The sequence below is a fragment of the Stenotrophomonas sp. IS26 genome, assembly GCF_054188265.1.
Window position 1 is genome coordinate 340,424 of sequence record NZ_JBSZJV010000001.1, and the last position, 57,671, is coordinate 398,094.

The 57,671-nt window shown below is 67.5% G+C and carries 39 protein-coding genes and 1 pseudogene (2 of these 40 running past the window's edge); 15 read left to right on the top strand and 25 right to left on the bottom strand.

The genetic code is table 11. The features are described from left to right. The 3 genes from ACW6W5_RS01435 to rpoH form a co-directional block, all read left to right on the top strand. Positions 1-6,564: the 3' portion of an Ig-like domain-containing protein gene (locus tag ACW6W5_RS01435; protein ID WP_152150968.1), read on the top strand. Its footprint begins 5,796 nt before the window's first position; 6,564 of the gene's 12,360 nt are visible here — the last part of the coding sequence; its start codon lies beyond the left edge, outside the window; it ends in the stop codon at positions 6,562-6,564. Between the two features lies 1 nt (position 6,565). Further along, positions 6,566-10,246, top strand: coding sequence for a TonB-dependent receptor (locus tag ACW6W5_RS01440; protein ID WP_226956566.1), 3,681 nt, complete (start codon positions 6,566-6,568; stop codon positions 10,244-10,246). 362 nt (positions 10,247-10,608) lie between these two features. Continuing rightward, complete coding sequence (gene rpoH, locus ACW6W5_RS01445; protein ID WP_019183519.1) at positions 10,609-11,484, top strand: RNA polymerase sigma factor RpoH; 876 nt, start codon at positions 10,609-10,611, stop codon at positions 11,482-11,484. 109 nt (positions 11,485-11,593) lie between these two features. Here the strand turns inward: rpoH and purD are convergent, their stop codons facing one another. The 7 genes from purD to prmA form a co-directional block, all read right to left on the bottom strand. Beyond that, positions 11,594-12,880: a phosphoribosylamine--glycine ligase gene (gene purD, locus ACW6W5_RS01450; protein ID WP_152150970.1), complete on the bottom strand. Its 1,287-nt coding sequence runs from the start codon at positions 12,878-12,880 to the stop codon at positions 11,594-11,596. A gap of 93 nt (positions 12,881-12,973) precedes the next feature. Then, positions 12,974-13,885 carry a hypothetical protein gene (locus ACW6W5_RS01455; protein ID WP_121040391.1) on the bottom strand — a complete coding sequence of 304 codons (912 nt, stop codon included), beginning with the start codon at positions 13,883-13,885 and terminating at the stop codon, positions 12,974-12,976. Then, positions 13,882-14,742 carry a hypothetical protein gene (locus ACW6W5_RS01460; protein WP_152150973.1) on the bottom strand — a complete coding sequence of 287 codons (861 nt, stop codon included), beginning with the start codon at positions 14,740-14,742 and terminating at the stop codon, positions 13,882-13,884. Before ACW6W5_RS01460 ends, ACW6W5_RS01455 begins: the two co-directional genes overlap by 4 nt. A gap of 17 nt (positions 14,743-14,759) precedes the next feature. Further along, complete coding sequence (gene purH / locus ACW6W5_RS01465; protein ID WP_121040388.1) at positions 14,760-16,343, bottom strand: bifunctional phosphoribosylaminoimidazolecarboxamide formyltransferase/IMP cyclohydrolase; 1,584 nt, start codon at positions 16,341-16,343, stop codon at positions 14,760-14,762. A 141-nt stretch (positions 16,344-16,484) separates the two neighbouring features. Then, positions 16,485-16,760, bottom strand: coding sequence for a DNA-binding transcriptional regulator Fis (fis, locus tag ACW6W5_RS01470; RefSeq protein WP_038685853.1), 276 nt, complete (start codon positions 16,758-16,760; stop codon positions 16,485-16,487). A 114-nt stretch (positions 16,761-16,874) separates the two neighbouring features. Beyond that, positions 16,875-17,774, bottom strand: a complete 900-nt coding sequence (locus ACW6W5_RS01475; RefSeq protein ID WP_152150975.1) for a DUF3426 domain-containing protein — start codon at positions 17,772-17,774, stop codon at positions 16,875-16,877. 30 nt (positions 17,775-17,804) lie between these two features. After that, a complete protein-coding gene (gene prmA / locus ACW6W5_RS01480) occupies positions 17,805-18,725 on the bottom strand; it encodes a 50S ribosomal protein L11 methyltransferase (protein WP_152150977.1) in 921 nt (306 codons plus the stop codon). 187 nt (positions 18,726-18,912) lie between these two features. Between prmA and ACW6W5_RS01485 the strand changes: the two genes are divergently transcribed. Together ACW6W5_RS01485 and ACW6W5_RS01490 are read left to right on the top strand one after the other, a co-directional pair. Then, positions 18,913-19,875, top strand: a complete 963-nt coding sequence (locus ACW6W5_RS01485) for a hypothetical protein (RefSeq protein ID WP_121040383.1) — start codon at positions 18,913-18,915, stop codon at positions 19,873-19,875. Then, positions 19,872-20,246 (top strand): hypothetical protein, encoded by a 375-nt coding sequence (locus tag ACW6W5_RS01490; RefSeq protein WP_152150979.1) that lies wholly within the window; start codon positions 19,872-19,874, stop codon positions 20,244-20,246. The genes ACW6W5_RS01485 and ACW6W5_RS01490 overlap by 4 nt, the downstream gene beginning before the upstream one ends. Before the next feature lie 178 nt (positions 20,247-20,424). Here ACW6W5_RS01490 and accC read toward each other — a convergent pair whose 3' ends face one another. From accC to aroQ, 4 genes are read right to left on the bottom strand one after another with little or no spacing between them, the layout of a single operon-like run. Then, entirely contained in the window at positions 20,425-21,792 is a 1,368-nt protein-coding gene (gene accC / locus ACW6W5_RS01495; RefSeq protein WP_121040379.1) for an acetyl-CoA carboxylase biotin carboxylase subunit, read from the bottom strand. 10 nt (positions 21,793-21,802) lie between these two features. Beyond that, a complete protein-coding gene (accB, locus tag ACW6W5_RS01500; RefSeq protein ID WP_121040377.1) occupies positions 21,803-22,291 on the bottom strand; it encodes an acetyl-CoA carboxylase biotin carboxyl carrier protein in 489 nt (162 codons plus the stop codon). A gap of 54 nt (positions 22,292-22,345) precedes the next feature. Beyond that, a complete protein-coding gene (locus ACW6W5_RS01505) occupies positions 22,346-22,768 on the bottom strand; it encodes a lysozyme inhibitor LprI family protein (RefSeq protein WP_152150981.1) in 423 nt (140 codons plus the stop codon). Continuing rightward, complete coding sequence (aroQ, locus tag ACW6W5_RS01510) at positions 22,768-23,217, bottom strand: type II 3-dehydroquinate dehydratase (protein ID WP_152150983.1); 450 nt, start codon at positions 23,215-23,217, stop codon at positions 22,768-22,770. Before aroQ ends, ACW6W5_RS01505 begins: the two co-directional genes overlap by 1 nt. 492 nt (positions 23,218-23,709) lie before the next feature. Between aroQ and ACW6W5_RS01515 the strand changes: the two genes are divergently transcribed. Together ACW6W5_RS01515 and ACW6W5_RS01520 are read left to right on the top strand one after the other, a co-directional pair. Next, a complete protein-coding gene (locus ACW6W5_RS01515) occupies positions 23,710-26,577 on the top strand; it encodes a beta strand repeat-containing protein (RefSeq protein ID WP_226956567.1) in 2,868 nt (955 codons plus the stop codon). Next, positions 26,574-29,540: an autotransporter domain-containing protein gene (locus ACW6W5_RS01520; protein ID WP_152150985.1), complete on the top strand. Its 2,967-nt coding sequence runs from the start codon at positions 26,574-26,576 to the stop codon at positions 29,538-29,540. Before ACW6W5_RS01515 ends, ACW6W5_RS01520 begins: the two co-directional genes overlap by 4 nt. Before the next feature lie 69 nt (positions 29,541-29,609). Here ACW6W5_RS01520 and ACW6W5_RS01525 read toward each other — a convergent pair whose 3' ends face one another. The 3 genes from ACW6W5_RS01525 to ACW6W5_RS01535 all read right to left on the bottom strand — a co-directional run bounded on the left by ACW6W5_RS01525 (position 29,610) and on the right by ACW6W5_RS01535 (position 32,034). Further along, complete coding sequence (locus tag ACW6W5_RS01525; protein ID WP_121040371.1) at positions 29,610-30,056, bottom strand: nuclear transport factor 2 family protein; 447 nt, start codon at positions 30,054-30,056, stop codon at positions 29,610-29,612. A gap of 25 nt (positions 30,057-30,081) precedes the next feature. After that, positions 30,082-30,927, bottom strand: a complete 846-nt coding sequence (locus ACW6W5_RS01530; RefSeq protein WP_152150987.1) for a type 1 glutamine amidotransferase domain-containing protein — start codon at positions 30,925-30,927, stop codon at positions 30,082-30,084. A gap of 90 nt (positions 30,928-31,017) precedes the next feature. Further along, on the bottom strand, positions 31,018-32,034 hold the full coding sequence (locus ACW6W5_RS01535; protein WP_152150989.1) for an AraC family transcriptional regulator: 1,017 nt from the start codon (positions 32,032-32,034) through the stop codon (positions 31,018-31,020). Positions 32,035-32,102: 68 nt separating this feature from the next. Here ACW6W5_RS01535 and ACW6W5_RS01540 point away from each other — a divergent pair, with 68 nt between their 5' ends. Next, positions 32,103-32,846: a hypothetical protein gene (locus ACW6W5_RS01540; protein ID WP_152150991.1), complete on the top strand. Its 744-nt coding sequence runs from the start codon at positions 32,103-32,105 to the stop codon at positions 32,844-32,846. Between the two features lie 163 nt (positions 32,847-33,009). Here ACW6W5_RS01540 and ACW6W5_RS01545 read toward each other — a convergent pair whose 3' ends face one another. Next, positions 33,010-35,805 (bottom strand): PAS domain-containing hybrid sensor histidine kinase/response regulator, encoded by a 2,796-nt coding sequence (locus ACW6W5_RS01545; RefSeq protein ID WP_226956568.1) that lies wholly within the window; start codon positions 35,803-35,805, stop codon positions 33,010-33,012. 91 nt (positions 35,806-35,896) lie between these two features. Next, positions 35,897-36,964 (bottom strand): SDR family oxidoreductase, encoded by a 1,068-nt coding sequence (locus ACW6W5_RS01550; protein WP_226956570.1) that lies wholly within the window; start codon positions 36,962-36,964, stop codon positions 35,897-35,899. Between the two features lie 83 nt (positions 36,965-37,047). Here ACW6W5_RS01550 and ACW6W5_RS01555 point away from each other — a divergent pair, with 83 nt between their 5' ends. Next, entirely contained in the window at positions 37,048-37,428 is a 381-nt protein-coding gene (locus ACW6W5_RS01555) for a winged helix-turn-helix transcriptional regulator (protein ID WP_121040361.1), read from the top strand. A gap of 255 nt (positions 37,429-37,683) precedes the next feature. Here ACW6W5_RS01555 and ACW6W5_RS01560 read toward each other — a convergent pair whose 3' ends face one another. Continuing rightward, a complete protein-coding gene (locus ACW6W5_RS01560; protein ID WP_121040359.1) occupies positions 37,684-38,271 on the bottom strand; it encodes a TetR/AcrR family transcriptional regulator in 588 nt (195 codons plus the stop codon). A gap of 110 nt (positions 38,272-38,381) precedes the next feature. Between ACW6W5_RS01560 and ACW6W5_RS01565 the strand changes: the two genes are divergently transcribed. After that, a complete protein-coding gene (locus ACW6W5_RS01565; RefSeq protein ID WP_121040357.1) occupies positions 38,382-39,590 on the top strand; it encodes an MFS transporter in 1,209 nt (402 codons plus the stop codon). Next, a pseudogene (locus ACW6W5_RS01570) lies at positions 39,590-40,792 on the top strand (MFS transporter). The gene ACW6W5_RS01565 and the pseudogene ACW6W5_RS01570 overlap by 1 nt, the downstream one beginning before the upstream one ends. Positions 40,793-40,882: 90 nt before the next feature. Here the strand turns inward: ACW6W5_RS01570 and ACW6W5_RS01575 are convergent. Continuing rightward, positions 40,883-41,086 carry a hypothetical protein gene (locus tag ACW6W5_RS01575; protein WP_121040354.1) on the bottom strand — a complete coding sequence of 68 codons (204 nt, stop codon included), beginning with the start codon at positions 41,084-41,086 and terminating at the stop codon, positions 40,883-40,885. After that, entirely contained in the window at positions 41,083-41,226 is a 144-nt protein-coding gene (locus ACW6W5_RS01580; protein WP_179459899.1) for a hypothetical protein, read from the bottom strand. The genes ACW6W5_RS01575 and ACW6W5_RS01580 overlap by 4 nt, the downstream gene beginning before the upstream one ends. Before the next feature lie 318 nt (positions 41,227-41,544). Here ACW6W5_RS01580 and ACW6W5_RS01585 point away from each other — a divergent pair, with 318 nt between their 5' ends. Beyond that, entirely contained in the window at positions 41,545-44,109 is a 2,565-nt protein-coding gene (locus ACW6W5_RS01585; RefSeq protein WP_152150995.1) for a methyl-accepting chemotaxis protein, read from the top strand. A gap of 73 nt (positions 44,110-44,182) precedes the next feature. Further along, a complete protein-coding gene (locus ACW6W5_RS01590) occupies positions 44,183-46,816 on the top strand; it encodes an excinuclease ABC subunit UvrA (protein ID WP_121040352.1) in 2,634 nt (877 codons plus the stop codon). Between the two features lie 15 nt (positions 46,817-46,831). Here ACW6W5_RS01590 and ACW6W5_RS01595 read toward each other — a convergent pair whose 3' ends face one another. The 5 genes from ACW6W5_RS01595 to ACW6W5_RS01615 all read right to left on the bottom strand — a co-directional run bounded on the left by ACW6W5_RS01595 (position 46,832) and on the right by ACW6W5_RS01615 (position 54,614). Next, on the bottom strand, positions 46,832-49,348 hold the full coding sequence (locus tag ACW6W5_RS01595) for a PepSY-associated TM helix domain-containing protein (RefSeq protein WP_152150997.1): 2,517 nt from the start codon (positions 49,346-49,348) through the stop codon (positions 46,832-46,834). 147 nt (positions 49,349-49,495) lie between these two features. After that, positions 49,496-50,056 (bottom strand): TlpA family protein disulfide reductase, encoded by a 561-nt coding sequence (locus ACW6W5_RS01600; protein WP_152150999.1) that lies wholly within the window; start codon positions 50,054-50,056, stop codon positions 49,496-49,498. Next, positions 50,053-52,419, bottom strand: a complete 2,367-nt coding sequence (locus ACW6W5_RS01605; protein WP_183073712.1) for a protein-disulfide reductase DsbD domain-containing protein — start codon at positions 52,417-52,419, stop codon at positions 50,053-50,055. The genes ACW6W5_RS01600 and ACW6W5_RS01605 overlap by 4 nt, the downstream gene beginning before the upstream one ends. Further along, positions 52,419-52,757, bottom strand: coding sequence for a divalent-cation tolerance protein CutA (cutA, locus tag ACW6W5_RS01610; protein WP_121040344.1), 339 nt, complete (start codon positions 52,755-52,757; stop codon positions 52,419-52,421). The genes ACW6W5_RS01605 and cutA overlap by 1 nt, the downstream gene beginning before the upstream one ends. Positions 52,758-52,829: 72 nt before the next feature. Further along, the gene (locus tag ACW6W5_RS01615; RefSeq protein WP_152151000.1) at positions 52,830-54,614 is read right to left on the bottom strand and encodes an endonuclease; all 1,785 of its coding nucleotides are present in this window, start codon (positions 54,612-54,614) and stop codon (positions 52,830-52,832) included. A 293-nt stretch (positions 54,615-54,907) separates the two neighbouring features. Between ACW6W5_RS01615 and ACW6W5_RS01620 the strand changes: the two genes are divergently transcribed. Both ACW6W5_RS01620 and groL read left to right on the top strand, forming a co-directional pair. Next, a complete protein-coding gene (locus ACW6W5_RS01620) occupies positions 54,908-55,195 on the top strand; it encodes a co-chaperone GroES (RefSeq protein WP_019183551.1) in 288 nt (95 codons plus the stop codon). A 91-nt stretch (positions 55,196-55,286) separates the two neighbouring features. After that, positions 55,287-56,936, top strand: a complete 1,650-nt coding sequence (gene groL / locus ACW6W5_RS01625; protein ID WP_019183552.1) for a chaperonin GroEL — start codon at positions 55,287-55,289, stop codon at positions 56,934-56,936. A gap of 132 nt (positions 56,937-57,068) precedes the next feature. On the opposite strand, the gene ACW6W5_RS01630 is transcribed toward groL, so the two are convergent. After that, a protein-coding gene (locus ACW6W5_RS01630; RefSeq protein ID WP_121040340.1) for a LysR substrate-binding domain-containing protein crosses the window boundary here: on the bottom strand, positions 57,069-57,671 show its 3' portion. Its footprint extends 297 nt past the window's final position; 603 of the gene's 900 nt are visible here — the last part of the coding sequence; its start codon lies off the right edge, out of view — the gene reads right to left on this strand; the stop codon is at positions 57,069-57,071.

Consider the following 57,671-nt stretch of genomic DNA (forward strand, 5'->3'; position numbering starts at 1 on the left):
GTCGGCGCGCCGGCCGGATTCACGATCAACCCCAACGGCACGGTCTCGGTCGCGGGCAACGCGCCTACCGGCGCGATCACGCTGAGCTACCAGGTCTGCGAAATCGCCGCGGCGAACAACTGCGCCACCGCGAGCATCGCCCTGGTGGTGCGTCCGGCACCCGTCGATGATGCGATCGCCGTGCAGGCCGGTCAGCCCAACAGCGGCAACGTGTCGGGCAACGACAACATGCCGGCCGGCTCGACGTGGAGCGTGGCCGCGCCGCCCCAGGGCCTGGTGTTCAACAGCAACGGCAGCTTCACCTATACGCCGCCGGCCGGTACCGTCGGCCCGGTCACGTTCGCCTACCAGGCCTGCCTGCCTGCACCGGATGCCACCATCTGCAGCACCGCCACGGCCACCTTGACCATCGCCGTCAACGCCGTTGTCGCCAACGACGATATCTTCGCCGCGCCGGTCACCGGGGGGGCGGCCACGCCGAGCGTGTTGAACAACGATTCGCTCAATGGCGTGAGTCCGCCGGCTGCGGCGACGGTGCAGCTGCTGCTGCTCGGTGCACCGGCCGGCTTCGTCATCAACAACGACGGCACCGTGCAGATTCCCGCCGGCGTTACCGCCGGGGCCACGGCACTGACCTATCAGCTATGCGAGACGGCTTCGCCGACCAACTGCGCCACCGCCGCGATCCGCATCGTGATCACGCCGGCTCCGCAGAACGATGCCTTCTCCGTGCCTGCCGGCGGCACGCTCGTCAACGGCAGCGTTGCCGGCAACGACAGCATGCCGGCCGGCTCCAGCTGGGCCGTGCAGGGCACGCCGCCGAACGGGCTGGTGTTCAATGGCGACGGCACCTTCAGCTACACGCCGCCGGTGGGCACCACCGGTGCGGTGACCGTTACGTATCAAACCTGCCTGCCGGCCCCCAATGCCGGTGTCTGCGGCACGGCGACGGTCACGCTCAACATCAACCTGGGCACGCTGGCGGCGGCCGACGACAGCTTTGTCGACATCGCGCCCGGCAGTGCCACACCCAGTGTGCTCGGCAACGATGCGCTCAACGGCGTCAGCCCGCCAGCCCCGGCCAGCGTGCAGCTGAGCCTGGTCGGCGCGCCGGCCGGCTACAGCATTGCCGCTGATGGCACGATCAACGTGCCGATCGGCGTCGTCGCCGGCGCGACCACGCTGACCTATCAGATCTGCGAAACCGCCGCGCCGTCCAATTGCGATACCGCCACCGTTGCGCTGGTGATCCGTCCGGCACCGCAGAACGATGCCTACGCGGTGCAGGCCGGTGGCACGATCAGCAACGGCAACGTGGCGGCGAACGATGGCATGCCGACTGGCGCGAGCTGGGCCGTGCAGGGCACGCCTCCGGCGGGCCTCGCGTTCAATGCCGATGGTACGTTCAGCTATACCCCGCCGCTCGGCACCACCGGTCCGGTCACGTTCACCTACCAGACCTGCCTGCCGGCACCGAATGCGGCATTGTGCGCGACCGCCACGGTCACGCTAAACATCAACACCGGCACCCTGGTCGCCGCCGATGACACGCTTGCCGGTGTGCTGCCGGGCGCGACCACGGCCGGCAGCGTGCTGGCCAACGACAGCCTCAACGGTGTCTCGCCGCCGGCGCCCGCCGATGTGCTGCTGAGCCTGGTCGGTGCACCGGCCGGCTTCACGATCAACCCGGACGGCACGATCAGCGTCGGTGGCGGGGTGACCGCCGGCCCGACCACGCTCACCTATCAGATCTGCGAAGCCGCTGCATCGAGCAACTGCGATACCGCCAGCGTCACCGTGGTGGTGACGCCGCTGCCGCAGAACGACGCCTTCAGCGTGCAGCTGGGGCAGACGCTGGGCAACAGCGTGGCCAGCAATGACAACCTGCCATCCGGCGCGACCTGGGCGCTGCAGGGCACGCCGCCGGCCGGCCTGACCTTCAATGCCGATGGCTCGTTCACCTATACCCCACCGGGTGGCACCACCGGGCCGGTGACCTTCACCTACCAGGCCTGCCTGCCGGCGCCGAACACGACCCTGTGCGGCACAGCCACGGTCACCCTCAACATCACCACCGGTTCGCTGCTGGCCGGCAATGACACCTTCAGTGGCATCGCCCCCGGCACCACCTCGGCGGCCAGCGTGTTGGCCAATGACAGCCTCAACGGCGTCTCGCCGCCGGCTGCGGCCAGCGTAGTGCTGAGCCTGGTGGGCGCGCCCGCCGGCTTCGCGATCACGCCCAGCGGCACCATCAGCGTGGCCACCGGCACGATGGCAGGCGCGACCACGCTCACCTACCAGATCTGTGAGGCCGCCGCGCCAGGCAACTGCGCCACGGCCACGGTGACGGTGATCATCACTCCCACGCCGCAGAACGATGCCTTCTCGGTGCAGGCTGGGCAGAGTCTGGGCAACAGTGTGGCGACCAATGACAGCTTGCCGCCGGGGTCTACCTTGGCGATCCAGGGCACGCCGCCCGCCGGGCTTGCGTTCAACACCGATGGCAGCTTCACCTATACGCCGCCGATCGGCACGTCCAGCCCGGTGACCTTCGTTTACCGCGCGTGCCTGCCAGCACCGAACAGCAGCCTGTGCGGCACGGCCACGGTCACACTCAACGTCAACAACGGCACGCTCACCGCCGGCGATGACACGCTCACCGGCGTGCTGCCCGGTGCGACCACGGGCGGCAGCGTGCTCGCCAACGACAGCCTCAACGGCGTCTCGCCGCCGGCGGCCGCCGACGTGGTGCTGAGCCTGGTCGGCGCGCCGGGTGGCTTCACCCTCTCGCCGGACGGCACGATCAGCGTGGGCACCGGGGTGGTGTCCGGTTCGACCACGATCACCTACCAGATCTGCGAAGCGGCGGCGCCGGCCAACTGCGATACCGCCAGCGTCACCGTGGTCGTCACTCCGGCACCGCAGAACGATGCCTTCGCGGTGCAGGCCGGACAGACGCTGAGCAACACGGTCGCCGCCAACGACACCACGCCGCCGGGTGCGGTGTTCACCCTGCAGGGCACTGCGCCGGCCGGCCTGGTCTTCAACACCGACGGCACGTTTACCTATACCCCGGCCGCGGGTGTCACAGGCCCGGTCAGCGTCGCCTACCAGGTGTGCCTGCCGGCGCCGAACGGCAGCCTGTGCGGCGGCGCGATCCTTGCCATCAACATCAACAACGGCCTGCTGGTGGCTGGCGATGACACGCTCACCGGCGTGGCACCCGGCACCACCTCCAGTGGCAGCGTGCTGGCCAACGACAGCCTCAATGGCGTCTCGCCGCCGGCCGCGGCGGATGTACTGCTGAGCTTGGTCGGCGCACCGGCCGGTTTCAGCATCACATCCGCCGGCACGATCACGGTGGCCAGTGGCACGACCTCCGGTGCCACGACGATCACCTACCAGATCTGCGAAGCCGCCGCGCCGGGCAACTGCGATACCGCCAGCGTCACTGTGGTCGTCAGTCCCGCCCCGCAGAGCGACGTGTTCTCGGTGCAGGTCGGGCAGACCCTCAGCAACAGCGTGGCCAGCAACGACGCCATGCCCCCCGGTGCGCTCTACACCGTGCAGGGCACGCCGCTGCCGGGCCTGACCCTGGCCAGCAATGGTGGCTTCACCTATACGCCGCCGGCAGGCACGCCCAGTCCGGTCAGCTTCATCTACCAGACCTGCCTGCCCGCGCCGGATGCCACGCTCTGCGGCATCGCCTCGGTCACCATCAACATCAACAACGGCACCCTGGTGGCCGGTGATGACGTGCTCACCAATGTTGTCCCGGGTAGCTCGTCATCGCTCAGCGTGCTCGACAACGATCAGCTCAACGGTGTCAGCCCACCGCCGGGCAGCGCGGTGCAGCTAAGCCTGATCGGTGCACCGGCCGGCTTCAGCATCAATCCGGATGGCACGATCGCGGTGGCCGTTGGCGCCCTCTCCGGTGCCAGCACGATCACCTACCAGATCTGCGAGGCCGCCTCGCCGACGAACTGCACGACCGCTACCGTCATCGTGGCCGTTACACCGGTCCCGCAGAACGACAGCTTCACCGTGCCTGCCGGTGTGCCGCTCTCGGGCAATGTCAGCCTCAATGACAACGTCGCGCCTGGTGCGGTCTATACCCTGACCAGCGGTGCCCTGCCGGGCCTGGTGTTCAACGCCGATGGCACGTTCACCTACACCGCGCCGGCAGGCGTCACCGGTCCACAGAGCTTCACCTACCGCGTCTGCCTGCCCGCGCCGTACGGCGCGCAGTGTGGCGATGCCACCGTGACGCTCACCCTGTCCGGTTCGGTCAACGTGGTGCTGGCGGTCAATGATGACTTCACCGGCACCCCGGTGGACCCGGCCGTGGGCGGCACCATCGCCCGCTCGGTGCTGGAGAACGACAGCATCAACAACGTCTCCCCGCCGCCGGTCGGCAGCGTGGTGGCCAGCCTGACCGGCAGCACGCCCGGTTACACGATGAACAACCAGGGCCAGATCATGGTCGCGGCGGGCGTGCAGCCCGGCCAGGTGCAGCTGGCCTATCAGTTGTGCGAGAACGGCGTGCCGACCAACTGCACCACCGCGATCGCCACCGTGCGGATACAAGGCCCCATCGGTGCTCTGCTGGCGGTGGACGACAGCGGCGGCCCGGTCGGTCCGACCGGCAGCGTGCGCCTGCTCAACGTGTTCACCAATGACACGTTCAACACCGCATCGCTGGATCCCACCCAGGTGAGTTTCGCGCCGGTGGCCACCAACGCACTGCGCTTCAGCGCCGATGGCTGGGTGGATGTTGCCGCCGGGCAGGCCCCCGGCAGCTACAGCACGACCTACACGATCTGCCTGCTCAACCAGCCCACCGTCTGCGACACCGGCAACGTGACCGTGACCGTCATCGCGGGCGAACCCGGCGTGGATGCCACGGATGATCGCGTGGAGATTCCGCAGGACGGGGTGATCGAGATCGACGTGCTTGGCAATGACCGGGTCAACGGCACGCCGATCGATCCGGACACGGTCAGCGTGACCATCACCGCAGCGCCGCCCTACGGCACCGCAACGGTGATGCCGCGTGCCCGCATCCGCTTCGCTGCACTGGCCAACTTCTCCGGTGAGCAGAGCTTCGACTATCAGGTCTGCGACGTGGCCGATCCGGCGATGTGCGCGGGTGCGACGGTCACGGTCATGGTGGACCCGAACATACTCACCTTGGCCGACGATGCCATGACCGCCGAAACCGCCGGGCCGCAGGTGATCGATGTACTGGCCAATGACAGCGCCCGCACCGCGCCGCTGGATCCGGCCTCCCTGCAGGTCGCGGTGGCACCGGCGCACGGTACCGCGCAATGCGGCAACGGCCTGTGCACCTACACGCCGGCGGCGAACTTTGCGGGCACCGACAGCTTCCGCTACCGGGTGTGCGACGTGTCCATCCCGGCCCCGTTGTGTGCCGAGGCCAATGTCGCGGTGACGGTGGCCGGCCAGCAGGCCGTGCTGCGCCTGACCAAGGTGGCCGGCAAACGCAGTGCGCAGATCGGTGACCTGGTGCGCTACACCGTCACCATCGACAACGTCGGCGAGGTGGATGCCAACGGCGCCACGCTGCTGGATACGCTGCCGCCGGGCTTCACCTTCGTGCGCGGTGGCTTCGCGGTGATCGATGCCGACAACGATGCACGCACGAGTGGCGTGCAGCCGCTGCGCATCGATGGCATCGATGTGGCGGCGGGTGAGCGGGCGACGGTGGTGTACTACCTGCGTGTCGGTGCGGGCACCGGCACCGGCGTGCATACCAACCGCATCACCGCCATCGACGGCGAGAACCGCACGATCGGCAATGTCGCCTCGGCCGAGGTGGAGATCACCACCGATCCGCTGCTCGATGAAAGCCTGATCGTGGGCAGCGTGTTCGACGACCGCAACGGCAACGGCATCCAAGATGACGCTGAGCGCGGCATTCCCGGCGTGCGCATCGCAGCGGTGGAAGGCCTGTTGATGGAAACCGACGCCTTCGGCCGCTACCACCTGGTCGGGATCCCCGGTGGCGAGGCGCGCGGGCGCAACTTCATCCTCAAGGTGGATCCCTCCACGCTGCCCGCCGGTGCGCGTTTCACGACGCCCAATCCGTTGGTCCGCCGCATCACGCCCGGGCTGCCGGTGCGCTTCGACTTCGGCGTGCGCATGCCCGAAGGTGCACTGAGCACAACCGCATCGAACCCGACCGCGCCGCCGGCCGCCCCGGCATCGCGCCCCGCGCGGATCGAACTCGGCGAGGCGTTGTTCGCCCCAGGCACGGCACGGCTGGACGCCGACCGCGCGCCGGTGATCACAACGGCCGCCCAAGCACTGATATCGCGCGGTGGCGGGCGCCTGCAGCTCAGCGCTGCCGCCGGGCAGGTGCCGCTCGCCCTGCAGCGTGCACAGGTGCTGCGTGAGGCACTACGCCCACAGCTGCCGGGCCCGATCGCCTTGGCAACCACGGTCGAGGTGCTGGGCACCGACGGACGCGTACTGCATCACCTGCGCGTGGACGATCCCCCCGAGCCTGCCAGTCCCGGCCGCACGACCGGGGAGGGGCGCTGACATGGATATGACCCTGATTCCGAGCCCGATCTCCCGCCGCCTCACCCTCGGCCTGGCCAGCGCGCTGCTGCTGGCACTGCCGGCGGCCGCCCAACCGGTCACACCGGTTCCGACACCCGCGCCGATCCGCTGCGAGGCCGACAGCTGCCGCAACGATGACGGGCTGCTGCTGCGCATCCTCGATGACAGCGAGCCGGCGCTGCCGCTACCCGGCCGCGCGGAGCTTCCCGCGGCCGGCGCGGTGCCGGCATCGCCGGCAGTCACCCCGGATGTCGCTGCGCGGGGGGGCCAGTTCATGGCCGAGCTGCCCAACGGCGGCGTGGTGTGGGCCACCGAAGACCCGACCATGGTCCCGCCCAGCCTGAGCGTGCAGGCGGCCGCCACGGTGCCGTTCGAGAACGGCCGGGTGGTCCGCCCGCTGCGCTTCCACAGCTACAACAACTACGCCTCGTTCATCCAAAAACTGGAGGTGACGCTGTATCGCGGCACCGACACGGATCTGGTCACGCCGCTGGCCCGCATCGAGCTGCCGGCCGACTATGTCGGCGACGCGGAGTGGAGTGGTGAGTTGCCGCCGCAGATCAAGCTGCGTACCGGCGATGAGCTGATCTACGTGGCGCGCGCTTACGGCACTGGTGGTGCGTTCGATGAAACCCGCCTCCAGCGCATCCAACTGGTGACCCCGGCCGATTTCGACCGTGGCCTGCAGATCACCCGCGAGAGCGTGCAGAAGACACTTGGCCAGGCGCTGGATGGCGACAGCGCGCAGGACCTGCAGCTCAGCAACAGCATCTATGGGCAGAGCATGCTCCGCCTGCAGAACATCCCCATCCACGGGTCGCGCGTGCGCCTGTATGGCCGCAACCTGGAGCCCAACAGCCGCGTGCGCATCAACGGCCAGGACTTCCCGGTCGATCTGGAGCAGAAGTTCGCGGCCGAGTTCCTGGAGCCGGTGGGTGAGCATCGCTACGACGTCAGTGTCGAATCACGCGATGCACCCTCCGCGCAGCGTCAGCTGGATGTGGATGTCACCGGCCGCTACCTGTTCCTGGTCGCCATTGCCGATGTCACCGTCTCCAAGAACAGCGCCAGCGGCAATCTGCAGCCGCTCGCCGCCGATGATCGTGACGATGACAGTTTCCTCAGCGAAGGCCGGCTGGCGTTCTATCTGAAGGGCAAGCTGCGCGGCAAATACCTGGTCACTGCTCAGGCCGACACGCAGGACCGTGAGCTGAAGTATCTGTTCCGCGATTTCACCCAGGCCGACGCACAGGACGTGTTCCGCCGCCTGGATCCGGATCTGTACTACCCGGTCTATGGCGATGACTCCACCACCTACCGCGACGTGGATACGCAGGGGCGGTTGTACCTGCGCGTGGATTGGGACCAGAGCCAGGCCGTGTGGGGCAACTACGCCACCGGCATCACCGGTACCGAGTATGGCCAGTACGTGCGCTCGCTCTACGGTGGTGCATTGAACTGGCGTTCGCTGGAGGCCACGCCGCTGGGCGAGGCGCGCTCGCAGGTGAAGGTGTTCGGCTCCGAGGCGCAGTCCGCCCCGGGCCACAGTGAATTCCTCGGCACCGGCGGCAGCCTGTATTACCTGCGCCATACCGACGTGTTGCCCGGTTCGGAGCAGGTGGTGCTGGAAGTGCGCGACCGCACCACCGGCCGCACCGAAACGCGCGCCACGCTGCAGGAAGGCGTGGACTACGAAATCGACAATCTTCAGGGCCGTTTGATCCTGACCCGTCCGCTGGCGCAGCTGACCCGCGAGAACGTGCGCAGCATCACCCGCGACATGCCGCTCGATGGCTACGACCAGCTGCTGCTGGTGGACTACGAATACGTGCCGCTGGGTTTCAGCAGCGATGACGTGACCTACGGTGCGCGCGGCCGGCAGTGGATCGGCGATCACGTGGCGATCGGCGGCACCTGGATCGACGAGAACCGCAGCGGTGAGAACTACAGCCTCAAAGGCGCTGACCTCACCCTGCAGGCCGGGCGTGGCACCTATCTGAAGATGGAGCAGACCCGCACCGAAGCGACCGCCGCCCCGGTGTTCTACTCGGACAACGGTGGCCTGAGTTTCATCCGCCGCAACCCGTACGAAGGCCGGCGCTCGGGCACCGCCAGCGCAGTGGAAGCGCGGGCCAACCTGCGCGAGCTGGGCTGGACCACGCAGGACTGGAGCCTGGGGGCGTGGTGGCGCGACGTCGATGCCGGCTTCTCGGTTGCGCGCCAGGACACCGGCCTGCCGATCCAGGAGTACGGCGCCGAGTTCATCGGCTACCTCACCGACGACCTCAGCCTGTACGGCCGCCACACCCGCACCGAGCAGGGCGAACTTGCCCTGGAGCAGAGCCAGCTGACCGCCGAATGGCGGCTGGGCAACGACGGCCAGCTGACCGGTGAACTGCGCCGCGTGCGCGAGGAGCAGGAACTGCAGAGCGTGGATGCACTGCTCGCTGCGATCGGCTACCGCCAGCGCTTCGGCGCGTCGTGGGAGCTGTACGGCACCGGGCAGGTCACGCTGGACGATGACGGCGGTGCCTACGAGAAGAACGACCTGCTGACCCTCGGCGCGCGGTACCTGTTCGGCGATCGCAGCAGTGTCGGTGCGGAAGTGAGTGGTGGCAGCCGCGGCCATGGTGCCAAGGTCGATGGCGAGTACCGCATGGCACCGGATCACAGCCTCTACGGCAGTTACAGCTACAGCACCGACCGCACCGGCACCGATCCGCTGTTCGATACCGGCCTGCAGAGTGGCTGGACGCTGGGCCAGCGCTGGCGGCTGAGCAACCAGGTCAACGTCTACAACGAGAGCCAGTATCTGAAGGATCGTCGCCAGGACAGCGCGGGCATCGTGCATACCTTCGGCATGGATTTCTATCCCGCGCAGGGCTGGAACCTGGGCTTCACGATCATGGACGGCGAACTGGACTCCACCGTCGGCCGTGTCGATCGCCGCGCCTACAGCGTCAGTGGCGGGCGCACCGATGCGGTGGCGCAGTGGAACAGCAAGCTGGAGTACCGCCGCGACAGTGGCGCCGAACAGCGCGAGCAGTGGGTGACCACCAACCGCCTGCTGTACAAGCTCAACGAAGACTGGCGTTTCGCGTTGCGCGCCAACTACGCCGATACCGAAGACCGCATTGACCGCCTGGCCGATGCCAAGCTGGTGGAGACCAACATGGGCTTCGCCTGGCGCCCGCACGACAACACGCGCTGGGCCGGCTTCGGCAAGTTCACCTATCTCTACGACGTGGCCTCGCTCGGCCAGGAGGGCGGCAACCTGTACGACCAGCGTTCGCAGATCCTTTCGCTCGAAGGGATCCGTCAGCTGGGCGCGCGCTGGGAAGTGGCCGGCAAGCTGGCTTCGCGCTGGGGTGACTACCGCACCGGGCGCGGTGAGGGGGCCTGGTTGGACAGCCGTGCCGACTTCGCTGCCTTGCAGCTGCGCTATCGCCTGTTCGCGCAGTGGGAAGGCCTGGCCGAGCACCGGTGGTTGAAGGTGCGCGACGGCGGCGTGCGCAAAGGTTGGCTGGTGGGCCTGGACCGCCGGGTGGGGGAGAACTTCAAGGTCGGGGTGGGCTACAACTTCACCGAATTCAGCGATGACATGACCGAGCTGAAGTACGACCAGAAGGGGTTCTTCTTGAACATGGCAGGGTATTACTAGGCGTCGGTGGGTTCGGGCCTGCCACGCATGGCGTGGCACTACCGGGGATCGCGGTGTTGGCGGTCGGCTCCGGTGGGGGCAGGGGGTAGGGCCAGCCCATGCCTGGCTGAACTGCCGGCAACCTTTCCAGGATGAATGGGCGTTTCCGGCGGGCTGTTCAGCCAGAAAACACGCGATATCCCCCGATTAATCACCCTATCCTGTTGATTTCACGGGGTTTGTTGCCTCGTTCCCGGGCTCTCGCCACTGTCATCATTTCGCGGTACGTTAGACGGGCAATCTGTACCAGCATCCCATCAACAGAACGCTGGAACTTCTTTCCCCTTTAGCAGTCCAATTCCGGGACTGCTAAGATGAGTGCTATGAGCCAGAACACCTCTACTGCCCTTGTGGCAAACAATCTCCCGATTCCCAGTGCGCTCGGTTCGCTGGACGCCTACATCGGTGCCGTGCACCAGATCCCGGTGCTGTCGGTCGATGACGAGCAGGATCTGGCCCGCCGCTTCCGCGACGAGCTGGATCTGGATGCCGCGCGCGAGCTGGTCCATTCCCACCTGCGCTTCGTGGTGCACGTCGCCCGCGGCTACAACGGCTACGGCCTGGCGCTGGGCGACCTGATCCAGGAAGGCAACATCGGCCTGATGAAGGCGGTGAAGCGCTTCGACCCGGACATGGGCGTTCGCCTGGTGTCGTTCGCGGTGCATTGGATCCGCGCGGAAATGCACGAGTTCATCCTCAAGAACTGGCGCATCGTCAAGGTCGCCACGACCAAGGCGCAGCGCAAGCTGTTCTTCAACCTGCGCAAGTCCAAGACCCGCCTGGGCTGGATGAACGCGGCCGAAGTCAGCGCGGTGGCCAAGGACCTGAACGTGTCCGAGCGCGAAGTGCTCGAGATGGAGTCGCGCCTGTCGGGTCGCGATATCGGTTTCGATCTCTCCAGCGATGACGATGACGATCATGCACCGCCGTCGCCGGCGGCCTACCTGCGAGCCAACGAAGAAGATCCTTCGATGGCGTATGAGCGGATGGACAGCGAAGACAATCAGCTGCAGCTGCTGCGCGAAGGCATGGCCGAGCTGGATGCGCGTTCGCGCGACATCATCCGCCGTCGCTGGTTGGACGCGGACAGCAAGGTGACGCTGCAGGAGCTGGCCGATGAGTACGGCGTGTCCGCCGAGCGCATCCGCCAGGTCGAGGCGAACGCCCTGAAGAAGATGAAGGCGCTGTTTACTGCGTGATGCAGTGACTGGCGTGATCACACGAGAAGGCCCGGCTTGATGCCGGGCCTTTTTGCTTTCTGGCGCTCAGGGCAGTGCTTCGATCGGTCGTGGCCCCGACCGTGCCAGGTCAGCCCTGCTCGCGCGCAATCGCCCGCCAGCCGATATCGCGGCGGTGGAACTCATGGGCCCAGTGGATCGCACCGATGCCGGCGTAGGCGTTGCGCTGTGCCTCGCCCACCGTGCCGCCCAATGCCGCCACGCACAGCACGCGGCCGCCGGCGCTGAGCACCTGGCCCTGCGCGTCCAGCGTGGTGCCGGCATGGAACACCTTGGCCGTCGCGGCGACCGCTTCCAGGCCGTGGATCACGTCGCCGGTGATCGGGGTTTCCGGATACGGCGAGGCGGCCATCACCACGCCGAGGGACGGGCGCGGATCCCACTGCGCCTCCACGGTGTCCAGGCGCTCATCGATCGCCGCTTCGACCAGATCCACCAGGTCCGACTGCAGGCGCAGCATCACCGGCTGGGTTTCCGGGTCGCCAAAGCGCACGTTGAACTCGATCACCTTCGGCGCGCCGCTGGCATCGATCATCAGGCCCGCATAGAGGAAGCCGGTGAACGGAATGCCGTCGGCGATCATGCCCTGCACGGTCGGGTTGACCACCTCGCGCATCACGCGCGCATGCACTTCGTCGGTCACCACCGGGGCCGGCGAGTACGCGCCCATGCCGCCGGTGTTCGGGCCTGTGTCGCCGTCGCCGACGCGCTTGTGGTCCTGCGAGGTCGCCATCGGCAGTGCCGTCTTACCGTCCACCATCGAGATGAAGCTGGCTTCTTCGCCGTCCAGGAATTCTTCGATCACCACGCGTGCGCCAGCATCGCCGAAGGCATTGCCGGAGAGCATGTCGCGCACCGCGTCCTCGGCCTCGGTCAGGGTCATCGCCACGATCACGCCCTTGCCGGCGGCCAGACCATCGGCCTTGACCACGATCGGTGCGCCTTTCTCACGCAGGTAGGCCAGCGCCGGGTCGATGTCGGTATGCACGGCATAGAACGCGGTCGGGATCTTGTGGCGGGCCAGGAAGTCCTTCGCGTACGCCTTGCTGCCTTCCAACTGCGCGGCGGCGGCGGTGGGCCCGAAGATGCGGTGCCCGGCGGCGCGGAAGCGATCGACCACACCGGCCACCAGCGGCACTTCCGGGCCGACCACGGTCAGGCCGATGCCTTCGGTGCCCACCAGTGCCAGCAGGCCGTCCAGATCGGTGACCTTGACGTCCGCGTTGCGGCACTTGGGCTCGGTGGCGGTGCCTGCATTGCCGGGGGCGACGATGACCTCACGGACCTTCGCGGACTGGGCCAGCTTCCAGGCCAGGGCGTGTTCGCGGCCGCCAGCGCCGATGACCAGGATCTTCAATGCAGTTCTCGCGTAAGAGGGCAGGAACGTGATTTTACGCGGTGCGGGCGGCGGGTGCATTCGGGCGGTCGGTCGCCGTGGCAACCCACGGCCTCAGCTGTCGGCGCAGCCGTCGCGCTGGAGGTCTTCCGGCACCGGATACGCGCGCTGCCGGGCATCGAAGATGAGGTGGTAGAACTCGGTCGCCGGGCCCGTGCAGTCGTGGCCGCTGGCACGCACCGTCAGCGGCCAGTAGCCATCCACGGCGTTGCTGTCGCCCACCGTCGTGCTGAAATCGACCGCGAACACGCCCTTGCCGCAGTCGGCCGGATTGCCGTCACAGCCGTGCAGGGCGAGATTGTCGAGGTGATCGCGGTACTGGGCGACATCGCGCAGGCGATGGTTGTGCTCGGCGATGTAACTGCGCCAGGCGCGCCGATGGCCGCGCCGGTGTTCCTCATGGGTGATGAGGAAGGCACGGCGTTGCGGGCCGAGCTGCGCGATCTGGACCGTACCCGGTGCGCCGTGGCGCCCGTATGGGCCCTGCAGGCGCTGGGCCATTACCAGCAGCGGATCCTTGGCCGGCAGTGGGGCGAACATGCCGCCGCGGTTGGCCTCTTCGTCGTCCTTGCCCACGCGCAGCACATACAGATCGACCCGGCCCGGCTCGACCGTGGCTGCGTCGTCCAGGGTCTGGCACACCGCCAGCAGGGTCTGCTCATGATCGTCGGCCGTGACCGTGTCACGCGCGCACACGCTGCGGGTGACCGGGCGCAGCGCCTCGACCTCGGTGTCTTCCCACGCATCCTTCCACGGCGCATCCAGGCCGGCCTTGTCGCCATAGCGCGTGCGAAGGAAGGCCAGCAGGCGCTGGGTGTGATCGCCCCTGACCCGGACGATGTCTTCCGGCTGCGGCGTCGTATTGAGCACACGCTGTGGTTTGGCGGGTTCGGAAGACGCAGGTGTGCGCTCGCAACCGGCCAGCAGCGCGAGCGCCACACCTGCCAGTGCCCACGAACGGATCACTCGCACCCTTCGCGCTGGAGCGCCTCGGGGAACGCATACGTCCACGCTTTCGGGTCCAGGGTGAAGCGATGTTCGCGCCGCACCGGCTGCCCGCCACACCCCAGGCCGGTCTCTTCGATCACCAGCGGCCACTGTCGCGCCGCCGGATCGCGGCTGTCGAAGGACAAGGTAAAATCGAGGTTGAACAGCCGCGCCTGGCACTCCGGTTCCGCATCGGCATCGTCGCAGTCGTAGGCCGCGTTGTTGTCGATATGGCTGCGCACCCCACCGGCCTCCACCAGCCCATTCGGGCCAGGCACCACCAGCGTCTGCGTGATCAGCGAATAGCCCTGGCCGAACCAGCCATGCTCGATGCGGAAACCGTAGAAGTCGCTGCCGGCGCGGAGAATCTGCACCGTGCCGGGTTCACCCTGGCTGCCGAAGTTCTGCCCGGTCAGCTCGGCGGCCACGGCAAAGCGGTCCGCCTCGGGGCGCAGCACGAAGAAGTCGATCGCGCCCGGATCCGGGTGGGCATTCTCGAGGGGTGAGCCGCAGACAGCCAACAGCTGCTGCCAGCTGTCGCCGGTCACCACCGGTTGCTCGGCACACACATGCCAATCGGTGAGGCGGGTGTCGCCGTCCTGGGTCCAGCTGCCACGCCATGTCCCTGAGAGCCTGGCGGCCTTGCCGTAGCGCTCGGTCAGGAAGGCCTGCAGGCGCTCCGTGCGGCTGACGTGGGCGTGCGGGGCGGCTTTCGCCGCGGCCGCATCGGGCACTGCCTGCGGCGGTGCGGGTTCACTGGCCGGCGTACAGCCAGCCAACCCTGCAGCAGTGGCGATCACCACCGCTGCAAGGCGGTGGCGTTGCCGTGGAGACATCCGTGTCGATCCGGGCATCAGTGGCGGAAGTGACGCACGCCGGTGAACACCATCGCCAGGCCATGTTCGTCGGCCGCGGCGATCACTTCGTTGTCGCGCATCGAGCCACCCGGCTGGATCACCGCCTTGATGCCGGCCGCAGCGGCGGCGTCGATGCCGTCGCGGAACGGGAAGAACGCATCGGAGGCCATCACCGAGCCTTCCACCACCAGGTTCGCATCGGCGGCCTTGATGCCCGCGATGCGCGCCGAGTAGACGCGGCTCATCTGGCCGGCGCCGACACCGATGGTGCGGTTGTCCTTGGCGTAGACGATGGCGTTGGATTTGACGAACTTGGCCACCTTCCAGGCGAACAGCAGATCGGCGAACTGCTTGTCGGTCGGCGCCAGCTTGCTCACCACGGTCAGTTCGTCGCGGCTCATGCCGCGGTTGTCGGCGCTCTGCATCAGCAGGCCCGAACCGATCCGCTTGGTGTCGTAGTTGTTGCGCCCGTCGCCGTGCGGAATACGCAGCACACGCACGTTGGCCTTCTTCGTGGCGTATTCCAACGCCGCCGGCTCGTAATCCGGGGCGATCAATACTTCAACGAACTGGCGGTCCAGGATCACCTGCGTGGTGGCCAGGTCCAGCGGCTGGTTGAAGGCGATGATGCCGCCGAAGGCGCTGGTCGGGTCGGTCGCGTAGGCCAGCTCGTAGGCATCGCCGTTGCCGGCACCCACGGCGACGCCGCACGGGTTGGCGTGCTTGACGATCACGCAGGCCGGCACGTCGAACTGACGCACGCATTCCCACGCCGCATCGGCATCGGCCAGGTTGTTGTAGCTCAGTTCCTTGCCCTGCAGCTGCTGGAACGTGGCCAGCGTGCCCGGCACCGGGTACAGGTCGCGATAGAACGCGCCGCTCTGGTGCGGGTTCTCGCCGTAGCGCAGGTCCATCACCTTCACGAAGTTCGAATTCATCTGCGCCGGGAATTCCGCACGCACCGGCACGGCGGTGTCGGTGGTGGTCACGGCAGAAAGGTAATTGCTGATCGCCGCGTCGTACTGGGCCACGCGGTTGAATGCGGCCACCGAGAAGGCGAAGCGCTTGGCCGCCGAGAGCTTGCCGTCGTTGGCGTCCAGTTCGGCCAGCAGTTCGGCGTACTGCGACGGATCGGTCGCCACCGCCACGCGGGCGAAGTTCTTGGCGGCCGAACGCAACATCGCCGGGCCACCGATGTCGATGTTCTCCACGGCATCTTCAAGCGCGCAGTCCGCCTTGGCGGTGACCGCCTCGAACGGATACAGGTTCAGCACCAGCAGATCGATCGCGCCGATGCCGTGTTCGGCCATCACCGCGTCATCCAGCCCGGCACGGCCGAGCAGGCCGCCGTGCACCATCGGGTGCAGGGTCTTGACCCGGCCATCCATCATTTCCGGGAAGCCGGTGACATCGGCAACGTCCTTCACTGCCAGGCCGGCCTCGCGGATCGCCTTGGCGGTACCGCCGGTGGAGAGCAGCTCCACGTTGCGCGCCGCCAGGGCGCGGGCCAGGTCGATCAGACCGGTTTTGTCGGAAACGGACAGCAGGGCCCGGCGCACGGGCAGCAGATCGGAACTCATGGGGGCAGGAGATCGAAGCGGAGCGGGGGCATATTGTAAGGCCAGTGGCGCTGGCATGGCCCCAGAAACGACGAAGGCCGGCACCGAGCGCTGCTCGATCCGGCCTTCTCCCGCCAGGCACTACGCGCCTGCCCACCGGCATCAGGTGGCGATGCCGTATTCCTTCAGCTTCTTGCGCAGGGTGGCGCGGTGGATGCCCAGCATCGCCGCGGCGCGGCTCTGGTTGCCTTCGCAGTGGTTGAGCACTTCCACGAACAGCGGGATTTCCATTTCGCGCAACACGATCTCGTAGACATCGTCCGCATCGCAGCCATCCAGGTCCCGCAGGTAGCGCCTGACCGACTGGGCCACGTGTTCGCGCAGGGGTGGCTTGGGCGCGCCACGACTGTTGTCAGGACGAGAAAGGACAGCGTTCAAGGAGTTTCCCGGTGCAAGAGCCGGGGCGGACAACAGCCCACGGCGGAAGGGTGATGGGGCCAGTCTAGCGCGTGCGTCGGTCGCCTGCCACGCTCCGGGCCCCCCGGCGACGCCTCAGAGGAACTCAAAGGTGAATGCGACGGTAGACGCGGCAGGCTCGCGCACGCGGAAGGCGATCTGCGCACTTTGCCCCGGTTCCAGCGTAGCGGCCGGGTCCGTGGCGCGGTCCAGATAGTCGGCCGGCGCGAACACATTGGTGCCGATCACACGGCCATCGGCATCGGACAGCGACAGTCGCAGCGACGGCCAGGCCTGGGCCCAGCGTGCGTCGTTGCGGATGCTGGCCTGCACCTGCAACGCGCCGGCCTGGCCCGGAACCGGGCGCACATCGCGGCTGAGCATGCTGAAGGCCGCCGGCTCGCGCCAGGCCGGCAATGAACAGCGCAGCACGCCGCACAGCCCGGCAATCCACGGGCGGGTGCCGGCATCGGCAGCAAGCCGATCGCGGTCGGCCACGGCGATCTGCACCAGCAGCACGGCGGCCAGCCCGGCAACCATGCCCCACTGCCAGCGCGGCGTGCGCAGGCGCGCACCGGGCAGGCGCAGGAAACTCGGCGTGGTGATGGCGTCGGCTGGCGGCGGCGCCGCGGTGGCGCTGCCGCGCGCGTCCTCAGTGAGGGCGTCGGCATCCTCCGGCGGCGCTATCGATGGCGCTGCCGTGTCAGCAGGCGACGTAGCCGCTGACCCGGCGTCGCCCACGGGCGGGCGTTCGGATGGAGGTGGCAGGTCGAGTTCGAACGCCGGTGCCGGGCGCTGCGGCGCGTGCACCGGCTGTGCATCGATCACCTGTTCCACCGCCAACGGCGCGATGCCATCGTCCACGGGCGACGTCGGCATTGCCGACGCCTCATCGTGGGTCACGGAAGGCGGCTCAGCCGGATCGGCCGGCGCCTCCGGCGACGTACGCAGGAACGTGGCGATCGGGCGTCGCGGCGGCATCGGAGGCTCGGACATGGGCACGGGACCGGGCAGGAGTCGGGCTATTCAAGCACGGCGGACGCCGGTGATGCGCATCCAGTCGCCGTCCTGCGCCACCGCCAGCTGTTCGAAGGCCGGGGCATAGCGTTCCAGCAGTTCGCCTTCCTGCCCATGCAGGATGCCCGACAGCGCGATGCGGCCGCCCGGGGCGACGCGCGCGGCCAGCACATCGGCCAGTGCATCCAGTGCCGAGGCGAGGATGTTGGCCACCACCACCGGATACGTTGCCTGCGGCTCGTCGTCCGGCAGATAGACCTGCACGCGCTCCTGCAGGCCGTTGCGCTCGGCGTTGTCACCGGTGGCGAGCACTGCCTGCGGGTCGTTGTCCACGCCGACCGCGCGCGCGGCACCCAGCTTCAGCGCCGCCAGGGCGAGGATGCCCGAGCCGCAGCCGAAATCGAGCACGGTGCTGTCGGCCAGCGCACCCTCGGCGGCCAGGCCGTCCAGCCAGCGCAGGCACAGGGCCGTGGTCGGGTGGGTGCCCGAACCGAACGCCAGACCCGGGTCCAGACGAACCACGGCGGCATCCTCGGCCTGCGCGGCCTCTGGCAGTTCATGGTTCCACGGCACGATCCAGGTGCGCTCACCGAAGGCCATCGGCTGGAACTGGTCGATCCAGGCGCGTTCCCAGTCTTCGTCGGCCACGGCGCGGAAGCTGGCATTGGCCCAGTCCAGGCCGGGGTCGAACGCATCCAGCGCGGCCAACAGGGCCAGCGCATTGGTATCGCCCGGGAACAGCGCGGTCAGCACCAGGTCGTTCCACAGCGGGGTCTCGCCCACGCCCGGCTCCAGGATCGCGCGCTCGTTGCTGGTGTCGGCATCGGCATCGAGCAGGGTCACCGCCAGCGCGCCCACGTCGTCCAGCGCATTCTCATAGCGCGGCTGGGTGGCTTCGGTGCAGTGCAGGGTGAGTTCCAGGAAGGGCATGGGGGCAGGGACCGGCGGAAAACCGTGCATGTTAGACCAGTGCGGGCCGCGGGTCCCGGCGGTACCGCGGGGAGGCCGTCTCGCCGGCCGGTAAGATCGGCCCGACGACCCGTTCAGACAGCGTTGCGGCTGCTTGCTAAACTTGCATTTCTGCTGTCTATCGCTGACACCCTCTGACGTCCTGCCCATGGCGCTCGTGCCCACCCTCAAAACCTGGTTGCTGGTCGTGCCAGCCCTGGCGTTGCTCGGGGTGGTGGGCTACCGCGCGGGCGATCGGGTACTGCATACCGATCAGGCCGCGTCGCATCTGGATGAGCCGCAGGCCGGCAGCGGGCCCACCGCGGTGCCGGCCGAAGCGCGGCAGCTCGCCCGGCGCCTGCTTGGCAGCGAACGTGGCACGGCCGTGGCCTCTGGCCTGCCGCTGGACCTGCGCGCCGATATCGAAGGCGATACCGATCTGTTTGCCTATGCGCAGCGCCTGCAGCTGCAGGCCGCCAACGGCAATGCCGAGGCCGGGTGGATGGTCAGCCGTGTGTACGATTACTGCGCCACGTACGCCATGGATCCGGGGGGCTACCAACTCGACAACGACGTGTTGACCGGGCTGGGCATGAAAGCGTCTGTATCGATGGTGACCGCGCGCCAGCGTGTTTCGCGCCGTTGCGCCGGCTTCGTCAGCAGCGACAATCTGGGCCGGTCCCTGATCATGCGTCAGCGTCTGCAGGCCGCCAAGGCCGGTAACCTGGCGGCCGAGGCATCGCTGTTCGCCGAAGGCCATCCACTGGAAACCGCACCGGACTACCGCCGCGGGCTGGTCGAGCGGGTGATGGAGTCGCGTGATCCGGAAGCCTTCATGGCACTGGCGCCGGGCATGGGGCAGCGTGCCAGTGGCGACAGTGCGATGAGCGGCATGGTGGCCGGCGATCAGTTCAGCGAACTGGCCTGGCGGCTGGCGGCCTGCGAACTGGGCATGGCGTGCGGGTCGGATAGTGTGCTGATGAACAATTTCTGCGCGAACGGAGGGATCTGTTCGCAGGACGGTGGGCAGGACTTTGCCACTTTCGTGTATGACGCCGCGGTATCGCGGCAAGGTGCGGGGAAAATGAACGTGTTGGTCGAAGAGCTGGTCAAGCAGAGGAATGGGCGATGAATTACCGTCGAATCCTGCACGGTGCCAAATTCTGGTTCTGGGTGGCGTTGTTTGTTGCGTACTCGGCCGGGGCGGTGGGTCTGGTGATGATCGACACCTATGACGATCGTTACCGAAGCCTGTCCAAAGTACAGTTGACCTCGGTCAAGGCCGATGCCGAAGTGCGTCGTGCCGGCGCCAGTCAGGTCGCTGCGGTGTATCGCGCGCAGAGTGGCATGCCGTTCGCTTCGCTGCCCAGCGGCAGTACCTTCCAGGTGGTGTGGCCGGATGGGTCCACCGAGACGATGGTGATCGTGGACCCCACCTCGTCGCTGGGCGTGGAGCCGGTGAAGCATTCGCAGGTCACCGCGGCTGGTACCGCCAAGCCGTAAGCGCGCGCCTGTAGCGCCACGCCATGCGTGGCGGCGGTATCAGGCGGCATGTCACGCGTACGCCGACCACGGGTTGGCCCTACCGCGTTGGTGTCCTCTGGCAGCGCGGTTCGCGCAAACAGAAAGGCGGGGAGATCCCCGCCTTTCTGCTGTCCTGCATGCCGCGTGGAAAAACCGATCAGGTCAACGCGATCGACTTGTTCTTGCGTTCGGCCAGGCGCTTTTCCAGGTAGTGGATGTTCTGCCCACCGGCCTGGAAGCCCTTGTCGCGCATGATGCGCTGCTGCAGCGCGACGTTGGTCTTGATGCCGTCCACGACCAGTTCGCTCAGCGCCACGCGCATGCGCGCGATCGCGGTCTCGCGATCCGGGCCGTGCACGATCAGCTTGCCGATCATCGAGTCATAGTTCGGCGGCACGCGGTAACCACTGTAGATGTGGGTATCCACACGCACACCGGGGCCACCCGGCGGATGGAACGCGGTGATCTGGCCCGGGCTCGGCACGAAGGTTTCAGCGTCTTCGGCGTTGATGCGGCACTCGATCGCGTGGCCGGTCAGCACCACGTCGCTCTGCTTGATAGTCAGCTTCTGGCCGGCGGCGATGCGCAGCTGCTCGCAGACCAGGTCGATGCCGGTCACCATCTCCGTCACCGGATGTTCCACCTGCACGCGGGTGTTCATTTCGATGAAGTAGAAGCGGCCGTCTTCGAACAGGAACTCGAAGGTACCCGCGCCGCGGTAGCCGATGCGGATGCAGGCTTCCACGCAGACCTTGCCGATCTCTTCGCGCAGCTCGGCGGTGATGCCCGGTGCCGGCGCTTCTTCCACCACTTTCTGGTGGCGGCGCTGCATGGAGCAGTCGCGTTCACCGAGGTGGATGGCGTTGCCCTGGCCATCGGCAAGTACCTGGATTTCCACGTGACGCGGATTCTCCAGGAACTTCTCCATGTAGACCTGATCGTTGCTGAAAGCGGCCTTGGCTTCGGACTTGGTGGTCTCGATCGCCGCCTTCAACGAGGCTTCGGCATGCACCACGCGCATGCCACGGCCGCCACCGCCACCGGAGGCCTTGATGATGACCGGGTAGCCGATCTCACGGGCGATCTTGGTGTTGGCCACGATGTCGTCGGTCAGCGGGCCGCCCGAGCCGGGCACGCACGGCACGCCGGCCGCCTTCATCGCGCGGATCGCTTCCACCTTGTCGCCCATCAGGCGGATGGTGTCGGCCTTGGGGCCGATGAAGATGAAACCGGATTCTTCCACGCGCTCGGCGAAGTCGGCGTTTTCCGACAGGAAACCGTAGCCCGGGTGGATGGCCTGGGCGTCGGTGACTTCCGCCGCGGCGATCAGGGCCGGGATGTTGAGGTAGCTCTCCGAGGACGGTGCCGGACCGATGCAGACCGACTCGTCGGCCATGGCCACGTGCTTGAGGTTGCGGTCGACCGTGGAATGCACAGCCACCGTGCGGATGCCCAGGGTATGGCACGCGCGCAGGATGCGCAGCGCGATCTCCCCTCGGTTGGCAATAACGACTTTGTCGAGCATGGACTAATCCTTAGCCGATCACGAACAGCGGCTGGTCGAATTCGACCGGCTGGCCGTTTTCGCCCAGGATGGCGACGATGGTGCCGGAAACATCGGCTTCGATCGGGTTGAACATCTTCATCGCTTCGATGATCGCCAGCGTTTCACCGGCCTTGACCGCCTGGCCGACCGACACGAAGGCCGGCTTGTCCGGCGAGGACGACGAATAGAAGGTGCCGACCATCGGTGCGCGCAGCACGTGGCCATCGGGCAGGGCGTTGCCGGCCTTGGCGGTGCCACCGGTGGAGGCTTCGGTCGGCGACTGCATCGGCATCGCCGGTGCGGCAGCCTGGGCCGGTGCCGGGGCCATCATCATCTGCGGCTGGGCCTGCACCATGCCGTAGCCGGAGACGGGCGCGCGCGACAGACGCACGGACTCTTCGCCTTCCTTGATTTCGATTTCGGCGAGGTTCGACTCTTCCAGCAGGTCGATCAGTTTCTTGATTTTGCGGAGATCCATAGGGGCCTCTTTGGCTCGTGGTGTCAGTGTGGTGGGAAGCGCGGTGCGCTCGGGTCAAAGCAATTCGTAGAAATCGCGCAGCTGCCGCGTACGGTCGCGCGCGAGGGTGGTCAGGCAGTGCATCTGCGCGCCATTGCGCGAGGTGCCATCGGCGTTGAAGGCGTAGACCGCGTCGCAATCGTGGTCGCGCAGCTGCATCCACGCGCGCTGGGCCAGGATCAGCTGCTTTTCCGCATCGGCGCAGTGCGTGCAGGCGCCTTCGGCCGCCTGGCTGCGCAACTGCTGCCGCGCCTGGGCGTACACCGCGTTCAATTCGGTATCGGCGGCGCTGGCCACATCCGAGGCGCACAGATCCGATTCCATGGTGCCGCTGGGCCGCGCACAGTCGATGCCTTCCGCGCTGCGATCCGCGGCGATGGCGCCGCCACACAGGCAGCCCCACAGCGCGACGCTGGCCAGGACACGCGGCAGCGTCATCACGCCGAAGCAGCCGCCAACCGGGTCAGCGCCGCATCCATCGCGTAGCGATAGCTGTCCGCCCCGAACCCACAGATCACCCCTACCGCCTTGTCGCTGAAATAGCTGTGCTGGCGGAAGGGCTCGCGCGTATGCGGGTTGGACAGGTGGATCTCGATGAACGGCACGTCCACCGCGGCCAGCGCATCGCGCAGGGCGACCGAGGTATGGGTGAACGCGGCCGGGTTGATCAGGATGAAGGCGGTGCCGTCATCGCGGGCGGCTTGCACCCGATCCACCAGCACGTGCTCGGCGTTGGACTGCAGGCTCTCCACGGCATGGCCGGCGGCCTGCGCCTGGGCCAGCAGGGCCTGGTCGATCTGCGCCAGCGTGGTGTGCCCATAGACCCCCGGCTCGCGCGTGCCGAGCAGGTTGAGGTTGGGGCCATGCAGGACCAGCAGTTTCGCCATGGGTGCCGAACGACAGGAAAGGGCGGAGTCTGGCGGAACTGGTGGATCGTGTCCAGTTCGACGAAGTTACGCGAGTTTCAAGCGGATGTTTGAAAGTTGTGCGGGACCGTTGCGGTTGCACGGTGTCCGCAGCCTGCGCGGCCTCGGGCGCCGCTGCGCAGACACGTGGGGCTGGTTAGCCACGCATTCCCCCAGACAGCATCGGCACGACGCTACAGGTTCAGGCAACGTGGCCGATATCTCCGCATGGCGCGCAAAGCGCGTGCCCGATCGGCCGGTGGGATGGCCGGCTCGGCGACCGCTGTGTAGTTCGTGGCGGTCACGGGTGGAACAAAGATTGCAGCGCGTGACCTGCCTGGAAGGAACCGGGCAGCGGTAGGGGAAGGATCACAACTATCCAGGCGGGCAATCGCTCTTGGGGGACTCCCGGGGCGGTTGTGCTGTTTTCGGCCTTTCCGCGGAAAGGCACTACAAGGCAACAAGGGGTGTCGTGTGTCGTTGATCGTGTCTGCCTGCCGGGCCGCTGGTGTGTGTCCCAAATCCCAACAGCGCCGCACTCTGCGTCGCTTCACCCTGTTCGCCGCAGCGTTCTGCGGCCTTGCCGTAACCGCGCCTGCGATGGCGGCGCTGTCCAGTGGCTGCCAGGCGATTCAAAACTACTGGGGGAACGGCATCACGGTCAGCGGCGGTATTGACGATTATCAAGCGGACTATCAGGTCGCCCAAGGCGAGCGAATCCACTACACAGTGACGTCCTCGGGCAGTACCAATGCGACCGCTGGAGCGGGAGGCGGTGGCTTCACCCTATGGCAGGGAAACAATGTTACCGACGTGGGCGAAAACTACGCGGCGCAGAACAATGAGTTGAATCTCAACGCCACGCACACCGTGCCAGCCGATTTCAGCGACTACCAGGTGTACCTGTGGTCGGGCACGGGCGGCGGCACTTTCACCGCAACGGTGACCTGCCAGGCGCCGGCACCCCCGACCATCAGCGACGCACGCATCAGCATCAGTGGCGGGACCGGTACCGGCGGCGCATACAAGATCGGCGATATCCTCACCGCGACGTGGAACAACAGCGCGAGCGGCGACAACAATGCCGGCGTGAGCGCGGTGACCGTCGACTTCAGCCAGTTCGGGGGTGGTTCGGCCGTCGCGGCCATCAACAGCGCCGGCATCTGGACGGCGACGTACACCCTCACGGCCGGTTTCATCGACGCCGCCAACCGCAACGTCAGCGTGACCGCGAGCAATGGCGGTGGCAGCACCACCCGTGCGGACACCACCAATGCCACGGTGGATACCATCGCCCCGACGTTGGCCAATGCAAACATCAACATCAGCGGTGCATCGGGAACTGGTGGTGCCTACAAACTCGGCGACACCGTCACTGCCGTCTGGAACAACACGGCGGGTGGGGATAACAACAGCGATACGATCAGCGCAGTCAGCGTGAACTTCAGCCAGTTCGGTGGCGGCGCCGCTGTCACCGCCGTCAACAGCAGCGGCGTCTGGACGGCAACCTATACGATCGTCGGTGGCGCCATCAATGGGGTCGGCAACCGCAACGTCACCTTGACCGCGACGGACAATGCCGGCAACACCACCACCACGGCCGATACCAGCAACGCGACGGTCGACAATCGCATTGCTTCGGTCAACAGCATCGCGCCGGTGGGATCGCCCGCCGCAAGCGACGCGGCGATGGCATTCACGGTGACCTTCGATGAGACGGTGTCGAATGTGTCCACGGACGATTTCACACTCGTCGGCACGGGCAGTGCCAGCGGCAGTATCGTGAGTGTGTCGGCGAGTTCCGGGACGTCGGTCAACGTCAACGTTGGCAGCATCGCGGGTTCGGGGACGCTCAAGGTCAATCTCAATGGCGCGACGGACATTGCCGATGCCGCGGGCAACACCGGTGTTGCGCCTTACCTGTCCGGTGTGACCCACACCGTGGCGATGCCTGTCGCTCCCGGCGCGCCGGTCATCGGCGCAGCAACGCCTGGCGATGCCCAGGTATCCGTGGCATTCACCGCGCCGGCCGATAATGGCGGCTCGGCGATCACCGGCTATCTGGTGACCGCCAGCCCTGGCGGTGCCACCGCAGGTGGCAACGGATTCACCACGTCACCCATCGTGGTCACAGGCCTCACCAACGGCACCGCCTATACGTTCGACGTGAAGGCAATCAACGCAACCGGCACTGGCGCAGCCTCCGGCGCGACCAGCGCGGTGACCCCGAAGGGCAACCAGTCCATCACGTTCGGCAATCCGGGCACTCAGACCATGGGCACGTCGCCAGCGCTCTCGGCGACGGCAACCTCGGGACTCGTTCCTGTGTTCAGTTCGTCCACTGGTGGGGTGTGCACCGTCAGCTCGGGCGGCACACTGACCTTCGTCAGTGCCGGCGTGTGCACGATCGACGCCGATCAGGCGGGTAGTCCCGCATGGAATGCGGCTACCACGGTGACGCAGACCTTCACCGTCAATGCGGTGGTGCCAGGTACGCCGACCATCGGCACGGCCACCGCCGGCAACACCCAGGCCACGGTCACGTTCACGTCACCGTCCTTTACGGGTGGCAGCGCCATCACCGTGTACACGGTGACAGCCAACCCGGGCGGGGTCATTGCGACCGGCGCCGGTTCACCAGTCACGGTGACCGGCTTGACCAACGGCGTGGCGTACACCTTCACCGTCACCGCGAGCAACGCAGCGGGAACAGGTGACGTATCGGCGGCGTCCAACAGTGTGATGCCTGCAGCGCCGCAGACCATCACCTTCAACAACCCCGGCACGCAGAACTTCGGCACCACGCCGACCCTGACCGCCACCTCCAGCGCCGGTGCCGGCTATACGGTCAGCTTCGGATCCGCCACCTCCGGAGTGTGTACGATCACGACCGGCGGCGCGCTGACGTTCCTTTCCGCAGGCACCTGCACCATCAACGCCGACCAGGGCGGCGATGGCAGCTACCTGGCCGCACCCCAGGCAAGCCAGTCATTCACTGTCGCTCCGGTGGCGCCGGGCGCCCCTCCCGCTCCGTCGGCCACTGCCGGTGATACCCAGGTCAGCATCGCGTTCGTGCCGCCTGTGTTCACCGGCGGCGCCAGCATCACCGGCTACACGGTCACCGTCAGTCCGGCCGACGTCGCCCCTGTGAATGGAGCGAGCTCGCCAATGGTGGTTACCGGGTTGACCAACGGGGTCGCGTATACCTTTACGGTCACGGCAGACAATGCCGCCGGCGCGAGCCCGTCCTCGACGGCGTCCAGCGCGGTAACCCCCAAGGCCGCGCAGCTCATCACGTTCAACAACCCGGAACGCAGAACTTCGGCACAACGCCGGCCTTGACCGCCACGGCGGATTCCGGACTGACCCCGACGTTCACTTCGTCCACCACCGGGGTGTGCACGATCACTACCGGCGGCACGCTGACCTTCGTGGGTGCAGGTACCTGCACCCTGCATGCCGACCAGGCCGGCAACGGCAGCTATCTGCCGGCGGCCCAGGTCACCCGAACGTTTACGGTCAATGCAGTTGTCCCCTCCGCGCCGGACATCGGCACCGCGACGGTCATCGGCGCCGGCCAGGTAAGCGTGACATTCACCGCACCCGGCAACGCTGGAGGCGCGCCGGTCAGTGGATACACCGCCACCGCGATGCCTGGCGGTGCCACCGTCGCGGGGAGCGGCTCGCCGCTGAGTTTCAACGGCCTGACGCCGGGTGTCACTTACACCTTCACGGTGACCGCCACCAACGGCGCCGGTACGGGTTCGGCTTCAGCGGCCTCCAATGCAGTCACGCCGGCACCTGCCCTGGTTGCCGGTCCCGCCACGGCCACCGTCGCCTACGGTGCGGCGGCAACCACGATCACGCTGCCGATCACAGGTACACCGACCGCTGTAGCGGTGGTCACCGCCCCCAGCCATGGCACGGCGACGGTCAACGGCATGGATATCGAGTACGTGCCGGCCATGGGCTATGCAGGTCCGGACAGCTTCACCTACCGCGCCAGCGATGCCTACACCACCTCCGCAGCAGCTGCGGTAGATATCACGGTGTCCGCACCGACGCTGGCGCTGGATCCTGCTTCGCTGGCGTCGACCACGGCCAGCAATGCCTACCGTCACGTTCTGTCGGCCAGCGGCGGTACCGGTCCCTACGTTTATGCGGTCTCCGGTGGCGCGTTGCCGGCCGGCGTGCAGTTGTCGCCCGGCGGCGAACTGTCCGGTATCCCCAACAAAGCAGGCTCCTTCAGCTTCACGGTGTTGGTGACGGACAGCAGCATCGGCACGGGGCCGTTCACCGCGAGCCGCAGCTACACCCTCGTGGTGGATGCGCCGACCCTGGTGCTTGACCAGCCGCAGCTGCCGCCCGCCGATGGCGGGCAGGACTATCGCCAGCGCCTGACCGCCAGTGGCGGGACAGCGCCCTACCGCTTTGCGCTGCGGTCCGGCAGCCTGCCGCCAGGGCTGCTGCTCGCCGAATCCGGGGACATCTCCGGTGAAGCTACGTCCGCCGGTACCTTCGATTTCGACGTGGAGGTGACCGACGCCAATGGCTTCAGCGGTCAGCGGAGTTACCGGTTCGTGGTGGCGGCGGCCGTACAGACCATCACCGGCTTCACCGCAACACCGGCAGATCCCGTCTACAGCGTGGGCGGCAGCTTCCGTGTCGCCGCCACCGGCGGTGACTCCGGCAATCCCATTGTGTTTGCCAGCACAACCCCTTCGGTGTGCGCTGTGCAGAGCGACACCGTGACGATGGTATCGGCCGGTCGCTGCGTGTTGACCGCCAATCAGGCCGGCGACGCATTGCGTGCCGCCGCAACGCAGCTGCAGCTGGAGGTGAACATCGGCATGGCCACCCCGGAGATCACCTGGCAGGACGATCTGAGCAAGGTGTATGGCGAATCGGACTTCGAGCTGGCCCTGCCGCAGAGCACCAGCCCCGGCGCGTTCACCTTCAGCAGCTCCAACATGGCCGTCGCCACGGTCAATGGCCGCAGGGTGACCGTGGTGGGTGAGGGCAGTGCGGTGCTGACCGCAGCACAGGCGGCAAGCGGCAGTTACGCAGCAGCGTCGATCGAGGTCCGGCTGGTCGTGGCGGCGCGCCCTGATCCGACCGCCGATGCGCAGGTTGTCGGCACCTTGCAGGCGCAGGCCGATGCCAGCATCCGCTTTGCCCAAGTGCAGCAGGGCAACATCCGCGACCGCCTGCGCCAGGTGCGGGTCGGCAGCAATGCCTCCAGCTTCAACGTCGCCCTGGCCTACGCAGGCGGCCTTGGTGTGCCGGGTATCTCGGTACCGCTGAACAGAGCGGCCGACAGCATGGTCAACGGTCTTCCGCGCCTGCCCGAGGGCTGGGGTGCGTGGGCAGCCGGTACGGCGACCTTCGGCAAGGCCGGGCGCGGCAGCGGCGGGTTCGACTTCAACACCGGCGGCATCACGGTGGGTGCGGATCGGGCCATTGGCGAGAACGTGCTGCTGGGACTTGCCGGCAGCTGGGGGCGTCAGGACAACGACTTCAACAACAGCCCGTCCAGCACCGATGCGGACCAGCGCTCGCTGGCCGTCTACGGCCTGTGGCGCGCGGGCCAGCACGTGTTCTTCGACGGCATGCTGGCCAGCGGCCGGCTGGATTTCGATGTGAATCGCTGGAATGAGGTGGTCGGCGCGTCGGCGCACGGCTCGCGCAAGGGTGACCAGTGGTTCGGCTCACTTACCTTTGGTTACGAGCATCGCAGTGCCCGCGGCACCACGCTGACCAGCTATGGCCGCTACGATGGGCACCGCGCGAGACTGGATGGCTATCGCGAGCATGGTCTGGATGCATTCGATCTGACCTACGGTCGTCAGGACATCGACAACAGCAGTGTCGCGCTGGGCATCGAGGGCAACCATGCCTTCCAGGGCGAGCGCGTCAGCTGGCGTCCGCATTGGAACGTGGAGTATCGCAAGGCGCTGGAGAACCGCAGCGACGCCACGATGAACTATGTGCAGCGCCCGAACGCGAGCGATTACGTCCTGGCGATGCGCAGCTACAACGACGATGCCTTGTCCATCGGGGCTGGCGTGGACCTGCAGCTGGACAGCGGCTGGATGTTCTCGCTGCTGCTCGGTCACGAGCAGGGTCGCAACAGCCTGCGCAGCAACAGCATCGGCGTGCAGGTGCGGTTTGGCGGGCAGGGCGGCGGCGGAGTGTCGCAGGTGGATGCCGATGGCAGGGGGGCGCGTGAGTGCGCGCAACAGCGTCATCGCGACGCCACCTCGCGTTGTGGCGATCCACTGGCTGGGGTGCGCGGCGAGCGCTGATGCTTCGAGCGCTTCATCGCTTCCGGTCCACACCCGGAAGCGATGGGCGTCAGGTTCGCGCATTCCAGCTCAGGGCTTGATCTGGCCGGTCCAGGACTTGCTCATGATCTTCCACTGACCATCCGTCTTGAGCAGAACCACGTAGTCCACGCCGTCCCAGCCGGGGTAATCCAGCATCACGCGGACGGCCGCCAGGTTGGTGGCCATGTCCACGATTTCGTAGCGGCGCTTGCGCTGGGCCTCGTTGGCCGCCGGCGTGCCGTTGAAGCCTTCGGCGAACTGTTCCCCGGTCCGCATCTGCAGCGCGCTGCCACGGGCCTCGGAGTAGCCGATCATCACCCCGTCTGCCCGGAAGACGTCCTTGGCCAACGTATTGTCGGCAGTGATGTAGGCGCGCATGAAGGTCTGCATGACCTTGTCCACCGCCTCACGATCGGTGCTCTGCGCCATGGCCGAGGTGGGGAGCAGCAGGAACAGGCTGGCGGCAAGGCCGACGGATCGAATCGATACTTTCATGGTGTTTCCTCAGGGGTGTGGGAGATCAGGGTTGAGCGGCTGCCTGGTTGGACGCCTGCACGGTGTGGATGCGAAGCGCCTCGACCACGGCCTGCGCCACCGGCGTGGCAGAGGCGTAGTTCTGCCCGGTCACCAGCCGGCCATCGACTTCGACATGCGGGTCATCGCTTTCCACCGTCCGGAAGGCACCGCCGCGGGACACGACCGTCTGGCCGATCAGGAACGGGAACTGGTTGAAGTAGGGCGCATCCTGGCGTTCGTGCTCTTCGGGGTAGCCGCTGATGCGCTTGCCCGAGACCAGGTACTGGCCGCCGGCAAGCTGGAGATTCACGATGCCGGCCGTGCCGTGGCAGACCGCCGAGATCACCCCGCCGTTGCCCTCGTAGACCCGCATGGCAATGCGCTGCAGCGCCACGTTCTCGGCGACCCCGTACATGGCATTGCTGCCGCCCACGTAGTACACCGCCCGGTACTGCGTGGGATCGATCTGTGCCGGGGTGACGGTGCCGCGCAGCCCGCGCATGATCCGGGCATCGTCCAGGCGGTGCGCCACGTCGTCGCTGACGTAGTCATCCAGAATGGGTACGGCGCCGCCATCGGGTGACACGAAGTCCACCGCGTAGCCGGCGGCATGGAAGACATCCCAGGCATGCACCACCTCGCCAAAACTGACGCTGGCCGGGAGCGTGGAAGTTCCATGCACCTTGGCGCTGGCGAGGATGAACAGGATGCGGTCCTGCTGGCCGCTGGCGGGCTGTCCCATGGCCGCGGGGACGGTGGTCCGCGGCGCCGCGTCGGTGGTGCAGGTGCCGCCCAGCCAGACACTGAGCAGGAGCAATACGAAGGTGGCGAGGGTACGTAACGACTGCATGGCGCTGACTCGCAGGAAGGAGCCAGCACCCTATCCAATCTCTTTCAAATCAATGTCGTGCAGTGTCTTTCCGGAGTGCGGAAATCGATTCTAGGAGTGTGTGGCGGCCGTGCGGTAGGCCGCCGGAGTAACGCCTTCGCACTTCTTGAACGCGCTGTAGAAGGTCGACATCGACTGGAAGCCCGCTTCCTGCGCCACGATATCCAGCGGCTTGGGAGGCTGCTGTTGCAGGATCGCCTTGGCTTCGATCACCCGCAGTTGGGTCAGGTACTGCTTGAACGAGGTCTGGTTGTTGTCGTTGAGCAGCTGCGACAGCCGGGTCTGGGGCATGCCAAGCCGGCGGGCGAGGCGCGGCAGGGTCAGGGCGGGGTCCAGATGCAACCGCTCGCGCGCCATCAGCTCGGCCAGGGCCTGGAGTTGAACGGCGGCGTCGGACGCGGGAATCCGACGGTCCTGATAGGGCTCGATCGTTGCCCGCCCCGAGCGCAGCCGGAGCCCAACCAGAACGCTTACCGCGAGAACGAACGTGAAGGACAGCGCGCCGACGATATAGGACGTGTACCCCGCCGTGTAGTACGCGATCCAGATGATCCAGATGCCCCCCAGCGCCCCCAGCAGAAGCGGGGCGGACGGCGAGGCCAGCAGCCGGGCGCGGTGGCGATACACCTGCACGGTGGTGAGCAGCAGATAGCCCAGCCAGGCATAGTTGATGCCCGGCGTGATGACGTACCGCCACAGTTCGATGTTGCGGGTGTAGGGCAGCAGGACATTCACCGCCACGGCAAGCACCAGCAGCGCGGCGAGGTGCCACCGGCCGTTCGTGTCCGTCCCGGCAGTCTCCCGTTGGCTGGAGCGCACCAGAAAGTAGAGGCAGGGGCCGATCAGGAAACAGGCGGTCAGCCCGAGCTGGAGAACGACCAGCGGAATATCCGGCCAGAAGTGGAACGCCACGGATTTTCCGGTCCGCACACCGACCATCAGGATCAGCAGCGACAGCCAGCGCTGCGTGGGCTCTCCCTTGGCGCGCCACCACAATACCGACGCCGCGACGATGCCATTGAAGGCGCCCAGCATCGCGAAGAAGAAGAGAAAGTGTTGGCTGAGCATTGGCGCAGTATTGAGAAAATACGCGGCCCGTCAAGCGGGTCGCTTTTACCCCCGTGTATTCTCTGCGCATGGATGACACTCATTTTCTGGCGCGGCGGCGCCTGCTGTTGGCCGCGCTTGCGGGCACCGCATTGTTGCCCTCGTGCGCGCGCGGCAATGCGGTCGAGGGGGAGCCGGTCGTGCCCATGCTGGAGCCCGAGCGGGCGGGGATGGCGCCGTATCTGTTCCTGACCGTCACCAGCGCCACACGCAGCGTGGAGGAACTCGCGCACCTGGTGCCGTCCACGCTGCTGCCGGCGTTGGCACCTGCAGACATCCTGCGCGCGTATGGTCCGGTGGCCGGCGCGATACAGCTGTGGATGGCGCTGGAGCCTCACATGCTGGATCACTACGGTGTGAGCGTGGACGCCGCGCTGTCCCTGCTGGCGGGCGCCGTGGATGGCACCGTAGGCCCGGTGCCGGGCCGCAACACACTCGATGCGTGGGCGATCCAGCGCACCCACACCCGGGCCGAGGTGAACGCCAACGACATCACGCTGTCGCTGCCAGGCGAGAGCCACGCGCCGCTGTTTGCCTTGGGCAGCTCGCACTACGCGCTGGCGCCCCCGCCGTGGTCGAGCCAGGCCTGTTACTCCTTCATGCTCGAGCCACGACGTCGCGTGGTCGCACCGTTCGAGCAGCACTGCCAGGCACTGCTCGACGCTGCGGCCGACGTCATCCCCGATGATCTGCAGATCCAGATGGGACGATTGGGGGACTTCATGAAGGCCGTGCCTACGCTGTACGTGAGCGTGAAAGATGAAAACTCGTGATGCCGGCGACGTGCGTTGGCTGCTCCATGTTTCTGCATGACCTGGTTTACCGCGTCATGGTCGCTGGCCTGTGCCAGGACAGCGGTCGGGGAGAGCACAGGTAAGCAGGCGCCAGCAGGCTGCCCGATCCGTGCCGGATCAAGGGCGTGCACTACCCCATCCATCAGCGTACCTCGGCAAGCACCGCGCGCACCCGCAGGGCCAGCTCCTCCAGCGTGAACGGCTTGCCGATCAGGTGGACGCTAGGGTCCAGTACGCCGTCGTGCTCCAGTGCATTGCGGCTGTAGCCGGTGGTGAACAGCACTTTCAGATCCGGGCGCCGCTTCAGGGCCGCATCGGCCAGCTGCCGCCCGTTGACCTCGGGCATCACCACATCGGTGAACAGCAGCGCGATGTCGGGATGGCTGTCGAGCAGGGCAAGCGCGGTGGCGGCACCGTCGGCGGCGAGCACCGCGTAGCCCAGCTCGCTCAACGCATCGATGGAGAACTGGCGGACGCCGGGCTCGTCTTCCACGATCAGCACACGTTCGCGGCCCCCGCTCAGCGGAGCGGTACCGCTGGTTGCCGGCGAAGGCGCGGCGGCGATGTCGGCAATGAGGCGCGGCAGATACAGGGTCACCGTTGTTCCCTGCCCGACGGCAGAGCGGATCTTCACGTGACCGGCCGACTGTTTGACGAAGCCATACACCTGCGACAGTCCCAGTCCCGTGCCTTGCCCCACCTTCTTCGTGGTGAAGAACGGATCGAATGCTTTGGCGATCACCTCCGGCGGCATGCCGCTGCCGTTGTCGGCCACGGTGATCCGGACATACTCGCCGTCGGGAACGTCTTCCGCCGCCGTCCGGTGATCTGCGGTGATCGTGCAGTTGGCGGTCTCCACCATGAGGCGTCCCCCGCCGGGGAGCGCGTCACGTGCATTGACGGCCAGATTGAGGATCACGTTCTCCAGCTGGTTGGCATCGGCGAAGGTGCACCACACCTGCGCGGCCAACACCGTCTCCAAGCGGATGCTGCTGCCCAGCGAATGCACGAGCAGATCCGACATGCCGGCGATCAAGTGGTTCACATCCAATGGCACCGGCTGCAAGGGCTGCTGCCGCGAGAACGCGAGCAATCGCTGGGTGAGCTGTGCCGCCCGGGTGGCGCCGTCGATGGCCATGTCGATGTAGCGCTTGGCGCGCGGATCGCTGTCGCCCATGCGCATCGCCAGCAGATCCAGCGGGCCGATCACCGTGGCGAGCATGTTGTTGAAGTCGTGCGCGATGCCGCCAGTGAGCTGCCCCACTGCCTCCATTTTCTGGCTCTGCCGAAGGGCATCCTCCACGCGGGTGCGCTCAGCCACCTCGTCGAGAACGCGGCTTTCCAGATGTTCGTTCAATTCCTGCAGACGCGCGTCGGCCAGCTTGCGCGCAGTGATCTCGATCGCCACGCCCACCACGCGCACGCAGCGGTCCCCTTCGAAATGACCGCGCCCCTTGGCGGCCACCCAGCGCACGAGACCGTCTTCCTTGCCAACGGTGCGGTACTCCACGTCGTAGAGGGCGCGTTGAGCTGGATCGGCCGCAGCGGCGAAGGCCGTGGTGGTGGCCAGCCGATCCTCGGGGTGGATGCCATCGTAGAAGTCGCGCATCGACACCGCGACCTCGGGCGAGATCCCGAACATCGCCTTGGTCCGTGCCGGCCAGATCAGTGAATCGCGCACCAGATCGACATCCCAGAAGCCCATATCGCCGGCCTCCGTGGCCAAACGCAGGCGTTCTTCGCTCTTGGCGAGCGCTGCTTCGGCTTCCTGCCGGACCGTCAGGTCCAGCATCGCGCCGATCATCCGCAGCGGTTCGCCTATCCCGCCACGCAGCACGGTGCCGCGGTCGAGCACGGCGGCGTAGCTGCCATCGGCGCGGCGGAACCGGTATTCGTTGTTCCAGGTCGTGCCACCGCCTTCGATCACGGCATGGATGTCCGTATCCACGCGCGCGCGGTCATCAGGATGGATATGGTCCAGCCACCACTGCGCACTGGTCTCGCTCAGCGCATGGCCGAACAGGGCCGTCAGCGCTTCGTTCCAGATGACGTGGCCATCGGAGATGCGCCAGTCCCAGATCGCATCATTGGTGGCATGGGCCGCCAGCCGATAGCGCTCCTCCACTTCAACGTGGCGGGCTTCGGCGGCTTTGCGATCGGTGATGTCCAGCGAGGTGCCCACCACGCCCACCACGGTACCGTCGGCATCACGCAACGGCGATTTGGTGGATAGCCAGTAGGCGCGCCGGCCATCGGGAAAGCTCACTTCTTCTTCGAGCTGCTCGGTCTGTCCGCTGGCCATGACCCGTTCGTCGGTGGCCATGACCATGGCGGCCTGGACGGGGTCGCTGAGCAGCTCGGCATCGGTGCGCCCCACGTAGGCCTCGGGCGGCATGCCGATGAGTTCCGTGGTGCCGCGGTTGCCGATCAGGATCCGGCCCTGGCGGTCCTTGGCGTACACCACACCCGGTGCGGCCTCCACGAACGAACGCAGCAGGGTCTGCGCCTGGTCACGCTCCGCCTCCACCCGCCTGCGTTCATCGATGTCGATCAGCACGCCGGGAAACCCGATTGCATGTCCATCGGCGTCCAGGTCGACCCGACCGATGGCCTCGATCCAGCGATAGGCGCCATCGGTGCCACGGGTCCGGTACTGGTGGGCATAGCGACCACCACGACGCACGGCTTCGGCGATCGCCTCCGCCAGACCCGGGCGGTCCTCAGGGTGAACGGCAGACACCACCTGCTCCAGGCGCAGCCCGGTGCGTGCAAGCGCGGGGTCCAGTCCATGCGCCTGGGCGAGGGCATCGTCGACGGTGAGGCTGTCCTGGGCGACATCCCAGAACCAGGTGCCGATGATCGCGCCAGCGGCCAGGGCCAGCTTGACGCGCTCGGCATCTCGTTCGCCGTGGGTACCGGTGGATGGAGAAGAGCTCAAGCGGCACTCGGGGTCAGCGGGGGGGCGGCCGCCCTAGCGTATCGCTGCGGGGTATCGCTGTGGAACCCTCCCAGCGCTGTGCGGCAGCGCCTCAGGGAATCAACCGCGCTGCCCGCAACCGAGCGAACAGCTCGAAGAACGCATCGTCACTGGGCTGGTAATCCAGGAACCCCATCCGGCGGCTCTTGGACATGTCCGTCACCACCTCCAGCGGGCGCCCGAGATCGGCATCGGTGTGCCAGGGCGAGATCAGCTGGTGGATGTCAGACGCGGCCAGGCCGTGGGTGGCGGCCAGCGACGACCACAGCGCGGCATCATTGGCCATCTGCTCGGCGAGCGGACGGACCTGACCACTGAACGGCACGGCCTCGATATCGAACCACGCGGCGATCCGGCCCCACATCCAGCGCCAGCGGAACACATCGCCGTTGACCACGTTGAAGGCCTGGTTGGCGGCGGCCGGTGTCTGCGTTGCCCACAGCAGGTGCCGCGCGAGCAGCCCGGCATCGGTCATGTCGGTCAGCCCGTCGCACTGCGCGAGGGAGCCGGGGAACTGGAACGGGCGCCCGGTCTGCCGGCACAGCGTTGCGTGCACGGCCAGGGTGGTGCCCATGTTCATGGCATTGCCCACCGCCGCGCCGATCACGGTATGCGGGCGATGCACGCTCCAGTGGAAGCCATCGCGGGCGGCGGCGGCGAACACCTCGTCTTCCTGCGCGTAGTAGAAGTTGTCCACGGGCAGACGCGGTTGCTCCTCACGGAAGGGCGTCTGCGGCAGGTTGCCCTGCGCGTACGCCTCGAACGGCCCGAGGTAGTGTTTCAGGCCCGTGACCAGCGCCACATGCTGCACGCTGCCGGCCGGCTGCAGTGCATCCAGCAGATGGCGCACCATCGCGCCGTTGACCCGGATGTTCTCGGCCTCGTTGGCCTGCCGGGACCACGTGGTGATGAACACGTGCGTGGGGGCCAGTGCGGACAGCGCGGCACGCGTGGCCTGCGTATCGCGCAGGTCGGCGCAGACGCCGTGGGCGCCGGCGGGCAGCGAATCGGGCCGGCGGGCCAGGCCGTGGACGTCCCAGCCCTCCTGCAGCAGCCGTTGTATCAGTGCACTGCCCACGATGCCCGTTGCACCGACCACCAACGCTTTCTGCCTCACGATGTCGCCTCTTTCATGGCTTTACAGGCGCACACCTTAGGATATCGAGGTACGCCTCGAAAGAAGGCACCAAACGGTAACCACACATGAAAACGGGTACCCCCGAAGAGCACTGGCGAGAGGATTGCGCCCCCCGGCGGGTGCTGGAGCTGTTCAGCACCAAGTGGACCTCGATGGTGTTGCACACCCTGTCCGTGCGCCATGACGGCACCGCCCGCAGCAACGCGCTGCACCGCAGCCTGCCGGCCGTCTCCAAGAAGATGCTGATCCAGACGCTGCGTGACATGGAGCATGCCGGGATCGTGCTGCGCACCGAGTACCCCACCGTGCCGCCCTCGGTGGACTACACGCTGACTCCGCTGGGACGGCAACTGGTGGAACCGATCGAACTGATCTACGACTGGGCGCGCCGCAACGCAGGCGCCCTGGACGCGCTGCAGCCGCGCGCGACGTCGCGTCGGCGCTGAGCGGGACGTGCCAGCCGGATCGGGCAGCGTACGGCTTCCCTCCAGCGGATCGATGCGGTGACCCTCAGGTTCTGGCTCCTGCACGTGCTGGGTTGGTCGCTGTTCGCGCTGATCGCCTTCCTTGCGCGACCGAGTGAAGCGCCGGTGCCGGCGCGCCTTTGAAGAACGCGTCGGCCTCGCGGTCACAGGGAGCGATATATGACCTGCGGTCAGGGACCGGATCCAATGGCGGCCTGACCGGATGAGCGGTCAGTGCTACGCGGTGGCACGCAACCCACGCAGCAGCAGGTCCAGCGCAGCCACGCTCTGTGCGAGGCGGGTATCGCCATCGTCGCCATCGGCGATCCAGAACGCCGCCTCGGCGAGGCTGCCGTACACCAGGGAGGCGAGGGCCTGTGGATGGGCCGCGGCGACCAAGCCCTGCTCGATCAGATGTTCGAGCAGGCGCTGCATGGAATCGATGCAGTGGCGCTGCGATTCCGGCGAGGCGCCGCCGAGCACCGCCCGCGCATCGCGCAGGACGATGCGCTGGATGGTCGGCTCCAGTGCCATCTCCAGATACCCCATGCAGCGAAGACGAAAGCCCGCCCAGGGATCCTCGGCGGCGTCGGAGATCGCCTTGAGGCGGTCGTCCATCTCGGCGTCGATCTGATCGACGACAGCCGCGAGCAGGCCCTGCTTGTCACCGAAGTGGTGATACAGCGCGCCACGGGTGAGCCCGGCCTGCGCGGTGAGGTCGTCCATCGAGGTCCCGGCGTAGCCACGCTCGCTGAAGACCACGCGGGCCGTCGCCAGCAGCGTGGCGCGGGTCTGCTCCATCTCGGCGCGGGTGCGACGGACCATCGATATCTCCTTGGTGGTGGGGCGGATCTCTGTTTACATCCGGAGCGTATGTATATAGGATTTTAAACATACGTTGTGTATGTAAAGGTGGAAAGCCAGTGAAACGCGCTGTGACCGGTCCCTATCGAGAGTTGTTCGCTGCGCCCGGTACCACCGGGTTTGCCCTGGCGGGGCTGCTGGCGCGGCTGCCGTTGCCGATGACCGGCATCGGCATCATCACGCTGCTGGCCCAGGTGCGCGGCAGCTATGCACTGGCCGGCGCGGTGGCCGCGACGTTCGTGCTGACGTATGCGTTGCTGTCGCCGCAGGTATCCCGTCTGGTGGACCGGCATGGACAGCGCCGTGTCGTGCCGATGGCCACCGGCGTCAGCGTAATCGGCCTGCTGATGCTGCTGGCGGCCTCATGGTGGGAAGCGCCGGCTGCCGTGCTGTTCCTCGGGGCACTGCTGGCCGGGGCGATGCCCAGCATGTCGGCCATGGTGCGCGCGCGCTGGACCGCGATCTATCGCGGGCAGCCGCGCCTGCAGACCGCGTACGCGCTGGAAACCGTGTTCGATGAGGTCACCTTCATCGTCGGGCCGCCGTTATCGATCGGCCTGGCGGTCTCGCTGTTTCCGCAGGCGGGTGTCCTCGCCGCTACTGTGCTGCTGCCGATCGGCGCGCTTGCGTTGATCGCGCAGCGCAGGACCGAGCCCCCGATCGAGGCAGTGGTACCCAACGCCGCGCCTGCTGCGTCCGTCATCCGTCTGCCGGGCGTGCGGTGGCTGGCCGTGCTGATGGTCGCGATGGGCGTGATCGTGGGCACCGTCGATATCGTCAGCGTCGCCTTCGCCGCGCACGTGGGGCAGCCCGCCGCCGCCAGCGTCGTGCTGTGTGCGTATGCCGCCGGCTCCTGCCTGTCCGGGGTGCTGTTCGGTGCGCTCAAGCTGCAGACGCCACTGCCCCGCCTGTTGCTGCTGGGCGGGATCGCGACCGCATTGACCACCTTGCCGCTGCTGCTGGTGGGAAGCATCGCCGCACTCGCCGTCACGGTCTTCGCGGCGGGTGTGTTCTTCGCCCCGACGATGATCGTGGCGATGTCGTTGATCGAGCAACAGGTCCCGCCGGGCCAGCTCACCGAGGGCATGACCTGGCTGCTGGCGGCGCTGAATGTGGGCGTGGCGCTGGGCGCGGCGATCGCCGGCTACGGGGTGGATGCACACGGGCCGCGCGCCGGGTACCTGGTTGCCTTGTGTGCGGGAGGAGCGGTGCTGCTGGCGGCGGCGTTCGCGCACGGCGTGTTGCGTTCGCGTGAGCCACGCAACCCGGGGATCTGCTGATGCAGGCGCAATCCACACCGCGCCACCCGTGGTGGGCGGTCACCGCAGTCAGTCTGGCCACCTTCTCGGTCGTCACCACGGAGATGCTGCCGGTCGGCCTGCTGACCCCGATCGCCGAAGCGCTGGACACCAGCACCGGCGCTGCGGGGCTGATGATCTCGCTGCCCGCACTGCTGGCAGCGCTGTTCGCACCGCTGGTGGTGATCAGCGCCGGCAGCGTGGATCGACGCTCGTTGCTGTGCGGGCTGCTGGGCCTGCTGGTAATCGCGAATCTGGGTGCGGCCTTCGCCCCCACGTTGGGCTGGATGCTGGCGGCCCGCGTGCTGGTCGGGCTGTGCATGGGCGGCATCTGGGCCATTGCCGGCGGGCTGGCGGTGCGGCTGGTGGCAACGCGATCGGTCGGCCTGGCCACATCGCTCATCTTTGGCGGCGTGGCGGCTGCTTCCGTGCTGGGCGTTCCGCTTGGCGCGCTGATCGGGGAGCTGCTGGGATGGCGTTGGGCGTTCGGCAGCATGGCGCTGCTGGGGGCCGCCGTCCTTGCCCTGCACTTGGCCGTGATGCCCGGGCTGCCGCCGTCCGGCACGACCAGCGTGCGCCAGTTCGCTCAGCAACTGGGCAACCGCGGGCTGCAGCTTGGGTTGCTGCTGACCTTCCTGCTGGTCGCCGGGCACTTCATCGCCTTTACCTTCGTTCGGCCGCTGCTGATGTCGGTCTCGGGATTCGACGCGCGCTGGGTGGGGCTGTTGTTGTTCGGCTACGGCGCCGCGGGCATGGCCGGCAACTTCCTTGCCGGCATCGCGGCAGCACGACGTACCAGGCTGACGGTGTCGCTGATCGCGGCGGGTCTGGTGCTGGCGCCCTCGCTGTTCCTGACCATCGGGGAGTCGCGCCTGGGCGGTGCCATGGCGCTGCTGGCGTGGGGGCTGGCCTACGGCGGGGTATCGGTGGGCTTGATGACGTGGATGATGTAGGCCGTGCCCAGGGCGATGGAAATCGCCTCCGCACTCTATGTCGGTGCTTTCAATGTCGGGATCGCATCCGGGGCGTGGGTGGGCGGCCAAGCACTGGATCGGCTCGGTCCGACCGCCAATCTCTGGCTCACCGGTGCCTTCGCGGTCGCAGCAGGGGTGGTATGCCTTGCTGGCCGCCGGATGGAATGGACGGAGCGGGAGCCCGACAGGCTCAAGCGGGCAAGGCGATAGTGCTGCTGTCATACAAGACCGGCGTTGCGCCAGTTTTCCCTCCCGTGGCTTGCTCAGCGCACGTCAACGCACTGTGCATGGTTCAGCGCGCTACAGCGTGCTGGAGTCCACCACGTGGCGACCGGCCTGGGTCAAATCGATGTCGCCGTCTTCCGCCTGGGCCGCGTAGCCGGCCTTGACGGCCCAGTTGGCGGCTTCATCGCTGACCGGACGCGTGGCGTTGATGTCGCGCAGGATCTGCCGCTGTTCGTCGGTCAGGTGCGTTGCCGCGCTCGTACCGGTTCCGCCGCTCATGGCGCGCGGGCCTCGACGCTGACCACGCCCTGGGCCAGCCGCGCCCGCTTGGCGCGCCGATGGTTCACCCACCACACCAGCCCCGGCAGGCCGTACAGCAGTGCACCGGCGAGCAGAAAGATCTTGAAGGCGGCATTCATGGCGGTCTCTCTCCGTGCGGTATGGCGTCATGCATCGTGGTCGACCGGATGTGCGGTAACGCACCCCGGGTCCTGCAGCGGCCCCCGGCCGCGATCCCAGTCCTAGTTCAGCGCAGTCGCCGTGAAGGTGCTGTCCCGTCCTTCACTGTCGCACGTTCACGCGCCATGTGAGCACGGGGGCCCTGATCGTCATCCCTTCGTCGTCTGGCGCCGGTACAACGGGATCCATTGGCGAAGCTCTGGCCGCTCGCTGAGATCGGCCCTCAAGTTCAGCGTGATCCCGCCGATACCGATGCGTCCTTCCGCCTGGAGTACGTGATGTCGGTCGTCCCCCGCCGCCTGTCCTTGTTCGTCGCCCGTCTGGGCGATCGGTTCGGCTTCCGTCTCGCTCAGCCGCCCCGGCTGGCCGCGCTCGGTCGCCTCAGCGTGGCACAGAAACTCAGGGCCAGCCTGCTGATCTGCGGCCTGGGCCTGTTGGCGGTCGCCGTGGTCTACGGCTGGACGGGCCATGATACCGAGCGTGCAGCCCAAACCTTCGGCGCGCACCAGCAGGAGGCCGCACTGGCGGCCGCGCTGGCGACCGAGATCGCCGATGCGCGGCGCCTGCAGACCCGCTATGCCAGCACGTTCGATGGCAGCGATCGCGAGGCGTTGCAGGCCGCGCAGCAGCGCCTGCAGGCGACCCTGGCCGAGCTGCAGCGCGATCCCCACGACGCCGGTAGCGCCGGGGCACTACGCGAGCTGGCCGCCCGCGCGGGTGATTTCGCCGAGGGCATCACCGCATTGAATGCCCGGGTGGATGAGATGGGGCGTGGCGATGCCGGCCTGCGTGCGCAGCTGGAGGCGGCGGCTGCCACGCTGGAGGCCAGTGTCGAGGCCGGCGCGCGCCCGGTGTTGATCGCCCAGCTGCAGAAGATGCGGCGCGAGGAAAGCCTGCTGCTGCTCACCGGTGACGCGGCGCACACCGATCGTGCCAGCGAACAGAAGTTGCCGTTCGATCTGTCCCTGGCAGAGGCGCGCCTGGATGCAGAGACGCAGGAAGCACTGCGAACGCAGATGGAGGCATATCAAGGGGCGCTGCTGGCCTACACGGCCGCCCGCATCGGGCTGGATGTGGAAGCGCAGTCACTGGCCGAGAGCGCCGCGCAGATCGGCCCCGGGCTGCAGGCGCTGCAACAGGCGCAGGCGCAGGCATTGGCGGCGGCGCGCGAGCGACAGGCCGCGCGGGCCAGCACCATGGGCATCGTGTTCGCGCTGACCCTGCTGCTGGTGGCGGCCGTGCTGATCGCCACGCTGCTGCTGGTGCTGCGGGCGGTCCGCCAGCCGATCACCGATACGCTCCGCTTCGCCGAGGACATTGCCGAAGATCGACTGGACACCGTCCTGCCGCTCCATAACCCGCACGATGAAATCGGCCAGCTCGCCGCGCGCCTGCGCCACATGCAGCAACGGCTGCGCGAGCGGATCGAGGCCGAGCGCGCGGTGGCACGCGACAACACCCGCGCCCGCCAGGCATTGGACAGTGCGCAGACCGGCGTGATGGTGCTCGACGGTGAAGGGCGGATCGGCTTCCTCAACCACGCGCTGCTCACCGAACTGCAGCTCACGCACGCGGACTGGAGCGGCCAACCCGCGGCCGCCCTGCATCCGGCCTTCGCCAGTCTGTTGCCGATGCTGCAGCGCGGCCAGCGTGCCAGCCGGGAGATCGAGCACGCCGGCATCCGCTATCAGCTGGTGATCACCCCGATCGTGGAGCACGACCAGCTGCTGGGCGCGGCGGTGGAGTGGCGCAGCCGCGCGCTGGAAACCACTGTGGAGAACGAGGTGGCCGCGCTGGTCGATGCGGCCGCGCGGGGCGAACTGCATGGACGGATCGCGGTCGAGGACAAACAGGGCTTCGTAAAGACGCTCGCGCTCAGCATCAACCACCTGCTCGATACCTTCCAGAGCAACCTGTCCGGAGTGCAGGGGCTGCTCTCGGCGTTGTCGCAGGGCGATCTGCGCGTACGCATGCAGGGCGACTTCCACGGTGTGTTCGCGCGCCTGCGTGACGACGCCAACGCCACGGTGATGCAGCTGACCGACATCGTCGCGCGCATCCAGCAGGCGTCGCTGGCGATCAACCATGCCGCCGGCGAAATTGTCGCCGGCAACCACGATCTCTCCGACCGCACCGAGCGCCAGGCGGCGCATCTGGAAGAAACCGCCTCCTCGATGGAGGAACTGGCGGCCACGGTGCGGCAGAATGCGGACTCGGCGCAGCAGGCCAACCAGCTGGCGATCCGCGCGGCCGAGGTCGCGGCGCGGGGTGGAGAATCGGTGGCGCAGGTGGTGACCACCATGGCCGACATCGCGCTGTCGTCGCACCGGATCGGGGAGATCACCGGCGTCATCGACGGGATCGCGTTCCAGACCAACATCCTGGCGCTCAACGCCGCCGTCGAAGCCGCGCGCGCAGGCGAGCAGGGCCGCAGCTTCGCGGTAGTGGCCAGCGAAGTGCGCCTGCTGGCACAACGCAGTGCCGACGCCGCGCGCCAGATCAAGCAGCTGATCGAAGCCTCGGTCGAGCGCGTTGATGCGGGCACCCGGCAGGTCGACAGCGCGGGTGCGACGATGGGCGAGATCGTCGGCAGTGTGCAGCGGGTCACCGCGATCATGGCGAGCATCTCCGCGGCCTCGCAGCAGCAGACGGCGGGCATCGAGCAGGTGAGCCAGACGTTGCTGCAGATGGATGGCAGCACCCAGCAGAATGCGGCGCTGGTGGAGGAAGCGTCAGCCTCGGCGCGCGCACTGGATCGCCAGGCCTCGCTGCTGGGCGAGGCGGTGGATGCCTTCGTCGTCACTCCGCCGCCGTCGGCGCCGCGCGTGCGGGCCATGGCCTGACAGGCGCGTCAACGCCGCGCTCACCGGTCTTCACCGGCAATGAGCCGGCGCTGTGCTTCGCTATTGTTCATCTATGAACAAATCCACGCGCCGGCCGTCGCCCCCCACTGCTCCGGATGCCTTCGTGCGCGTTCGGGGCGCACGCGAACACAACCTCAAGAACGTGGATGTCGATATCCCCCGCGATGCGCTGGTGGTGTTCTCCGGCATCTCCGGCTCGGGCAAATCCTCGCTGGCGTTCGGTACGCTGTATGCCGAGGCGCAGCGGCGCTACCTGGAGTCATTGTCGCCGTATGCGCGCCGCTTGATCGATCAGGTCGGCGTGCCGGATGTGGATGCGATCGAAGGTCTCCCGCCGGCCGTGGCATTACAACAGCAGCGCGGCACCGCCAGCGTGCGTTCCAGCGTCGGCAGCGTGACCACGCTGTCCAGCCTGCTGCGGATGCTGTACTCGCGCGCAGGTACGTATCCGGCCAGACAGCCGATGCTGTATGCCGAGGATTTCTCACCGAATACACCGCAGGGCGCCTGCCCGAACTGCCATGGCCTGGGCTACGTGTATGAAGTGACCGAGCAGTCCATGGTGCCCGATCCCTCGCTGAGCATCCGCGAACGCGCCATCGCTGCGTGGCCGCCGGCGTGGCATGGACAGAACCAGCGCGACATTCTGGTCACGCTTGGCTACGACGTGGATATCCCCTGGCGCGATCTGCCCAGGAAACAGCGCGACTGGATCCTGTTCACCGAGGAGCAGCCGGTGGTGCCGGTCTACGCCGGTTTTACCCCGGCCGAAACCCGTGCCGCGCTGCGGCGCAAGGAGGAGCCGAGCTACATGGGCACCTTCAGCGGTGCCCGGCGCTATGTGCTGCACACCTTTGCGACCACGCAGAGCGCGATGATGAAGAAGCGGGTGGCGCGCTACATGATCGGCGCCGAATGTCCGGTCTGCGATGGCCGTCGATTGAAGCGCGAAGCGCTCTCGGTGACGTTTGCCGGCATGGATATCGGCACGTTGTCGCGGCTGCCGCTCAGTGCCATGGCGCAGGCGTTGCGTCCGGCGGCGGAAGGGCATTTCCAGGTAGCGGCCGCCACCGCCACACGCAGCCGCAGCGCCGGCCGCCAGGCCACGGCCAAGCGGGTGGCCGCCGGTGGCAACGCGCATGCGGGCGGCAGCGATGTGCGCCGCACGCCAGATCTTTCCGAGGAGAAACGCATCGCGGCCCAGCGCATCGCGCACGATCTGGTCGAACGGATCGGCACGCTGCAGTCGCTGGGCCTGGGCTATCTGTCGATGGACCGCGCGACCCCGACGCTGTCGCCAGGCGAACTGCAACGCCTGCGCCTGGCGACACAGATCCGCTCCAGCCTGTTCGGCGTCGTGTACGTACTGGACGAACCCACCGCCGGCCTGCATCCGGCCGATGGCGAGGCCCTGTACGACGCGCTCGCCCAGCTCAAGGCCGGCGGCAACACGTTGTTCGTGGTGGAGCATGATCTGGAAATGCTGCGCCGTGCGGACTGGCTGGTGGATGTCGGCCCGGGTGCGGGCCAGCACGGTGGCCGGGTGCTTTACAGCGGTCCGCCCGAGGGGCTGCGTACGGTGGAGGCCTCGGTCACCGCGCCGTATCTGTTCCAGAACGCTGACGGCCCGCGCCGCACGCCGCGCGCGCCGTCCGGCTGGCTGGGCCTGCAGGGCGTCCATCGCAACAATCTGCGTGGCGTGGACGCGCGCTTCCCGCTCGGCGCGTTCACGGCGGTGACCGGTGTCTCCGGCTCGGGCAAGTCCAGTCTGGTCAGCCAGGCGCTGGTTGAACTGGTCGGCGAGCATCTGGGGCAGGAGCCGGTGATCGAAGAGACCGACAGCGACCTGCCGCAGCCCAGCCGTATCGAACGCACCCGTGGCCGCTTGAACGGGGCCAAGGCGATCAAACGTCTGGTCAACGTGGATCAGAAGCCGATCGGGCGCACGCCGCGTTCCAACCTGGCCACCTACACCGGCCTGTTCGATCATGTGCGCCGTCTGTTTGCCGGCACGCGCTCGGCCAAGGCACGCCGCTACAGCGTGGGCCGTTTCTCCTTCAATGTCGCCGCCGGCCGCTGCGAGACCTGCGAAGGCGAGGGCTTCGTCCACGTCGAACTGTTGTTCATGCCCAGCGTCTACGCGCCATGCCCCACCTGCCATGGGCAGCGCTACAACGCCAAGACCTTGGAAGTGCAGTGGAACGGTCGCAACATCGCGCAGGTGCTGGCGATGACGGTGGAGGAGGCGTTGGCGTTCTTTGCCGACGAGCCGCCGGTGCAGCGGCCGCTGCAACTGCTGCGGGATATCGGCCTGGGCTATCTGCGCCTGGGCCAGCCGGCCACGGAACTGTCCGGCGGTGAGGCGCAGCGGATCAAGCTGGCGACAGAGCTGCAGCGCAGCCAGCACGGCAACAGCCTGTATGTGCTGGACGAGCCGACCACCGGCCTGCACCCGGCCGATGTGGACAAGCTGATGACGCAGCTGCACGGCCTGGTCGACGCCGGCAACACCGTGGTGGTGGTCGAGCATGACCTGCGGGTGGTGGCCGATGCGGACTGGGTGATCGATGTGGGACCGGGCGCGGGTGAGGAGGGTGGCAGGATCGTGGCCGAAGGCACGCCGGCCCAGGTCAGTCGCGCCAGGCACGGCGCCACCGCGCGCTATCTGCGCCGCTGGTTTCCCTGAGCGGCGCGGCGTTGCTCAGTACACGTCGCGGCGGTAGCGTCCGTCGTTGAGCAGGGCATCGACCGCATCGTTGCCCAGCACCTCGCGCAGCACGGCATCGACACCTTCGGCCATGCCATGCAGCGAGCCGCACACGTAGAGGCTGCCGCCCAGGTCCACCCACGCACGCAGTGCCTTCGGTGCGGTGCGCAGGCGGTCCTGCACATAGCCGCCGCCGTCCGGATCGCGCGAGAACGCCAGGTCGACACGGCTGAGGTGACCCTGCGCCTGCCACGCCTCGATCTCTTCGCGATAGAGGAAGTCGTGCGCGCGGGTGCGTTCGCCGAACACCAGCCAGTGACCGCGGTCGCCCTGCGCGTCGGCTTCACGCAGCAGGCTGCGCAGGCCGGCGATGCCGGTGCCGTTGCCGATCAGCAGCATCGGGGCGTGCTCGGGATGGCGATGGAAGCCGCTGTTGCGGCGCACGCGGGCATGAATGTTGTCTGCCTTGGTGGCATGCACGCACAGCCAGCCCGAGCCCAGTCCGTGGCGGCCATCGGGCAGATCGGTCAGGCGGATCACCAACTGCACGGCACCATCGCGGGGCACCGAGGCGATCGAGTATTCGCGATGCGGCAGCGCAGGCAGTCGCGCCAGCCAGCGGGCAGCATCGGGTGCTGCAGCGGCGTCCACCGCTTCCGCTGTCTCAGGCAGCACACGCGCGGCAGCCGCCTCGACCAATGCGGTGATGCGTCCATCGACCGTCACCGGCGCCTGCGGATCCAGACCGTTGCGGGCCAGCACCGACAGCACATGCGCACGCGCGTGGCGCGGCGCCATCTCCAGGATGTCGCCGGCCTGCCAGTGGGCGTGCGCCAGCGGCCGCAGTGACACCTGCCAGATCGCCCCGGCGGCACTGCCCGGATTGAGCTGCGCGCGCGCATCCAGCGCCCAGGGGTGCAGCTCAACGGGTGCCGGCAGGGGGGTGTGATCCTCTACCCCGGTCAGCACACCCAGCTGCTGCTGCCAGTGCGCCAGCGGCACGGCGTCGGTGCGGTCCACCTCGATGCTGGCGAACAGCCGCTGCGCCCCCTGCGCCGCCAGCCAGCTGTCCACCTGCCGCGAGAAACCGCAGAAGCGTGTGTACTCGCGGTCGCCGAGCCCAAGCACGGCGTACGCCAGGCCCTGCAGCGAGGTGGACTGCGCCAACACCCGTCGCCCGAACGTACGCGCCGCATCCGGCGCTTCGCCATCGCCGAAGGTGCTGATGACGAACAACGCCTTGTCTGTGGTGGTCAGCAGTGCCGCGTCCACCTGCGCGAGCGGACGCACCTGCACCGGCAGGCCGGCCGCCTGCAACTGGGCGGCAGCGCGCCAGGCCAGCTGCTCGGCAAACCCACTCTGGCTGGCGAACGCGACCAGCCACGGCTGTCCGGTGCCGATGGCCGCGGCGAGAGGCAGGCGTGAGGCACGCACCTCGCGCTTCTTGCGGCGGCGGTCCAGGTACAACATCCAGCCGGTGATGAAGAACACCAGCATGCCCAGGCTGGACAGCATCACGATGATCCGCCCGGGCAGGCCGAAGAAGCTGCCCGAGTGCAACGCGAACACACTGACGATGATCTTGCCGCCGGCGGTCTTGCTGCTGTAAGGCTCGTAGGAGAGCAGGGCGCCTGTGGACGGATCGAGCTGGAGGATGTCCTGCGCGCGGTCGTGCGCCGTGCTGCTTCCCTGCACGCGGCCGGTCAGCGCACGGCCTGGCTTGGCCGGGAAGCGCAGGTCGATGTAACCGCGTCGCACGCCCTCCAACCCGTACAGGGTGGCCTGCACCTTGCCCAGATCCAGAGGGCCGCCGCTGGTGCGCGGCTGGTTCTGCTCGGCGGCGGGGCCGCCCAGCAATGCAGTTGCGCCCTTGCGGTACCAGTCGAACGACCACCACAGCCCGGTCAACGCGATCATCAGGTACACCAGCAGCACCCAGGTGCCGACCACTGAATGCAGACTCCACAGGAAACTTCGCCCGCTGCGCGACCACTCCACCGCCAGCCAGGTGCGCCAGTGCCACCAGCGTCGCGGCCAACGCAGGTACAGCCCCGACAGACAGAAGAACACCAGCGCGATCGCGCAGCTGCCGGTGATCAGGCTGCCCCGCTCGCCGCTGACCAGGTGGCGGTGCAGGTCTTCGACGAAGGCGAAGAAATCCAGTCCGCTCAGTTCGGTGAGCACGTTGCCGGTGTACGGATCGAAGTAGCGCCAGTTCGCCTGGCCGCCTTCGAAACGCGCCACCGACAGGCGCTGCCCGGTCGCATCCACGCGCAGCCGCTGCAACGGCTTTGGCATGTCCTGCTGCAACCGCGGCAACAGCTCGGTGAGCGCCACTGGCTGCTCGCCGGCCGCATGGCGTTGCACGACCTGCGCAAGCGCAGGATTGGCCGCGCGCGTGATCTCGTCTTCAAAGGCCAGCGTGGCCCCGCTCAGGCCCACCACCGCCAGCACGGTGCCGGCAGTGATGCCCAGCAGCCAATGCAGCTGGAAAAGAACGGTCTTCAACATGCGGGCGGTTCCGGCGGCAAGGCGAAGCGGGCCCGGCAGTGGATGAGAATGGATCTCGTCATTGTTGGGTGCAGGGCTGGGGCGGTCAATAGCCCAGGTCGGGCCAGTACGGCCTCTCGATCAGACGGTCACCTCGGCCAAGCAGGCTCAGTGCGTTGCCCAGGCCTCGATCTCACCGGCCGCAAACGGCCCCAGCTTCTGTTTCACGATGCGCCCCTGCGCATCGACCAGTACTGAATACGGCAGCAGGCCCTGCGCATTGCCCAGACGCACGCTGGCGTCGGCCGGGCCGGGGGTATCGAGCACGATCGGGTAGGCGACCGGGATGCGGGTCAGGAAATCGCGCACGCCCTCGGGCGTATCCAGCGCCAGCCCGAGCACCTGCACGCCGGTAGCGCCCTGGGCATCGGCAAACGTGGTCAGCGCCGGCATTTCCTCCACGCACGGCCCGCACCAGCTGGCCCAGACGTTGATCAGCAGCGGACGCCCGTGGAAGCTGGCCAGGTGCTGCGGGTGCCCTTGCAGGTCCGGCAGGGTGATCGCGGGCATCGGATCACCCGGTTGGGCCGCGACCACCACCGGCCGTGGCGGTGGCGGGGCATTGGCCGGGCGCTCGTCATGCCCGGCCAACCAGACGCCGGCGCCAATCCCGAGCACGGCCGCGATCACGACCACCACGACCGTCCGCCGTGGTGGCCGCAGGCTCATCGCGCGGTCCGCAGCAGCGCTTCTTCCACCAGCGCCTGGGTCAGTACCGTCGGCAGCACGGTCGGCGGTGCGCCCGGGCCATAGACCACATACAGCGGCACACCGACGGCCTTGTGCTCATCCAGGAACGCGGTGATCTGCGGGTCGACATTGGTGTAGTCGCCGCGCATGTAGACCGCGTTGGTCCGGCGCAGGGTGTCCTGGAACGCGTTGGTGCCCAGCACGGCGCGTTCGTTGGCCTTGCAGGTCACGCACCAGTCGGCCGTCATGTTGACGAACACGACGCGGTTGTCCTGGCGCAGGCGATCAAGCATCTGCGGCGAGTACTCCACCACGTTGTCGCTGGCCGGCTGCGCGGCCTTGGCCGGCGGCGCCATGCGGGTCACGCCCCAGATCGGGTACAGCGCGCCAAGGACCAGCAGCAGGGCCAACAGGCCGCCCACACGCTGACTGCGCCAGCGGCTGCGCTCGAACCACCACAGCGCCAGCGACAGGATCACCAGGCCGCCCAGCACCAGCGCCATCGCATCCACGCCGCGCTGCTTGCCCAGTACCCACAGCAGCCAGATCGCGGTGCCGTACATCGGGAAGGCCAGCACCAGCTTGAGCGTTTCCATCCACGCGCCGGGGCGCGGCAGGCGGCGGGCCAGCGATGGCACGAATCCGATCAGCAGGAACGGCAGGGCCAGGCCCAGGCCGAGCGCCAGGAACACCAGCATCGCCTGCAGGCCGGGGGCAGCGAAGGCGTAGGCCAGCGCCGGGCCCATGAACGGGGCCACGCACGGGCTGGCCACCACGCAGGCGAGCACGCCGGTGAAGAAATCGCCGACCGGGCCGCTGCGCGAGGCCAGCGACTGGCCGACCCCGCCCATGCTGCCGCCCAGGGTGAACACGCCCGACAGGCTCAGGCCCACGGCAAACATCAGGTACACCAGCGCGGCGATGAACCACGGGTGCTGCAGCTGGAAGCCCCAGCCCGCGGCCTGGCCCGCCGCACGCAGCGCGATGACCAGTGCACCGATGGCGGCGAAGGCGACCAGTACGCCGGCGGTGTACCAGAGCGCATGGCTGCGCGCGCGCTGACGGCTCTCGCCGCTCTGCGCCACGCCCAGCACCTTCAGCGACAGGATCGGCAGCACGCAGGGCATCAGATTGAGGATCAGGCCACCGGCCACGGCGAACAGCAGCAGCACCAGCAGGTTGCCCGGTGCGGCGGCCGGGGCGACCGGCGGCGGGGTGCGCTGCGCGTTGTCCGCGCTGGCATCCGGGGTGGCGGCGGTGTCGCCCGGCACGGCCAGGGCGGGTTCGTTCGGGCGGATCAGCATCGGCTGGGTGCCGGTGCCGGCATCACCGCGGGCCTGTGCGCGTTTGTCGCGATTGGGCAGGGGCGCGATGACCTCGGTCTTCTGCGCGACGTCATTCGCCTTGGCGTTGATCGTGCCTGCCGGCAGCGCCAGCTTCACCCGGCGCGTCATCGGCGGGTAGCAGATGCCATCGGTCTGGCAGCCCTGGAAGGTGATCACCAGCGTCGCATCGGTTGCACTGGCCGTACTGCGGCGCAGCGGCAACGGCACGTCGATCTGGTCGAAATACACCGCCACATCGCCGAAGTGTTCATCGCGGTGCGATTTGGCGGCCGGCCATGTCGGCTTGTCCGCGCGGATGCCCGGCGCGCCTTCCAGCGCCAGCGAGGTGCGGTCGCGATACAGGTAGTAGCCCGGCGCCGGCGTGAAACGCAGCAGCACGGTGTTGCCATCGCCGACGATCGCATCGAAGCCGAACGCGCGCTCGGAGGGCAGCGGCAGCGCCTGGGTGTTGCTGGTGCCGGGCAGGCGCAGGCCACTGCCGGTGTTGCCGGCCAACGGGGTGTTGAACGGGGAAGCGGCAGCGCTGGCGGCGGGGGCGGGGGCGGTGCCAGCGCCGCTGCCACCGGCCGGCAGCTTCACCTGCAGCGTGCGCTTCTGCGGCGGGTAGCACACGCCCGCATCGGCGCATCCCTGGTAGCGCACTTCCAGCGTCACGGTGTCGGTGCCGTCGGCGGCCTTGCCCGGCAGTACGCCGGTCAGGCGTTCGCGGTAGGTCTCCACCTCGCCGAAGAAATCATCGTGATGCTTCTTGCCGGCCGGCAGCTGCAATGCCTCGGCATCGAAGCCGGCAGCGGCCTTGACCGTGGTGCGATGGCGATACAGGTAATAGCCCGGGGCGATCTTCCAGCTGATCTCCACGCGATCACGGTCGCGCGCCTGGGCAGTCAGCCCGAAGGCCTCATCGACCGGGAGCAGGTCTTTTTCGCTGACCGCCCAGGCCGGCAGGGAGACCACGAACAATGCGCACAGCGCGGCAACACGACGAAACAGCGTCATCAATCACTTTCCTCACGGGTCTGCGCCCGAATCCAATCCAGGTACGCCGGTAGGCCGGCGCGGGTTTCGACCGCGATGCACTCGGGGAGTTCATACGGATGCAGGGCCTGCACACGCGCGATCGCCGCGTCCAGGCGGCTGCCGGTGGTCTTGATCAGCAACTGGACCTCATGGTCCTCGGTGACCTCGCCCTGCCAGCGGTAGGTCGAATGCGCCCCGTCCAGGCGCGTCACGCACGCGGCCAGGCGTTCGTCCACCAGCGCGTGTGCCAGCCGCGCGGCGCAGGCCACGTCGGGGCAGGTGGTGAACAGCAGGAAGACGGGATCGGCAATCGACATGACCGCCGAGTATAGGACCGCCAGAGGCCAATGGTCCGACCGGCGCCGCGAGGGGGCGCCGGTCGGCCGGGCTCAGTTGGCCAGCTGGCAGGTGGCCGGCTTGGCCGAGGTGAACAGCGTCGGGGTGGCCCACTCCGGGTGGTCGATGAACGGATTGCGGTTGCCCTGGAAACTGAAGATCACCTCGTTGCGAGCGCGTTCCGCCGCGTCCGGCGGGTCGGACAGGTGCCAGTCGATCAGGGTCGAGAGCAGGCCCATGTAGGCCGGCGAGGCCGAGGTCTTGACGATCCTGCTGCGGTCGTCGGTCAGCTCCAGGTCCGGCTCGGACTGCCCGGTTTTGGCATCTTTACCGCCTTCATAACGGATCGCCATGTACATCACCGCACGTGCCATATCGCCCTTGCGGTGGCCCCACACTTCGAACGAGCCGCCATTGCCATCCGGCGTGCGCACCCAGTTGGAGGTGCCCGGGTAGCCACCACTGCCGCCGCCGAATCCGTTGTTGGCCTCGGTCGCGCGTTCACCGCAGTTGCTGTCGCATGTGGCAAAGGGCTTGTTGCCGCGGTCCGCATTCCACTGTGCATCGGTCAGATACAGCATGTGGGTGTCGGTGTAGGGCGCATACGGCAGGCCTTTGTCGCCGGTGGTGCTGGCAAAGCCCAGCGAGTTGGGCCAGGTGTGTTCGCGGTTGTAGGTCAGCCCGCTGCCGGTGCCCGCCCGCCCGCTGACCTTGGTGTAGCTGCGGTTGCGGTAGGCATCGAGGATCTTGCCGCTGTTGTTGGGATCTTCGTCGGCGATTTCCAGGATGGTCCAGGTGCTGGTGCCCGAGCCGCTGTAGGGATAGGCGGTGTGACCCTTGATGGTCTCGTGCAGCGAGCAGCGCAACTGGCTGGGGGTGGAGGTGTTGACCCGGGCGTAGTACTCCCCGGGCGTGCCGGGGTTGCCCGGATCGGGCGTGGTGGCGGTGGCCACGGTGAAGGCGATGCGTGTATCGGCGGCCGGGCGGGCGCCCTGGGCATCCTTCACGCGGGTGGCGCGGATGTCGAAGCGGCAGGCTTCCCCCGCCACCAGCGCGGTGTTGGTGGCCAGGGTGAAGCGGGTGCCGGTGGTCGGGTGGCTCAGCGCGACCGTGCCGGACTGGCCGCAGCTCAGCGCGAAGGCGCCGCTGGAGAGGGTGACCGGCTCACTGAAGGTGACGCTCAGGTCGGCGGCAGCCGGGAAGGTGCTGGCGCCCTGCTCGGGGGTGGTGGCAGTGACCGAGGGCGCGGTATTCGGGCCGGTCGGGCCGCCGCCGCTGAAGGTCTGGCCGTGGTTGCAGGCGCCGAAGGTCTGCGTGGCCGATTCGGCCCAGGTGAAATGGGCGTATTGGCTGCCGGTGCCGGTCAGCTGCAGGGAGGTGCCCGGGGCGGTGCCGTTGGTCTCGCTGACCGGGATGTTCTGGCTGGTCAGGCCCGCGGCGGGGCCGGCGGCGGCGGTGATGGTGCCCTCGTAGCTGAGGAACTGGACCACCTTGCCGCTGGCGTCGACCAGGGCAATGCCGTCGTTGGGACCGTTCTGGATCCCGTTGGTCGGGTAGCTGACCGTGGCCAGCCGGGCGCCGCCGCAACTGGCAGTGCCGGCCGGGACCGCGTTGTTGGCGTAGACCGCGGCGGCCGAGGGGTTGCTGCCGTTGTAGAGATAGAGCCGGTAGCCGGACAGGTCTTCACCGGCGGTGGCGATCACTTCGATGGCCTCGCCGACGTCTCCGGCGGGGGTGCTGTCGTCGTAATGCAGTTCATTGATGAATACATCGGCCCGGGCCGGGCTGGTGGCCAGCACCAGCAGGCAAGCCAAGGACAGCGGCGTCAGCAACCTCATCTACGGCTCCTTGTGATTGGTCAGTGCCGCTCGAATCTACGCAATCCAGATGACACATCGATTGGTCTGTCGGATTCGACCTTTCGCATTGAGAACTGCGTCAAACATTCACGCGCGGGCCCGGATCGGCAAAAAAAACCGGCCGCCTGCCCTTGAAAGGGGTGGGGCCAGCACCATCTCTGCTCTGTCCCGCACCGTCGGGTTTTTTCGTGAGCGTGGCTGGCAGTCGCCCTGTGCGAGTGCTAACATCGCCAGACTTTCCTAGACCAATCAACAACTTAAAAGGGTCTCACATGAGCATCAAGCCGCTTCATGACCGCGTCGTAGTCAAGCCGATCGAAGCCGACGAAATCTCGTCCGGCGGCATCGTGATTCCGGATTCCGCCAAGGAAAAGTCGACCAAGGGTGAAGTCGTGGCCGTCGGCCCGGGCAAGCCCCTGGACAACGGCAGCGTGCGCGCGCCGTCGCTGAAGGTCGGTGACAAGGTCATCTACGGCCAGTACGCCGGCAGCAGCTACAAGTCCGAAGGCGTCGAGTTCAAGGTCCTGCGCGAAGACGACATCCTCGCCATCGTCGGCTGAGTGATGCGGCCGGCCCCGTGCCGGCGCTTCCGCACTTCCTCCCGTTCAAGCAGCCGGGCATCGCCCGGCTCTACATAAAAAGGTAATCGCAATGGCTGCCAAAGATATTCGTTTCGGTGAAGACGCCCGCGCCCGCATGGTTCGCGGCGTCAACGTTCTCGCCAATGCCGTCAAGGCCACCCTGGGCCCGAAGGGCCGCAACGTCGTGCTCGAAAAGAGCTTCGGCGCGCCGACCATCACCAAGGACGGCGTGTCCGTCGCCAAGGAAATCGAACTGGCTGACAAGTTCGAGAACATGGGCGCGCAGATGGTGAAGGAAGTTGCTTCGCGCACCAACGATGACGCCGGCGACGGCACCACCACCGCCACCGTGCTGGCCCAGGCCCTGATCCGCGAAGGCGCCAAGGCCGTCGCTGCCGGCATGAACCCGATGGACCTCAAGCGCGGTATCGACAAGGCCGTGATCGCCGCCGTCGCCGAGCTGAAGAACATCTCCAAGCCGACCGCTGACGACAAGGCGATTGCCCAGGTCGGCACGATCTCGGCCAACTCGGACGAGTCGATCGGCAACATCATCGCCGAAGCGATGCGCCGCGTGACCAAGGAAGGCGTCATCACCGTTGAAGAAGGCTCGGGCCTGGATAACGAGCTGGACGTCGTCGAAGGCATGCAGTTCGACCGTGGCTACCTGTCCCCGTACTTCATCAACAACCAGCAGTCGCAGACCGCTGACCTGGATGATCCCTACGTGCTGCTGCACGACAAGAAGATCTCCAACGTGCGCGACCTGCTGCCCGTGCTGGAAGGCGTCGCCAAGGCCGGCAAGCCGCTGCTGATCATCGCCGAAGACATCGAAGGCGAAGCGCTGGCGACCCTGGTGGTCAACACCATCCGTGGCATCGTGAAGGTCGTGGCCGTCAAGGCACCGGGCTTCGGCGATCGTCGCAAGGCGATGCTGGAAGACATGGCCGTGCTGACCGGCGGCACCGTGATCTCCGAGGAAATCGGTCTGTCGCTGGAAAAGGCGACGATCAAGGACCTGGGCCGCGCCAAGAAGGTGCAGGTCTCCAAGGAAAACACCACGATCATCGATGGCGCCGGCGAGAAGGCCAACATCGAAGCGCGTGTCACCCAGATCAAGACCCAGATCGAAGACACCTCCTCGGATTACGACCGCGAGAAGCTGCAGGAACGCGTGGCCAAGCTGGCCGGCGGCGTTGCCGTGATCAAGGTCGGTGCCTCGACCGAAATCGAAATGAAGGAAAAGAAGGATCGCGTCGACGACGCCCTGCACGCGACCCGTGCAGCCGTTGAAGAAGGCGTGGTCCCGGGCGGCGGCGTTGCGCTGGTTCGTGCGGTCACCGCGCTGAGCGGCCTGAAGGGTGCCAACGAAGACCAGAACCACGGCATCCAGATCGCCCTGCGCGCGATGGAAGCCCCGCTGCGCGAAATCGTGGCCAATGCTGGCGAAGAGCCGTCCGTGATCGTCAACAAGGTCAAGGAAGGCACCGGCAGCTTCGGCTACAACGCCGCCACCGGCGAATTCGGCGACATGCTGGAATTCGGCATCCTGGACCCGACCAAGGTGACCCGTTCGGCGCTGCAGAACGCAGCCTCGATCGCTGGCCTGATGATCACCACCGAAGCGATGGTTGCCGAAGCCCCGAAGAAGGATGACGGCGCTGGCGCAGCTGGCGGCGGCATGGGCGGTATGGGTGGCATGGGCGGCATGGACTTCTGATGTAGATGCCGGCCTTCGGTCGGCACGCATCGGAGCGGTAGGTACCAACTGTTGGTCGGTACCCGCCATGCGCCAACGCAGTACGAAGAACCCCGCCGGAAGGCGGGGTTTTTTTGTGCGCGTATCACGGGCTCACAGCGCGCTGGTCGGCGCCTGGATCTCATCCTCCAGCCAGCGCAGGAATGCCGCGATGGCCGGGTTCTCCTCGGCGCCGGGCAGGGTGACGGCGTAGTACGCAAACTGCGTTGGCCACGGCTGATCCAGTACGACGGCCAGCCGCCCGCTGGCGACTTCGGATTCCACATACAGGTCACGCACCAGCGCGATGCCCTGGCCCGCTTCTGCGGCGCGGATCAGCAACACGTCATCATCGAACGCCGGGCCACGTTCGATGCGCGGATCGGGCGGCAGACCGAGCGCGCGGAACCACAGCGACCAGTCGCTGCGGTCGGAATCCTGCAGCAGCGGGTACTGCAGGCAGTCCATGGCCGAGTGGATCGGCCGGCCCTCGGCGAGCAGCGCCGGGCAGGCCACCGGCAACAGCACGGGTGCCGCCAGCGGGCGTGAGACCAGGCCGGGATACTCGCCGAGGCCGTGGCGGATGGCGATGTCGATGCGATCGCGACGCAGATTCGCCAGCGCCGATGAGGCCTCCACACGCACTTCGATCGCCGGGTGGCGTTCGGTGAACCGGCCCAGCCGCGGCACCAGCCAGGACGCGGCGAAGCTGGGCAC

Excerpts from the sequence above, each read along its gene's own strand:
- ACW6W5_RS01490 (WP_152150979.1), top strand. The coding sequence starts at position 19,872 with ATGAATTACCGTCGAATCCTGCACGGTGCCAAATTCTGGTTCTGGGTG.
- accB (WP_121040377.1), bottom strand. The coding sequence starts at position 22,291 with ATGGATCTCCGCAAAATCAAGAAACTGATCGACCTGCTGGAAGAGTCG.
- ACW6W5_RS01600 (WP_152150999.1), bottom strand. The coding sequence starts at position 50,056 with ATGAGCCTGCGGCCACCACGGCGGACGGTCGTGGTGGTCGTGATCGCG.
- groL (WP_019183552.1), top strand. The coding sequence starts at position 55,287 with ATGGCTGCCAAAGATATTCGTTTCGGTGAAGACGCCCGCGCCCGCATG.
- ACW6W5_RS01475 (WP_152150975.1), bottom strand. The coding sequence starts at position 17,774 with ATGTCCGAGCCTCCGATGCCGCCGCGACGCCCGATCGCCACGTTCCTG.
- ACW6W5_RS01540 (WP_152150991.1), top strand. The coding sequence starts at position 32,103 with ATGGATGACACTCATTTTCTGGCGCGGCGGCGCCTGCTGTTGGCCGCG.
- purH (WP_121040388.1), bottom strand. The coding sequence starts at position 16,343 with ATGAGTTCCGATCTGCTGCCCGTGCGCCGGGCCCTGCTGTCCGTTTCC.
- ACW6W5_RS01595 (WP_152150997.1), bottom strand. The coding sequence starts at position 49,348 with ATGTTGAAGACCGTTCTTTTCCAGCTGCATTGGCTGCTGGGCATCACT.
- cutA (WP_121040344.1), bottom strand. The coding sequence starts at position 52,757 with ATGTCGATTGCCGATCCCGTCTTCCTGCTGTTCACCACCTGCCCCGAC.
- ACW6W5_RS01535 (WP_152150989.1), bottom strand. The coding sequence starts at position 32,034 with ATGCTCAGCCAACACTTTCTCTTCTTCTTCGCGATGCTGGGCGCCTTC.
- ACW6W5_RS01620 (WP_019183551.1), top strand. The coding sequence starts at position 54,908 with ATGAGCATCAAGCCGCTTCATGACCGCGTCGTAGTCAAGCCGATCGAA.
- aroQ (WP_152150983.1), bottom strand. The coding sequence starts at position 23,217 with ATGGCGAAACTGCTGGTCCTGCATGGCCCCAACCTCAACCTGCTCGGC.
- ACW6W5_RS01530 (WP_152150987.1), bottom strand. The coding sequence starts at position 30,927 with ATGCAGTCGTTACGTACCCTCGCCACCTTCGTATTGCTCCTGCTCAGT.
- ACW6W5_RS01485 (WP_121040383.1), top strand. The coding sequence starts at position 18,913 with ATGGCGCTCGTGCCCACCCTCAAAACCTGGTTGCTGGTCGTGCCAGCC.
- ACW6W5_RS01585 (WP_152150995.1), top strand. The coding sequence starts at position 41,545 with ATGTCGGTCGTCCCCCGCCGCCTGTCCTTGTTCGTCGCCCGTCTGGGC.
- rpoH (WP_019183519.1), top strand. The coding sequence starts at position 10,609 with ATGAGCCAGAACACCTCTACTGCCCTTGTGGCAAACAATCTCCCGATT.
- accC (WP_121040379.1), bottom strand. The coding sequence starts at position 21,792 with ATGCTCGACAAAGTCGTTATTGCCAACCGAGGGGAGATCGCGCTGCGC.
- ACW6W5_RS01440 (WP_226956566.1), top strand. The coding sequence starts at position 6,566 with ATGGATATGACCCTGATTCCGAGCCCGATCTCCCGCCGCCTCACCCTC.
- ACW6W5_RS01555 (WP_121040361.1), top strand. The coding sequence starts at position 37,048 with ATGAAAACGGGTACCCCCGAAGAGCACTGGCGAGAGGATTGCGCCCCC.
- ACW6W5_RS01605 (WP_183073712.1), bottom strand. The coding sequence starts at position 52,419 with ATGACGCTGTTTCGTCGTGTTGCCGCGCTGTGCGCATTGTTCGTGGTC.
- ACW6W5_RS01575 (WP_121040354.1), bottom strand. The coding sequence starts at position 41,086 with ATGAGCGGCGGAACCGGTACGAGCGCGGCAACGCACCTGACCGACGAA.
- ACW6W5_RS01525 (WP_121040371.1), bottom strand. The coding sequence starts at position 30,056 with ATGAAAGTATCGATTCGATCCGTCGGCCTTGCCGCCAGCCTGTTCCTG.
- ACW6W5_RS01580 (WP_179459899.1), bottom strand. The coding sequence starts at position 41,226 with ATGAATGCCGCCTTCAAGATCTTTCTGCTCGCCGGTGCACTGCTGTAC.
- prmA (WP_152150977.1), bottom strand. The coding sequence starts at position 18,725 with ATGCCCTTCCTGGAACTCACCCTGCACTGCACCGAAGCCACCCAGCCG.
- ACW6W5_RS01590 (WP_121040352.1), top strand. The coding sequence starts at position 44,183 with ATGAACAAATCCACGCGCCGGCCGTCGCCCCCCACTGCTCCGGATGCC.
- ACW6W5_RS01505 (WP_152150981.1), bottom strand. The coding sequence starts at position 22,768 with ATGACGCTGCCGCGTGTCCTGGCCAGCGTCGCGCTGTGGGGCTGCCTG.
- ACW6W5_RS01460 (WP_152150973.1), bottom strand. The coding sequence starts at position 14,742 with ATGTCTCCACGGCAACGCCACCGCCTTGCAGCGGTGGTGATCGCCACT.
- ACW6W5_RS01560 (WP_121040359.1), bottom strand. The coding sequence starts at position 38,271 with ATGGTCCGTCGCACCCGCGCCGAGATGGAGCAGACCCGCGCCACGCTG.
- ACW6W5_RS01615 (WP_152151000.1), bottom strand. The coding sequence starts at position 54,614 with ATGAGGTTGCTGACGCCGCTGTCCTTGGCTTGCCTGCTGGTGCTGGCC.